Origin of the sequence: Vineibacter terrae (assembly GCF_008039615.1) — a bacterium.
In the GTDB taxonomy this organism is placed as follows: domain Bacteria; phylum Pseudomonadota; class Alphaproteobacteria; order Reyranellales; family Reyranellaceae; genus Vineibacter; species Vineibacter terrae.
In genome coordinates, this window is sequence record NZ_VDUZ01000011.1 from 110,157 (window position 1) to 166,058 (window position 55,902).

Genomic DNA, 55,902 nt, shown 5'->3' on the forward strand with positions numbered 1-55,902 from the left:
GATCATCGCCATCAGCCTGCCTGCCGGCGTCGTGAGCGCCGTGCGGCGCGACAGCTGGGTGGATTACGGTGTTTCCCTGGTGGTCTTCCTGCTGATGTCGATGCCGCAGTTCTGGCTCGGCCTGCTGCTGCTTCTGGTGCTGTCCTACTGGCTTGACTGGTTCCCGATCTTCGGCGCCGGCGAGGCCGGCGACCTGCTGTCGCAGCTGCATCACCTCGTGCTGCCGTCGCTGACCCTGGCGGCGGGCTTCCTCGGGCTGGTGACGCGGCTGACCCGCTCCAGCATGCTGGAAGTGCTGGGCCGCGACTATGTGCGCACGGCGCGCGCCAAGGGCCTGCGCGAGCCGGTGGTGATCGTGAAGCACGCGCTGCGCAACGCGCTGTTGTCGGTGGTGACGGTGATCGGCCTGACCATGGGCCAGCTGCTGGGCGGCGCCGTGATCGTCGAGGTGGTGTTCGCGCGGCCCGGCGTCGGCACCATGATCTGGGACGCCATCCTGCAGCGCGACTACCCGCAGGTGCAGGCCGGGGTGGCGGTGTTCGCGGCGCTGTTCATCGCCACGAACTTCCTCACCGACCTGCTCTACGGCCTGCTCAACCCCCGGATCCGGGTCTGACCATGCCGGCGCTCATCCTGAAGAAGCCCAAGGCGCTGGCCGGCCTGCTGCTGGTCGCCGTCATGGTGCTGCTGGCGCTGCTGGCGCCGTGGATCGCGCCCTACGATCCGCTGGCGCTCGATCCGGCGGTCAGCAACCAGGCGCCGTCGGCGCAGTTCTGGCTGGGCACCGACTTCTTCGGCCGCGATGTGCTGTCGCGCATGATCTGGGGCGCGCGCCCGTCGCTGCTGATCGGCTTCTCCAGCGTCGCCATCGGCTGCCTGATCGGCGCCGCCATCGGCCTCGCGGCGGGCTATTTCCGCGGCTGGGTCGACACGGTGCTGATGCGGCCGGTCGACGTGCTGCTGAGCTTCCCGATCGTGGTGCTGGCCCTGGCGCTGGTCGCGGCGCTGGGTCCCAGCCTGCTCAACCTGATCCTCACCATCAGCCTGCTGTTCGTGCCGCGCTTCGCGCGCGTGGTGCGGGCTGAGGCGATGGCGCTGCGCGAGCTGGACTACATCGACGCCGCGCGCGTGGCAGGCCAGACGCCCGTCGTGATCATCATGCGCCACGTGCTGCCCAATGCGCTGGCGCAGATCATCGTCACCTGCACGGTGTTCATGGCCAACGCGATCCTGGTCGAGGCCGGCCTGTCGTTCCTCGGCGTCGGGGTGACGCCGCCCGAACCGTCCTGGGGCAACATGCTGGCGGAAGGGCGCAACAACATCCTGGGGGCGCCGTGGCTCACGACCTTCCCCGGCGTGATGCTGACCCTGACCCTGATCGGCTTCAACCTGCTGGGCGACGCCCTGCGCGACATCCTCGACCCGCGCCTGCGCGGCCTGCAGGCCTGAGGAGGACGCGATGAAGCCGGCGCTCCACCTTGAAGGCAAACCACAGAGGCACAGAGACACAGAGGTTGCACAGAGAAAGCCTTCAGGCGCGCCGCAGGCGCGCAACCTGATCATGCTCTGTGCTTTTCTCTGTGCCTCTGTGTCTCTGTGGTTAGTCTTCATGGAGACAAACGTGCACCTGTTCGGAGCAAACCCGACAGGCGGCGAGGCCTGACATGGCGCTGCTCGCGGTCAGCAATCTTGCCACCGAGTTCAAGACCCAGGCCGGTCCGCGCCGCGCGGTCGACGGCGTCAGCTTCGCCGTCGAGCGCGGCGAGGTGCTGGGCATCGTCGGCGAGAGCGGCTCGGGCAAGAGCGTGACGGCGCTCTCGATCATGGGCCTGATCGACCCGCAGGTCGGGCGCATCGCGGGCGGCTCGATCAGCTTCGACGGCCAGGATCTCGTCGGCCTGAGGCTGGCCGAGCTGCAGGCGCTGCGCGGCAGGCGCATCTCCATGATCTTCCAGGAGCCGCTGTCGGCGCTCAACCCGTGCTACACGATCGGCGACCAGATCGGCGAGGTCTTCGTGGCCCATGGCGACGGCGCCGGCCCGGCGACCCGGGGGCGCGTGCTGGAGCTGCTGAAGCTGGTGCACATCCCCGATCCCGAGGGCATCCTGCGGCGCTATCCGCACGAGATCAGCGGCGGCATGCGCCAGCGCGCGATGATCGCCATGGCGCTGGCCTACACGCCGGACCTGCTGATCGCCGACGAGCCCACCACGGCGCTTGATGTCACCATCCAGGCCCAGGTGCTGAACCTGATCGACCGGCTGCGCCGCGAGCTGAAGCTGGCCGTGATGCTGATTACGCACGATATCGGCATCGTGGCGCAATACGCCGACCGCGTCGCGGTGATGTATGGCGGCCGCATCGTCGAGACCGGCCCGGCCGAGACCTTGCTGATTGCGCCGCAGCATCCCTACACGATCGGGCTGCTGGCGTCGGTGCCGCGTCTGGGCACCGGGCGGTCGCGCGAGCGTCTGCGCGAGATCCCCGGCACCGTGCCTTCGATCACCGAATTGGTGCCGGGCTGCCGCTTCGCGCCGCGCTGTGCGCATCGCATGGCGCGCTGCGGCGAGCAGGCGCCGCCGCTGGAGGCGCGCGCGGCCGGGCATGACGCGGCGTGCTGGTGGACGGGGGCGGCATGAGCGGGACGGAAGACCTGCTGCTCGAGGTCAGCGCGCTCTCGATGCGCTATCCGGTGCGCCGCCGCTCGCCGTTCGCCGAGCGGCGCTATGTGCATGCCGTGAACGGCATCGATATCCGCCTGCGCCGCGGCGAGACCCTGGGCATCGTGGGCGAGAGCGGCTGCGGCAAGACCACCCTGGCGCGCTGCATCCTGCGGCTGCTGGAGCCGACCGGCGGCCGCATCGTGCTCGACGGCCGCGACATCACCCATGCCCGGGGGCGCGCGCTGCGCGCGGCGCGGCGCGACATGCAGTTCGTGTTCCAGGACCCGTATGCCTCCCTCGACCCGCGGCTGCGCGCCGTCGAGCTGGTGCGCGAGCCGCTGGATGCGCTGTCTGGCCTGTCGCGCGCCGAGGCCACCGAACGCGCGATCGCCCTGCTGGAGAAGGTCGGCCTGACGCGGGCGCAGGCGCTGCGCTATCCGCACCAGTTCTCCGGCGGCCAGCGCCAGCGCATCGGCATCGCCCGCGCGCTGGCGCTGAACCCCAAGCTGGTGCTGGCCGACGAGCCGGTGAGCGCGCTCGACGTCTCGATCCGGGCCCAGATCCTGAACCTGATGGCCGACCTGCGCCAGGAGCTGGGGCTGAGCTACATCGTGATCTCGCATGACCTGGCGATCATCGACTATGTCTGCGACCGCGTGGCCATCATCTATCTCGGCCGCATCGTGGAGCAGGGCGGGGTGGCCGAGGTCTTCAGCCGGCCGCGCCATCCCTACACGCAGGCGCTGCTGGCGGCGATCCCGCATCACGATCCGCGCCAGCGCCGGCGCACCGCCGAGATCACCGGCGACCTGCCCAACCCGACCGCGCCGCCGCCCGGCTGCGCCTTCCATCCCCGCTGCCCCAAGGCCACCGACCTGTGCAAGCGCCAGGCGCCGCTTCCCGTCGCCACCGGCGGCCACGAAGTCGCCTGCCACCATGCCGACTAGCCACCGTGCGACCGGGAGATGAAGACTCACCACAGAGGCACAGAGGCACAGAGGCACAGAGACACAGAGGAAGCACAGAGAACTGCTTTCTCGCGCGCCGAAGGCGCGCAGTCTTTTCTCTCTGTGTTCCTCTGTGTCTCTGTGCCTCTGTGGTGAATCTTCCTCTTCCCGTCCCGACCCCGCCAACCGACGTGCTCGACGCACCGGCGACATTGGAGACACCCCATGCACCCCGTCGTTGACCTGATCCGCGAGAAGCTCGGCGACACGGCGGTGCTGACCGGCGATGACGTCACCGCCCGGCCGGTGTCGCGCATCATCAAGAGCGGCTGCGCCGCCATGGCCATCATCCGCCCCAGGAGCACCGAGGAGGTCGCGCTGGTGATGCGGCTGTGCCATGACGCCGGCGTCGCGGTGGTGCCGCGCGGCGGCATGACCGGGCTGGTCGGCGGCACGCTGGTGGGGCCGCACGAGATCGCGCTGTCGCTGGAGCGCATGACCGGCATCGAGGAGGTCGACACGCTGACCCAGACCATGACGGTGCAGGCCGGCGTGCCGCTGCAGGCGATCCAGGACGCCGCCGCGGCCCACGACCTGCTGTTCCCGCTCGATCTGGGGGCCCGCGGCTCGGCCACCATCGGCGGCAACATCGCCACCAACGCCGGCGGCAACAAGGTGCTGCGCTACGGCATGGTGCGCGACATGGTGCTGGGCCTGGAGGCGGTCCTGCCCGACGGCGAGATCGTGTCCTCGATGTTCAAGATCCTGAAGAACAACACCGGGGTCGACCTCAAGCAGCTCTTCATCGGCACCGAGGGCACGCTGGGCATCGTCACCCGCGCCGTGCTGCGCCTGCAGCCGGCGCCGCGCTCGCGCCAGACCATGCTGGGCGCCTTCCGCGACTTTGCCGCCGTCACCCGGATGCTGGCCCATATGCGCGCCGCCTCCGGCGGCAACCTCAGCTCCTACGAGGTGATGTGGCGCGACTACTACATGCTGCTCACCGCGCCCGGCCGCCACGCGCCGCCGCTCGACCAGAACCATCCCTTCTACGCCCTGGTCGAATGCGAGGGCGCCGACCCGGCCGGCGATGACGCCGCCTTCCAGGCGCATCTCGAGGCGGCGATGGAGCGGGGCTGGCTGGCCGACGCGGTGATCGCGCGCTCCGAGGCCGAGCGCCTGCAGCTGTGGCGCATCCGCGACGACGTGCACTACCTGACGACGCTGTCGCCGCTGTTCGTCTTCGACGTCAGCCTGCCGGTCTCGGCGATGGACGCCTACGTCAAGGATCTGCGCGCCGCGCTTCAGCGGCGCTGGGCGGACCCGACCCTGATCTCCTACGGCCATCTCGGCGACGGCAACCTGCACCTGGCGCTGTCCTGCGGCACCGCCGCCGACAAGGAAGCGGTCGAGCAGCTGGTCTACACGCCGCTGCAGGCGCTGCGCGGCTCGGTCTCGGCCGAGCACGGCATCGGCGTCGACAAGAAGAAGTATCTCGGCGTGACCCGCACCCCGGCCGAGATCAGGCTGATGCGGGCGTTGAAGGCCGCCATCGACCCCGCCGGCCGCCTGAACCCGGGCAAGATCGTGTGACCGGCCAAGCTATGATCGGCTATCCTGTCGCCCGGTGCGAAGCGAGGCATGCTGCGGTGGCGGATGGATCGCAAGAAGACAAACCACAGAGGCACAGAGGCACAGAGCTTCACCGAGAGGCAGTAGCGCGCCGAAGGCGCGCAGTCTTTTTTCTCTGTGCTCCTCTGTGTCTCTGTGCCTCTGTGGTGAAGTCTTCGCGTCTCCACACCATGAGCTTGGCGTATAGGCGAGAACGAGCATGACTGATCATCCGATCCTGATCTCCGGCGGCGGCATCGGCGGCCTGGCGGCGGCCCTGGGCCTGGCGAACAAGGGCTTTGCCGTGACCGTGCTGGAGCAGGCGGCGTCGCTGGGCGAGATCGGCGCCGGCATCCAGATCGGGCCCAACGCCTTCCACGCCTTCGATCGCCTGGGCGTCGGCCCGGCGGCGCGCGCCAAGGCGGTCTATGTCGATGCGCTGGTGCTGATGGACGCGCTGTCCGACGAGCAGGTCTGCGCCATCCCGCTCGACGAGCCGTTCCGCCGGCGCTTCGGCAATCCCTATGCCGTGGTCCATCGCGCCGACCTGCACGGCGTGCTGGTCGATGCCTGCCGCGCCCATGCCCGCGTGAGCTTGCGCACCGGCGCGCGCGTGTCGGGCTACGCCCAGGACGGCTCAGGCGTCACCGCGACCCTGGCCGATGGCGAGGCCCTCAAGGGCATGGCGCTGATCGGCGCCGACGGCCTGCACTCGGCGATCCGCGCCCAGCTGGTGGGTGACGGCGCGCCCGTCGTGTCCGGCCACACCACCTTCCGTTCCGTCATCGCCACCGGGCTCATGCCCGAGGCCCTGCGCTGGAACGGCGCCACGCTGTGGGCCGGGCCGAAATGCCATATCGTCCACTACCCGCTGCAGGGCTGGAAGGTGTTCAACCTGGTGGCGACGGTCCAGAACGATGCCACTGAGGCGGTGGCCGGCGAGCCGGTGCCCACCGAGCTGGTGCATCGCAGCTTCGCGCATCTGGCGTCGCGGGCGCAGAGCATCATCCACGCCGCCGGGAGCTGGAAGCGCTGGGTGCTGTGCGATCGCGAGCCGCAGGAGAAATGGGTCGACGGCCGCGTCACGCTGCTGGGCGACGCGGCGCATCCCATGCTGCAGTACATGGCGCAGGGCGCCTGCATGGCCCTGGAGGACGCGGTCTGCCTGGCCGAGTCGGTGGCGGCGAACACCAGCGATATCGCTGCCGGCCTGGAGGCCTACCGCCAGGAGCGCCTGCCGCGCACCACGCGCCTGCAGCTCTCCTCGCGCGCGATCGGCGAATACGTCTACCATCCCGACGGCGCCCGCCGCCTGGCGCGCAACGCCTGGCTGAAGGCCAAGAGCCCGACCGAGTTCTACGACAGCCTGCAATGGCTCTACGGCGCCCGCGGCTGACGGGTTGATGATCCTCTCCCGCTTTGCGGGAGAGGACGGGGCCGGTCGCGCCCGGCACGACGGAAGACCCGGTTCCACCACAAGACTGGAAATTTTCTAAACTGTTTGACTCCCGGTTCCGGCGGGCGCACACAGTCCTCATCGTCACTGGCTTTTCCGACCAGGCTGAGGAGGGGACATGCCTTCTCTCAGAGGAACCGTGACACAGCAGAATCTCGAGAATGCGTTTGCCTGGGAGAGCCGCGCGAACCCGCGCTATCTCCATTTCGCGCAGAAGGCCGACGCCGAGGGCTTCAACGGCGTGGCGGCCGTGTTCCGCTCGACGGCCGAGAGCAGGACCGGGCACGCGCATCGCCATATCGCATATCTCGAAGAAGCGCGCGACCCCGCAACCGGCAAGCCGATCGGCGCCACGCGCGACAACCTGAAGGCCGCGATCGCCGCCGAGACCCACGAATACGTCGACATCTATCCGGGCATGGCTCGCGCCGCCCGCGATGAAGGCTTCGACGAGATCGCCGACTGGTTCGAGACGCTCGCCAAGGCCGGGAGGTCGCATGCCCGCCGCTTCCAGAAGGCGCTCGACGCGCTTTGATCTGATGACTCCACACGAGCAGTTCGAAGAGAACCGGACCACGATGGGAGGGAACCATGGACGCAGCGACTGACAAGAAAGCGGGCAAGTGCCCGGTCGTGCACGGGACCACGAATGTCGGCATGAGGTCGAACAAGGAGTGGTGGCCCAATCAGCTGAACCTGAGGATCCTTCGCGCGAACTCGCCGCAGTCCGATCCCATGGGCAAGGCCTTCAACTATGCCGAGGCATTCAAGAAGCTCGATTACGCCGCCCTGAAGAAGGACCTCGCCGCGCTGATGACGGACAGCCAGGACTGGTGGCCGGCGGATTTCGGCCACTACGGCGGGCTCATGATTCGCATGGCGTGGCACGCCGCGGGCACGTACCGCATCGGCGATGGTCGCGGCGGCGCCGGCGCCGGCCAGCAGCGCTTCGCCCCGCTCGGCTCCTGGCCGGACAATGCCAACCTCGACAAGGCGCGCCGGCTCCTGTGGCCGATCAAGCAGAAATACGGCGCGAACATCTCCTGGGCCGACCTCATGGTCCTTGCCGGCAATGTCGCGCTCGAAACCATGGGCTTCAAGACATTCGGCTTCGGCGGCGGGCGCCCCGATGTGTGGGAGCCCGACGAGATCGTCTACTGGGGCAAGGAGAAAGCCTGGTTCCCTCATGCTGAGAGCGACGAGCGCTACACCGGCGTGCGCGATCTCGAGCATCCGCTGGCTGCCGTGAACATGGGCCTCATCTATGTCAATCCGAACGGGCCGAACTTCAAGCCGGATCCGGTTGCCGCCGCCATCGACATTCGCGAGACCTTCAGGCGCATGGCGATGAACGACGAGGAGACGGTTGCGCTCATCGCCGGCGGACACAGCTTCGGCAAGGCGCACGGCGCCGGCGATGCCGCGCTTGTAGGTCCCGAGCCGGAAGCCGCGCCCATCGAGGAGATGGGCCTCGGCTGGAAGAGCAGCCATGGCACAGGGAAGGGAAAGGACGCGATCACCGGCGGCCCGGAAGTCACCTGGAGCACGACGCCGACGAAGTGGGGCAACAGCTTTTTCGAGAACCTGTTCAAGTACGAATGGGAGCTGGAGACGAGCCCGGCCGGCGCCAATCAATTCAGGGCCAAGGGCGCTGCCGCCACGATTCCGGATGCCTTCGACCCGTCCAGGCGTCATCCGCCGACCATGCTGGTCACGGACCTCTCCTTGCGGATGGATCCGGCCTACGAGAAGATTTCCCGGCGCTTCCTGGAGCATCCGGACCAATTCGCGGATGCGTTTGCCCGCGCGTGGTTCAAGCTCACCCACCGCGACATGGGCCCGCGCGTGCGCTATCTCGGCCCGGAAGTCCCGGCCGAGGAGCTGATCTGGCAGGATCCCGTTCCCGCCGTCGATCACAAGCTGATCGACGCCAAGGACATCGCGGATCTGAAGGCCAGGATACTCGCCTCGCCACTTTCCGTCGCCGAGCTGATCGGGGCCGCGTGGGCCTCGGCTGCAACCTTCCGCGGCTCCGACAAGCGCGGCGGGGCGAACGGCGCGCGCATCCGTCTCGCGCCGCAGAAGGATTGGGAGGTCAACCAGCCTGCCCAATTGGCCAAGGTGCTCGAAACCCTTGCGGGCATCCAGAAGGCGTTCAACGACGCGGCCGGCGGCGGCAAGAAGGTGTCGCTCGCCGACCTGATCGTTCTGGGCGGCTCGGCCGCCGTCGAGCAGGCCGCGAAGCAGGCGGGGCACGACGTGACCGTTCCATTCGCGCCCGGCCGCACGGATGCGTCCCAGGCGCAGACCGACGTCGAGTCCTTTGGCTATCTCGAGCCGGTCGCGGACGGCTTCCGCAACTACCTCAAGGCCGCGTTCACCATACCGGCGGACGAGCTGCTGATCGACAAGGCACAACTGCTGACGCTGACCGCGCCGGAGATGGCGGTCCTCGTCGGTGGCTTGCGCGTCCTGGGCGCGAACCACGGCAAGTCGCAGCACGGCGTCTTCACGGCCCGTCCGGGGACGCTGACCAACGACTTCTTCGTGAACCTCCTGGACATGGGCATCGAGTGGAAAGCGACCGCCGATGATAATGTGTTCGAGGGACATGACCGCAAGAGCGGCAAGGTGAAGTGGACCGGCACCCGTGTCGATCTCATCTTCGGTTCGAGCTCCGAGCTGCGCGCCCTTGCCGAGGTTTACGGGGCCGACGACGCGCAAGCGAAGTTCGTGACCGATTTCGTGGCGGCGTGGACCAAGGTGATGAACGCTGATCGCTTCGACCTCGCCTGATCTACCGGCATCAATCCTCTCCCGCTTCGCGGGAGAGGAAGGGGCCCGTCGCGCGAAGCGCGACGGGAAGGTGAGGGCCCACAGACGAGGCATCGCGTTCCTGGGCCCTCACCGCTGAGAGCCCGATCTACGCGCCGAGCAATCACCGCGGCTGGTCCTCGAGGAGTACAGTCACTGCGAGGCGCCCGCGGGTTGCGGCGGCGCCGTGCTGCGCTGGCGCCGGGCGAGCGACACGCCAGTCTCGTTCCTGACCTTCTGCCGCGGCGGCACGCTGTCGCCGTTGATCGATGGCGTTCCCCTGGAGACGCTATGAAAGCGTGGCCGAGGCAGGGGCTCGGCGCCCAATATCGGCTGTCGCCTCTGCCTGAGCGCCGTGCCCGAGCCGCCGGCCAAGCGGCCCGCGACAGGGCTGGGTAAGCTGCTGTCGATGCTCGGAATCAAGGGCTGACCCGGCGCGATCAGGCCTGTTCGGCGACGCCTTCCCGCAACCGTCAGGAAAGCCAATTTCACTTCATCTTATGGCTGCTTTGTGAAATATCTCTTCTACTCGAATTTCCACGAAGGCTTCCGTTCTTTTCCGGGAAATTCCATACTTTTGGCTTGTAAGGGCGAGCGTCACATGTACCTGTGGTGGCAACTGGACCGTCGGTAGGTGCGCCATGGGTGTGAACTGCCAACCCTACTACTCTACTGACAATGCGAATTGGCACGCCAGCCGGCTGGGCTATGGCAACAAGGGCAAGCCCCATCTGCACGCCGAACGATATGCGATGAGCAACCTGACGCAGAGCCTGAATGCTGCAGGGGTCGCATGGAGAAACGCGACTGTGCTGCTGATCCAGAATGCCTTTCCCTGCATGGACACCAACGGCTGTCATGACTGGTTGTGCGGCCAGTCGAACCAGTTCGCTTACATATATGTCCGCGTCGATGGTGACCAGGGATCATACTCCACGGTTCACGTGACGAACGGCCTGTTGCAGGGCGGGTATCCACGCGTGCTCTATTACCGCAACGGCAGCGGCAAATATCTCAGGCCCGGGGCAACGCTGCACGGCGGCCATATGGAGCGTATCCTCGGTTTGCCGTCGGTCATCGACACGTAGCTGACGCGAAATTTCTCCTCGGACGCTCTGTGCCTCATCTATAGCCTTGCGGTTTCACTTTGCGGCCAATGGGCCTCGAAGCGTTTGTCCAAGCACTGCGACATCAGATGTGCCGATGGCGGCGGCTGCCGCTGCTGAGCCCTCAGGCGGCTCCTTCAGTGGCCTCGAGCGAGCGCCCTGCGAGCGGCATGACACGGACATAGACCAGCTCCGCAAGCAGCTCCACCAGCGTCTGCATGACGATGACGGCCGGCAGGACGGGAACGGCGCCCGGCACCGCAAGCGCCAGCGGCAGGACGACGAGCGAATTGCGCGTGGCGCCGGAGAACGCGATCGAGCGCGACGCCGCGGCGCCGAGCCGAAACGTGCGCGCCGTGAGCCATCCCAGCATCGGCGCGACGACCGCGAAGCCGGCATAGAGCGGCAGGATCGCCAGCGCGTGGCCGAGCGCGCCGCCCAGCAGCGGCATCGTCGCGGCGACGACGAGGAAGAGCACCAGCGCCGTCGCGGGCACGGGCAGCAGCCCGAGCCCGTCCGCGGCGCGGCGGCCGATACGGCTGCGGGAAGCCCAGAGCTGGACCAGCGCGGCCAGCGCAAGCGGGACCGCGATCAGCCAGGCGAACGCGTGCAGGAAGGGGCCGATGGTGACCAGGCCGGACGCGCCGGTCCCCAGGAAGGCCGCGAGGTAGAAGGGCAGCAGCACCATCTGGGCGGCCAGCAGCAAGGGCGTCGCGGCGAGCAGGGAGCGTGCGTCCGCGCGTCCGAGCTGCGAGAAGGTGATGACGTAGTCGATGCAGGGCGTCAGGAGCACCATCAGCATGCCCAGCCGCACTAGGGGATCGTCGGGGGCGAGCTGGAGCAGGAGGAGCACGAGAAAGGGCACGACGATGAAGTTCGCGGCCAGCAGTGCCGCCACGAAGCGGACATCGCGGAACGCCGCGCCGATGTCGCGAAGCGGAACCTGCAGGAACGTGGCGAAGAGCATCAGCGCCAGCGCCGGGTTGACGAGCCCGTCGAGCGCCTCGGTCCCGGTGATCGCCCATGCCGCGGCCGCGCCCGCCGCCACGCTGGCGAAGTAGATCAGGACCTGATGCCGTTCGAGACGCTGCCGCACCATGTGCTCCATTCGAATGCCGCTTCCCTGGCACCGGCGATCGGTGGAGGGTGAGTCATGACTGTCATCCCGAGCGCAGCGAGGGATCTCCCGCGAATGGCGCACCGTGCGTTCCTCGCAGGAGATCCCTCTCCTGAGCCTTTCGAAGGGGCGCTCGGGATGACAGGCGTATCCCAAGCGCAGCATGGCACGACAACGGGTCGCCTGTGATATGATAGGGATCGCGATCAACCGCCTGATCCGCACCAGGGCTCCAGCCAGGCTCAGGACTGAAAGTGCAGACCATGCCGCAAAGCCAGACGCCCGTGGACCCTGCGGGCAAGAGCCGGGCTGAACCCAAGCAGCATCATCTCGTTGTCGTCGGCGCCGGCTTCGCCGGCCTTGCGCTGGTCAAGGCGCTGAAGGCGCCGGGCCTCAGGATCACGATCGTCGACCAGCGCAACCATCACCTGTTCCAGCCGCTTCTGTACCAGGTCGCGACCACCATCCTGCCCACGTCCGATGTCGCCTGGCCGATCAGGAACCTGTTCAAGACGCGCCAGGACGTGACCACGCTTCTCGGCGAAGTGGTCGGCGTCGACACGTCCGCGCGTCGCGTCGCGCTGAAGGACGGCCCGCCCTTGTCCTACGACACCCTGGTCCTCGCCACGGGCGCGCGGCACTCCTATTTCGGCCATGATGAATGGGAGGGCGCAGCACCCGGCCTCAAATCGCTGGAAGACGCCACCACGATCCGCCGTCGCGTCCTGTCGGCATTCGAGCGGGCCGAGGTCTCGCAGGACGAGGCCGAGCGTTCGGCGCTTCTGACGTTCGTGGTGGTGGGCGCCGGTCCGACCGGCGTGGAGCTTGCCGGCATCATCGCCGACCTGGCGCAACGGATCCTGCCGAAGGAGTTCCGCAACATCGACACGCGCCAGGCGCGCGTCATCCTGGTGGAGGCCGGCCCGCGCGTGCTGCCGGCCTTCCCGGAAAAGCTGTCGGCCTACGTCGACAGGGCATTGGCTCGCCTTGGCGTCACCGTTCTCACCCGCCACGCGGTGTCGAGCATATCGGACAGCGCCGTCACGATCGGCGATGCCGGGACGCCGGCACGCACCGTCATCTGGGCGGCCGGCGTGACAGCGTCGCCGGCGGCGTCGTGGCTCGACGTCGAGGCCGACCGCGCCGGGCGGGTCAAGGTCGAGCGCGACCTCAGCGTGCCGGGACATCCCGGGATCTTCGTCATCGGCGACACCGCCTGCGTCATGCGCGATGACGGCAGGCAGGTGCCGGGCCTGGCGCCCGCCGCCAAGCAGCAGGGGCAGTTCGTGGCAGGCGTCCTCAAGGCGCGGTTGTCCGGCCGATCGACGCGCCGCGCGTTCTCCTATCGCGACATGGGCAACCTCGCGACGGTCGGCAAGGGCGCCGCGGTCGTGGACTTCGGCCGCATCCAGCTCAAGGGCGCCATCGCGTGGTGGCTCTGGGGCATCGCCCATATCTATTTCCTGATCGGCACGCGCAGCCGCATCGCCGTGGCCCTGAGCTGGCTCTGGTCCTACGCGACCGGCCGCAACAGCGCGCGGCTCATCACGCAGAGGGATGTCCACGCGGGCAAGCCGTAGCCGCGGTGACGCCACGATGACGCTCACGGTCCATACATTCGCGGTCGTGGAGGGCCAGGAATGGATATTCCCGGCGGACGAAAGCCATTTCGGGATGTTCGACGCGATGGACGGGAGGGCTTTCACCGATTGGGACCCACCGCTGATGGCGATCGATCGCGAGGGCAGGACCTATTCCGACTTCCCGTGGCTCGGCGAGCACGTGCCGATCTTGAGGAAGCCGGCGGTCGAGGCTCTGGGAGATGTCCTGCTGCAGCACGGGCAGCTTCTGCCCGTCCGGGGAGAGGACGTTTGGCTCTTCAACGCGACGGCGGTGCGCGACGCGCTTGATCATGCGCGCTCCCGGATCGTGTATTTCGGCGACGGCAGCATCCTGGCCATCGAGCGCCATGTGTTCGACGCCACGCGGATCGCAGCGGCGGAGGTCTTCAAGCTGCCGATGCGAGCGTCACCCGTCTATGTCACCGATCACTTCGTCGAACGGGTACGGCGCGCCGGGCTGCGCGGTGTCGCGTTCCGGGCGGTATGGAGCGCCGTGTGACTTGATCCTTCTCCCGGAGGGCAGGGCTATCTCATATGGCACTATCGGCCGAACCGGCAGAAGACGAACCACAGAGGCACAGCGCAGCCTTTGGCCGCAACCAAATGCGGGGAAAGCGCTTCATGGTGAGCACAGGTGAATGCTTCGCATTCACCGAGTCGAACCATGAAGCGGCGCACCACTGCCCGTGCGACGCCTTCATGGTTCGACAGGCTCACCATGAAGGCTACAAAAATCATCGCGGCGTGCGAAGATTTTTGAGGTCAGTAGTACAGAGACACAGAGTTCATGCAGAGGAAGACGCGACCGCGCGCCGAAGGCGCGCAACCCTTCGTTCTCTGTGTTGTCTCTGTGCCTCTGTGTCTCTGTGGTTAGCTTTCATGGCGCTATAAGCGATCGCCCTGCGCGTCCCGGGCTCGCGGCTGAGGCGGCTCACAGGCCCGCGCGCGTGAACGTCACATGCGTGATGCCGCTGGGCGAGGCGGTTGCCTCGACCTTGTAGTCCTTCTCCAGGCTCTCCAGGCCGTCCCACAGGCGCACGCCGCGCCCGAGCAGGACCGGGACCACCACGATATGCATGTGGTCGACGAGCCCGGCGGCAATGAAGTCACGGACCACGGTGGGACCGCCGCCGATGCGTACATCCAGGCCGTTCGCGGCGTCGCGGGCGGCCGCGAGCGCCTCGGCAGGCGAGGCATCGATGAAGTGGAAAGTCGTGCCGCCCTTCATCGCGATCGGCGGGCGCGGGTGATGGGTCAGCACGAAGACCGGTGTGTGGAAGGGCGGGTTGGGCCCCCACCAGCCTTTCCATGCCGGGTCCTCGTGCCATCCGGGAGGACCGAACTTCCCGGCACCCATGATCTCGGCGCCGATCCCCGGGGCGAACAGGCGCACGAAGGCGTCATCGACGCCGCCGGTGCCGCCTTGCTGGCCGAACATCTGGCGGCCCCCGCGGGTCCCGAGCATCCATTCGTGCAACCTGTGGCCGGCGTGGCCGAACGGTGCCTCGAGGCTTAGCCCTTCGCCGGTGCCGAAGCCGTCGAGCGAGACGCAGAAATGTTGGATGCGTGTGAGCGGCATGGTCGGTGTTTCTCCTTCTGTTGGTCAGGATACGTGGGATCGGCTCGGTCATGGCACAACGATGGCGGCCCAGCAGGGCATTCGCATATGCCCCTACCGTCATCCCGAGCGTAGCGAGGGATCTCCCGCGAATACCGCACCGTGCGCCGTGCCGCAGGAGGTCCCTCGCTGGCGCTCGGGATGACAGCGATATGCGAATCGTGGTCTCGGCTCTGGGCGTGAGCCGCCGCGGGTGTCGTCTGTCTCCCTTTACGGCAGTTCTGGACAGGTGGGAGCAGTGGGGGGATATCATGAGGTATGCAGGGGAGCGAGTGACTGTACTTCCGTCGTAGCAATGTTTCCACGACAGGCAGGAGTTCAGCCATGGCTGGGGGACCAGTTCGTTTCGAAGACGGCGCCACGTATGAAGAAGTGATGGGAGTCTGGAGCCGTCTTGCGGGGGATGAGTTTCTCGATTGGTTGTCCCCGCCATCCGGTTTGAAATGGATCGACATCGGTTGCGGCAATGGTGCGTTTACGGAGCTGCTCATCGAGCGATGCGGTCCCGTTGAGGTGCACGGCGTTGATCCTTCGGACGGTCAGCTTGCGTATGCACGCACGCGACCTGCGGCTCGCGTGGCGACGTTTCAGAACGGTGACGCCATGGCGCTGCCGTTCGCTGAGGCCGCGTTCGATGCGGCCGTCATGGCGCTGGTCATCGTGTTCGTGTCGGATCCCGCGAAGGGCATGGCCGAGATGGTCCGCGTGGTCCGCCCGGGCGGCCTGATCGCGACGTATGTCTGGGACATGATCGATGGTGGATTTCCCCTGGATCCCATTCTCGAAGAGATGCGCGCGATGGGCATCGCCCATCCGCGTCCGCCTCAAGCAGGCAAGTCGCGAATGGAGGCGCTCGAGGATTTGTGGCGGCAGGCGGGATTGGAGGCCATCGAGACCCGGGAGATTTCGGTGCAGCGGACGTTCCCGGCATTTGACGACTTCTGGAATATCAACAGCAAGGCATCCACGGTCGGTGCCGCAATTTCCGCGATGGCCGCGCAGGACGCGCTTGCTCTCAAGGAACGGGTGCGCCGGCGCCTGTCGGCAGCGAACGGTGGTGGCGTCACATACGGCGCGCGCGCGAATGCGATAAAGGGCCGCAAGCCGAAGTAGGGGCGACAAGACTGGATCGGAGGTCTCCGCCCACTCACCGTTTCTCGCCGCGGATCGCCGCCAACACCGCGTTGGCCTTGAACTTTCCCGGGCCGTCCCTCTGCCCGACGTTTGCGCCGGCACCTCATCCGGGATAGAGGCTGTCATCGACTGACCCGCCGCCGGCATGACGGTACGGGACAAGGCTTGACGGGACACGACGCGGGACAGATATGAACGGCCAGAACGACGACTACGTCTATGACGAGGCAACCGGCGAATGGCGGCCTGCTTCCGAGATTGCTGCGGAGAAAGCCAAGGCCGCTGAGGTTTGCGACGCGTCCGGCAACGTTCTCGCCAACGGCGACTCCGTGATCCTGATCAAGGATCTCAAGGTCAAGGGCGCCGGCGAAACGCTCAAGAGGGGGACGGTCATCAGGTCGATCCGGCTCACGGACAACCCGGAAGAGATCGACTGCCGGCATGAGACGATCAAAGGCCTGGTCCTGCGCACCGAGTTCGTGCGCAAGCGCTGATCAGGCATCAGGCGGTCGACGCGGCGGTGAAGACCGCCAATTGAGCATCGAACGCACGTTTGAAGGCTGGCCGCGCTTCGCCGCGAGCGACATAGGCGGCGAGGTTCGGATATTCGTCCAGCATGCCCGATCCTTTCAGCCTTTGCAGCACCGTCACCATCAGGAGGTCGCCGGCGCTGAAGGCGCCGTCGAGCCAGTCGGCATCGCCAAGGCGATCGGAAAGTTGGCCCAGATGGTCGCGGACACGCGCCTCGACCATGCGCTGGCGCTCGTCGAACCAGGTCTTGTCGCGCTCCAGTAGCGTGGCCATCGTGCGTTCGACGATCGGCGGCTCCACCGTGTTGAGCGCGGCAAACATCCATGCGATCGCCCGCGTCCGGGAATTCGCATCCGCAGGCAGCAGGCCCGCATGGCGCTGCGCGATATGGAGCACGATCGCGCCGGACTCGAACAGGGCGAGATCGCCTTCTTCATAGGTCGGAATCTGCCCGAAAGGATGAAGCGCCCGATGCGCCGGCTCCTTCATCTCACCAAACGAAAGAAGACGAACGTCGTAAGGCTGGCCCACTTCCTCAAGCGCCCAGCGGACGCGCATGTCACGCGCCAGCCCCTTGCCGCGATCCGGCGACCGTTCAAAGGCGGTGATGGTGGGGGTCATTTGAAGGCTCCGTGTGATCGCATGATGCTGTCGAGGGTGATGTGCGTGTTTGCGGTGATCTTTCTCATGGCGAGGCATCCGTTCTTACGGTTTGCCTCCGGAGGACGAACGACCGGCGCGGATCCCGACAACTGACCTCGTTTTCTTTGGCCATGGGATTTCGCGATCTAACCCACCGCCAGCCCAGCTCGACGTTTCCGGGCCGGCATCGGTGTTCAATGGCGCCAATCGTGCACTGAAGCAGCAGGGAAGGCCTGCCCTCCATAGAATCGTGCTTGCGCCCGGCCATTGGCGCTACCGTCGAAAGTAGCAGCGGCGTGGCGCTCGAGATCTGGCCAATCGCCGCGCGTTAGGTCCAAACGGTGCTGGTCTCGGGGTCGCGTGTGAGCCTCTCCTGCGGGCGCATGGGCACCCGGTCCTGCTGGCGGAACTCGGCGACTGACCCGACACGGTCGCCTTGTACTGGCCTGCACATATGTAACTTATATGTTACAGTGTGCCGATGGTCGAGCTTCGCCAGATCGACGAATTCACCGCGTGGGAATGCGCTCATCATTCTTCTGTGCGGAGGGGGGACGAGCGGACGCAGGACAGGGGCTTCAAGCGGACGCGGCAGCTGGCAGGGCAATATTGAGAGGATTGGCTATGGCAAAGCGCAAGACGCGGTCGCTGGATCCGGCCGAGCTGCTGACGAGCCCCGAGGCTGTTGCGGTATTCCTGACGGATGCGCTTGAAACCGGTGATCCTGCATTTGTCGCAGCTGCGCTCGGCGTCGTGGCGCGTGCGAAGGGCATGACAGAAATGGCGCGTGAAACCGGCGTTAGCCGGGAGAGCTTGTACCGGGCGCTGAGCGAGGGAGGCAATCCCGAGTTTGCGACCGTCCTGAAGGTCGTCAAGGCCCTTGGAATGCAGCTGCGGGCCACGCCGGCGTCGTGACAGCTCGAGGGCGTGCCAGCCGTGGCGATTGTCCGGTCATGCTCTCTCCTGATAGCGGCCGCATTGGCCGCTCAGCCAAAAAATCCACTTCTCCCTGTCCAAACTTCCCAGGCCGCCCCTCTGCCCGATGCTCGCGTCGGCTCCTCATCCGACGGACAGGCTGTCATCGACTGACCCGCCGCTGCTGGTGTGACAGGGCCGTTCGCTACCTTGCTCTCCGGCGGCTCACTGGATATATTACCGGTTAATAGGCTGGAGGTGCTCATGGGAAGCTCGCAAAGACGCGCCATCCGGAACTACCGGTCTCGCTTGAGCCAAAAAGGCTTGGCGCGCTTTGAAGTGCTCGGGCGCGATACGGATCGAGATCTCATCCGCTCATTGGCTCGCCGTCTTGCGGAGGACAGCACCGATGCATCCAGGTTGCGCGCAATTGTCGGCCAGGCTGTCGCTGGTGAGCCGCCCAGGAAGGGAGGTATCCTCGCTGCGCTTCGCAGGTCGCCGCTCGTCGGTGCAGACCTCGATTTTGCCCGCCCGCGTGAAGAGGGGCGCAACGTCGAGCTGTGACGCGCTATCTTCTCGATACCAACATCATCAGCAATGTCGTCAAGCCTAACCCGTCCGAGTTGCTCCTAACTTGGCTGGCGGCTCAGCGCGACGAGGATCTTTTCATCGCATCCCTAACGGTCGCGGAAATTCGGCGTGGTATCCTTGAGAAATCCCGCGGCAAGAAGCGCGATGCTCTCGATGCTTGGTTTGCCGGGCCGGAGGGACCGCAGGCGCTCTTCGCGGGTCGCATCTTCCCCTTCGACGACAAGGCCGGACTGATCTGGGCGCTGCTGATGGCGGAAGGGAAGTCTATTGGCCGACCCCGTAGTGGGCTCGACATGATTATTGCTGCTGTCGCCGGTGCCAATGATTGCGTGTTCGGTCCGCACGCGGCGAAATTCTGACCCTTGAGATCAAGGGTCAGCTCACGGATGCCGCGGAATTCCTTAATGTGTATCTTGTCAATCCAGATCATGAAGCATCCGGAAAGAGTGCGACGCGAACGGCTGGTTCGGCGAAGATGCCATCTTCGAGCACCACCTTGCGGAGCCTTTGCGCCACTTCGCCGAGACCTTCCTCCTTTTCCAAGGCAGCGAAGAACTCGTCAAGAATATTGGCGGCGACGGACTTTACGTTTGCTGGTGGCTTTATCGCCTCATCCTTGTCTGCTGTTGTACTCAAGTGCTGTCCCCTCAATACATCCAATTGTAGCATAATGTGGGGTTGGCGTCAGGAGCGGATTTCGCGCGTTCACAAGCGAAAGCAGATCATCAAGTATGTCCGATAGATTGTGGGAAACCAAGGCAGCGGTATTGACGCTGTTCTGGCGCCCCTTTTTCGAGGGGGTCGTTGGTCGCAAACAATGCACAAAGTCGTAGATCGCCCGAGGAGCAAACGGTACCGGCAAGAGCGGCATCGTCGATGCAATAGAATTCGCCCTGACGGGCAACATCTCCCGCCTCGCAGGTGCGGGCACTGGCGGACTTTCGGTGAAGGCACATGGTCCGCATGTCGACAGCCGCAACAAGCCGGAAGCCGCTTCGGTCACCCTGGACGTCACTATCCCGGCCCTTGGCAACAAGAAAGCCCAGATCTGCCGCACCGTGAAATCCGTGAGCGCGCCCGAGATCAAGCCTACCGACAAGGACGTCCTTGCCGCCTTTGAGAGCGTTAATCTTCATCCTGAATTCGTGCTCTCGCGTCGCGAATTGATCCGCTACGTCCTTTCTGAACCAGGCCAGCGATCAAAGGAGGTTCAGTCCCTTCTCCGTCTGGACGACATCGAGAAGCTGCGCGGCGTCCTACAGAAGATCGTGAACGCTTGCACCAAGGAGCTTCCCGGGCTGAAGCAAGCTGAGAATGACGCGGTCAAGAATCTCCTGGCCGTTCTCGATACGGCGCAGCTCAACAAGACATCCGTCCTCGACGCGGTCAATCCGCGACGGGAACTGCTTGGCCTCGCACCGCTCACTGATCTGGACGCTAATACCTCGGTCAAGGACGGCCTGACAACCACCACCAGCGCACCTACCCGCGTCCCGAAAATTCAAGCAACGGCCGACTTGGCCACGCTCCGGGAAGCGCTCCAAGCGCTTCAGGCCGACAAGTTCAAAGAGGCATGCTCGACCGCTGATGCCAATGCCGCTGAACTTGGCAAGGATGCTGACAGCCTCAACGGCCTGTCGCGCGAGGCGCTTCTAAAATCGGCCTTGGAGCTTTACGATGGCACGGCTTGCCCGATCTGTGACACGCCTTTCGCGCCCGACGACTTTCAGGGACATCTGGCCGGAAAGCTCGCTCACCTCGACGATGTGAGCAAGCGGCGTGCCGCACTTGAGGCCGAGTGCAAGCCGATTCTCGACAGTCTGCATGCCGCTGGCACCGCATTGAACACGTTGATCGATCACGCCGGTCTATTCACGCCGAAGATCGACGCCTCCGCCCTGATCGATTTCCGAGCTGTCCTTCGCGGGCGATTTCAGCAACTTAAGAAGCTGCTGCCCCTCGACGATACCCGCACGGTCCTCACAGCGGCTTACGCCATCTCGGACTTGGGGCCATCGCTTACTGCGCTGGCCGCGGCGATCGCCGCGATTCCGGAACCGACCAAGCAGGACGCCGCCCGCGATTTTCTTATTTTAGCACAAGAGCGGCTCGAGCACTATCGCACAACACGTCTGAAGCTTGCGGCAGGCAAGCTTCGCGCCGATCGGGGCACCAAGGTCTTGAACACCTACGGCACCGTGACGACCGCGGCGCTGGAAAAGATCTACAAGGACGTCGAGACCGCATTTGCGAGCTACTATCGGAAGATCAACGAGGAGGACGAAAATACGTTCACCGCGAAGCTCATGCCCTCGATCGGCAAGCTCGGCTTCGATGTGGACTTCTATGGGCGCGGACATTTTCCACCGGGCGCGTACCATAGCGAGGGTCATCAGGACGGCATGGGTCTGTGCCTCTACCTCGCGCTCATGAACCACCTGCTCGGGGTGAATTTCACCTTTGCGGTCCTGGATGACGTGCTGATGTCCGTGGACTCTGGCCACAGACGCCAAGTCTGCACTCTCCTTAAGGAGATGTTTCCAAACACGCAGTTCATCTTCACAACGCATGACGAAATCTGGCTGCGGCACATGAAGTCTGAAGGCCTCATCAAAGGCCGGAATTTCGCACATTTTCGCACCTGGACCGTCGACTTTGGCCCGACCGAATGGGACGATCGCGATGTGTGGGCCGAGCTAGACGGCTATCTGGAGAAGAACGACGTGCGCGCCGCCGCGGCGCTGCTCCGCCACTATCTTGAGCATTTTGCGAAAGAAGCGTGCGATCGTTTGCGTGCCAACGTGGAGTTCCGTGGTGATGCACAGTTCGTGCTCGGCGACCTCCTTCCGAGCGCCACCAGCATGCTCGGAGACCTGTTCAAGAAGTCGAAGGTCGCAGCCAACTCTTGGAATCAGAAGGAGGTCGTTGAGCGCATCACGGCGATCGAGACCGCCTTCTCCGAGGCCAAAGTCAAAACCGGCTTCGAAAACTGGCAGATTAATACGGCAGTCCATTTCAATGAATGGGCGAATTTCAAGAAGGAGGACTTCACGCCTGTGGTGACCGCCTTCCGTGGGTTCACGGGCGCTTTCGCATGCAAGACCTGTAGCGAGATGTATTTCGTTGCGCCGGACCGAGGGAAAAAAGAAGCACTACGGTGTGGATGTGGGACGCTTAACCTCAACCTTCTCCAGAAAGGCGGATAGCCTACCTCTAGCAGAATGGGAGCGGTGACGACCTATTCTGTTTTGTCGGGCAATTTGTCGATAGCCATTGCGCGCATTCGAGGTGGTTCTGCCAAAAACGATAGGTGCGTAGCTCTTCGGCGATCGGATCCCGGTGCAACACGATTCGCGTCACCTCACGCACTCGGCCTTGGCATCGAGAAGGCACAGATAGCTCACGAAAAGCCGCTCGTCATAAGCGGTATGTCGTTGCCGGTCAGCGCTAAGCCGCCGCCGGGCTTGACGGGCGCCGGTCGATGCCGCCGAGGCCGTTGCTTCGGTTGCGAACGCCGGATCGCGGTTGCTGTCGTCAAGCAACGCCTGTCTCAACCATCAACCCGGACGTCATGGAGAGCATCGTCATGGCGATTGGCATGCCGCGTGTCTCGTGTCCCGCATCGCCACCGGCATTCCTGGCGCTTGCTGGCAAACGCCACAAACCATGCAGGTCATTGATATCGGAAGGGAAAAGCGTTTTTGGTATTTCTGGCAGCCGCCCCGCGGCGCATTGTCGACAATTCGACTCCGAGGAGGATCAGCGACCCGCCATCCTGCGCCACGCGGGCGCGGCGAGCAGGGGGCCTGTCATCCGCCCTTGCGGTCCGGCGGGTCGATGCTTGCGTCGTCGTCCCGTCCGCTGCGGCTGCTGTAGAACACCAGCGCCATCAGGCCGACCGCGAGGGCGACCGTGAAGACGATCCCGAGGATCAGGGGGGTGGTCGCCGCCGGATCAAGGTCGAGCGAGCCGACCGCGACCCAGCTGAGCACGGCGATCGCCACGATCCCGGCGACGCAGGCGATCGAGAAACGAATGATCCAGCGCAATCCGGCCTCCGCATCCACGTCGGCGGCCGGCAGCCTACCATCTTTCCTTGATCGCGGGGGGATTGCTGATAGGTTCATGGTTGACCAACAAGTAAGTGACCATGAACCCAACTTCGCAGCCGGCGGTGCGGCGCACCCAGGGGGATCGCCGCGCCGAGTCCGATCGGCGGATCCTCGGCGCCGCCATGCGGCTGATCGCGCGCAACGGTGCCGCCGGCACGACGCTGGCCGACATCGGTGTCGCCGCCGGCTACAGCCGCGGCCTGCCCAGCGAGCGCTTCGGGACCAAGGGCGCCCTGCTGGACAGCCTCATCAGCCGCACGGAGGAGGCGTTCCAGGAGCAGCTCGCGATCGATGTCGGCGGCAAGACCGGCCTGGCGGCCGTGGCAGCCCGCATCGAAGCCCACCTCAACGGCGCGGCGCGCAGCCCCGATGCCGTGCGCGCGCTCTATCTGCTCTACATGGAATCGCTGACCGTCGCGCCCGAGCTGCATGGGCACATAGCCGAGCTCGGCCGCGCCTACCGTGCCGGCTTCGTGCGCCATCTGCGCGAGGCGCGGCAGGCCGGCGAGATCGATGCCCGCATCGACGTGCAGGACCACGCGACGGTCATCCTCGGCGCGCTGCGCGGCATGATCACGCTATGGCTGATCGATCCCGCGGCGATCGACCTGCCCGCCGCCAAGGCTGTGCTGGTCGCCATGGTGCATCGCGGCCTGGCGCCGCCGCACGCGAGCGGGCAGCGCAAGCAGCCGGCCCGCGCCTTGCGGGATGCGCCCAAGCGCCGGCGCGCAAGAAGCGCGCGCGCCTGAGGCCGCTTGGGCGCGCCCCATCGTCTTTCAGGAGGGAATTGTGATGAAACGTCGAGGTCTTCTCGCGGCAACCGCCGCGCTTCCGGTGTTGTGGGCGGCGCCCCTGCGCGCCACGCCGCTGCCGGACACCAACCTGCGGGTGATCTTCGGGTATCCGCCCGGCGGCGCCGGCGATTTCATTGCCCGGCTGGTGTCGGAGCATGCCGCCAAGACGCTGGGGCGCAACGTGATCGTCGTCAACCAGCCCGGCGCGACCGGCCTGGTGGCGATCGACGCCCTGCGCCGGGCGGCGCCCGACGGCACCACCATCGCCATGGTGCCGATGACCGGCGCGGTGCTGCTGCCGATGGTCAACAGCCGCGCCAGGTTCGACTTCATGACCGACGTCGATCCGGTCGCGCATTGTGTCAGCTACTCATTGGGCTTTGCGGTGGCGCCCAACACCGGCGTCAAGACATGGCCCGATTTCCTGGCCTGGGCGCGCGCCAACCCGACCAAGCTGCTGTATGGCGGCTCGGGCCTGGGCAGCATCTCGCACCTGTTCGGCGCCATGATGAAGCAGGTCCTCGGTGTCGACCTGCAATACGTGCCTTTCAAGGGCGGCGCCGAGCTCAACAGCGCGGTCATGGGCGGCCACGTGCCGCTGGCGATCGGCGTGACGTCGGATTTCGCCGAGCCGCACAAGGCCGGGCGCATGCAGGTCCTGGCCGTGTCCTCCGGCCAGCGCGACGTGTCGCTGCCCGATGTCCAGACCTTCGTCGAGCTGGGCCACAAGGATCTGGTGAGCGAGCCGTGGTTCGGGTTCTTCGCGCCGCCCGGCACGCCCGAGCCGCTGCGCGCCGCATGGAACGGAGCCATCAACGCAGCCCTGACGGATCCGGCCGTGCGCGACCGCATGATCCGCACCGGCTTCATGGTCGGCGGCGGCAGCGGCGAGGCGCTGCGCGAGCGGATGGCCGGCGACAAGGCGCGCTGGCAGCCGGTGGTGACGGCTTCAGGCGTGAAGATGGATGGGTGAGGAGAGGTCCGTGAGCTTCGACTCCAAACTGGCCGAGTTCCGGCATCGGCGCGACAAGGCCCTGGCCATGGGCTCGGCCCGCCATCTGGCGGCGCGCAAGGCGCAGGGCATCCTCAATGCCCGGGAACGCGTCGCGCATCTCGTGGCGCCGGGCAGCTTCGAGGAGTTCGGCCTGTTCGCGACAGGCTTGAACCCCGCCATGCGCGAGCGCACCCCGACCGATGCCGCCGTCTGCGGCTTCGGCAGCGTCGATGGCCGGCTGATGGGCATCAACTCGGCCGACTTCTCGACGATGGCGGCGTCGTCGGGACGGGTCCAGATCAAGAAGTACAATCACATCCGCGATCTGTGCATCGCCAACGGCCATCCCCTGATCAACCTGATGGAATGCGGCGGCGGCCGCATCCCCGACGTGATGGGCGCCTCGGGCATCGGCGCCGGCGGCGAGTCCGGCCGCTACTTCCGGCCGCGCATCGTGCCCACGGCGGCGGGCGTGCTCGGCGCGACCTACGGCCGCGGCGCCTTCGTGTGCGTGCTGTCCGACTTCACCGTGATGCGCCGCGGCGCGGTGATGGCGGTGTCGAGCCCCAATGTCACGTCGAGCTCCATCGCCGAGGCCGAGACACCCGAGGATCTCGGCGGCTGGCCGGTGCACAGCGAGGTCACCGGCCTGGCCGACCTGGTGGTCGACAGCGACGAGGAGGCGCTGGATGCGATCCGGCGCTTCCTGTCGTACCTGCCCGACCATCATCGCGCCGCGCCGCCGCGCGCCCCGGTGCCGGCCGGCGCCGACGATGCCGCAAGGCGCCTGCCGGACCTCGTGCCGGATGAGCGGCGCAAGACCTACGACGTGCGCCGCGCCATCGAGGCGATCGTCGACCCCGGCAGCTTCTTCGCGCTGAAGGAGCGCTTCGCGCGCGCCGCCGTCACCGGGCTGGCGCGGCTGGGTGGGCAGACGGTCGGCGTGATCGCGACCAACCCCCGCGTCAAGGGCGGCGCGCTCGATGCCGAGGCGTGCTCCAAGATCACCAGCTTCATCGTGCTGTGCGACAGCTTCAACGTGCCGCTGATCATGATGGCCGACACGCCGGGCTTCCTGATCGGCGGCGAAGCCGAGCGCCGCGGCATGGCGGGGCGGATCATGAACTTCCTCGCGGCGCTGGAGGAGGCGACGGTGCCCAAGCTGGCGCTGGTCCTGCGCAAGAGCTTCGGCCAGGCCTACATCAACATGGGCGGCGGCAAGGGCGACGAGACGGCGGCGTGGTTCTCGTCCGAGATCAGCTTCATGGACCCGCAGGTGGCGGTCAGCGTCGTCTTCGCCGGGCGCCAGGACGGCGACGGCAAGTCCCAGGAGCAGCTCATGGCGGAGGTGGCGGCGGACACGACGCCCTACAACCTCGCGGCGCCCTACCTGGCGCATGCCGTGATCGATCCGCGCGACACGCGCGCCTACCTGATATCGCGGCTGGCGATCCACGGCCGCGCGCTCACCGGCGGCATCGGTGAGCACCGCCTCGCCAACTGGCCGCCGATGTCGTTCTGAGCCTGGTCAGGCCGGCACGGGCTGCCGGCTCTGACGCGCCAGCAGCCACCAGCCGATGGCGGCGTTGGCGATGTTCCAGGCGATGCCGTTGAGGAAGGCGGCGCGGTACGAGCCGGTCATGTCGAAGATCACGCCGCCCATCCAGCCGCCCAGCGCCATGCCGATGATGGTCGACGACATGGCGATGCCGACCCGCACGCCGGCTTCCTTGGCCGGGAAATATTCGCGCACGATCATGGCGTAGCTCGGCACCAGCCCGCCCTGGAACAGGCCGAACAGGGCGGATGCGACGTAGAGCGAGGTCAGCGTGTCGGAGACCGTGTAGAAGATCAGCGCGATGGTCTGCAGCACCGAGCCGAGCAGCAGGGTCACGACACCGCCGGCACGGTCGGAGATCCAGCCCGAGACGAGGCGGCTGATGATGCCGAAGCCCAGCATCAGCGACAGCATCTCCGCGCCGCGCGCCACGCCGTAGCCAAGGTCGGCGCAATAGGCCACGATGTGGACCTGCGGCATCGACATCGCGACGCAGCAGGCGAGGCCGGCGACGGCGATCAGGGCCTGCAGGGCGCCCGGCGACAGCGCGATGGCGCGCCGGGGCGTCGCCGCCGTGGCGCCGGCCGACGCATCGGCATGGAACGGCGGCGGCCGGCGCAAGGTCAGCGCCAGCGGCAGCATGCTGAGGAGGCAGATCGCGCCGGCGCCGAAATAGGTGAGGCGCCAGCCGTGATCGCGCATGGCCAGACCGATCAGCGGCGGCCAGATGGCGCCCGCCAGGTAGTTGCCCGAGGCGCAGATCGCGACCGCGACGCCGCGGCGCTTCTCGAACCAGTGCGAGGCGTCGGCCACGAGCGGCGCGAAGGTGACGGCGGAGCCGAAGCCGATCAGCAGTCCCTGCGCCGCGGCGAACCAGCCGGCCGTTGGCGCCAGCCCGGCGCCGGCGAAGCCCAGCGCCAGCAGGATCGCGCTCAGGATCACGGCCGGCGTGATGCCCTTGGTGTCGACCAGCCAGCCCATGCAGACGCCGCCGGCGCAGAAGCCGAGCATGGTCGTGGTGTAGGCGAAGGAGATGTCGGCGCGCGACACGCCGAAATCGGCCTGCACCACCGGCAGCGCCACGACGATGCTCCACATGCCGATGCCGCCGAAGGTGCTGAGCGCCAGGCTGGCGACGAGACGCAGCCAAGCATATCCGGAATCAACGCCACGCACGTGTTGCATGTGTCCGCAACCGATCAGGGAAGAGGGAAAAGAAGTGCGTCAGGCCAGGGCGGCTTCGCTCGCCGGGTCGCCGGCGATGCGGCTGTGCCACATCACGCGCGGCTGGGTCATGTCCCATGGCGTTGCCTGGTGCAGCAGGCAGCGATTGTCCCACACCACGGTATCGCCCGCCGTCCAGTGATGGTGGTAGATGCGCGGCGGCCGGCAGGCGAAGTCCACCAGCGACTGCAGCAGGCGGGTCGACTCGTCGGCATCCATGCCCGGGATGTTGTGGGCGTGGCGGCCGATCAGCAGCGACTTGCGGCCGGTTTCGGGATGCACCTTCACCAGCGGCCGCAGCGGCACGGGCCCGTCATGGAAGCCGTAGCCGCTATAGGCGCTGCTTTTGCTCGGCCGATGGTCGAGCTTGGCCTGGCTGTAGTAAAGCGAGTGATAGGCGGAAAGGTTCTCGATCCTGGCGCGCAGGTCGCCGTCCAGGGCATCGTAGGCGGCCCGCATGTCGGCCCAGCCGGTCTGGCCGCCGGCGCCCGGCACCACCTCGGCGCTGAACACCGCGCCCTTGGCCTGCACCGGCATGTAGGTGCTGTCGCAGTGCCAGCCCATGTTGCCCTTGAGCACCTTGATGACGTCGTCGTTCTCGGCCTCGGCGCGGACGCTGCCGTCAGCCCGGACGTTGCTGATCGGCGCCATCTCGAACTCCAGCGGCCCGAAGCGCTTGGCGAACGCGATCTGCGCCTCGCGGCTCAGATGCTGGCCGGGAAAGATCAGCAGCGCGTATTGCAGCCAGGCGTCGTGCAGCGCCCGCCAGGTGACGTCGTCCAGCGCGGCGACCTTCACGCCGCGCACCACGGCGCCGAACGTGGCGTCCAGCGGCTCGATGTCGAACGGACGCGCCATGTCGTTTCCTCCGGTCTCTTTCGAGACACGATGGATCATCGGCGTTCGTGTCGCCACCCGCAATTGCGGGCTTCGGACTCATTGCATGCCCGCTATGCCGTGCGCAGTGAGCTGAACGCCTTCCCGCGGGGCTCGCCGGCAGCCGTCTACCCCTGTGTTTCCGCGTGGTCCCGCTCGAATGCCCAGACCTCTTCGAAGCCCATGAGTCGTGAGAAATCGGTGAACGGGTACAGGGGCTGGCCAAGTCCGGCGCTGGATCCGTCACGGCGCAGGGCTTCGTAGGCGGCGCGCAAGGCCTCGCCGGCGGCGAGAAAGCCGAGAGCCGGGAAAATGGCCAGGCGGTAGCCGAGCTCGATGAGCCGAGCCTTGGAAAGGATCGGCGTGCGGCCGCCTTCGACCATGTTGGCGAGCAGCGGCACGTCGAAGCTGGCGCCGATGCGGGCCATCTCCACCTCGCTTTCGGGGCTTTCGATGAACAGGATGTCGGCTCCCGCCTTCTGGTACAGCGCGGCCCGGCGCAGCGCCTCGTCGAGGCCGAGCGAGGTGCGCGCGTCGGTGCGGGCGATGATGAGGAAATCGTCCGAGCGCCGGCTTTCGGCGGCCACGCCGATCTTGCGGACCATGGCTTCGGCCGCAATCACACGGCGGCCCGGCGTGTGCCCGCATTTCTTGGGGAACTCCTGGTCCTCGAGCTGGATCGCCGCGGCACCGGCAGCCTCGTAGCCGCGCACGGTATGACGGACATTGAGCAGACCCCCGTATCCGGTGTCGCCGTCGGCGATCAGCGGCGTTCGCGTCATCGCGGCGATCCGCTCGACGCGGCCAACCATGTCGCTGTACGTGGCGAGCCCGGCATCCGGCAGGCCCAGGTGCGAGGCGACGGTGCCGTAGCCCGTCATGTACAGGGCCGAAAATCCCATGCCGTCGGCGATCTTGGCCGAGATGAGATCGAAGACCCCCGGGGCGGAGACGAATGTGCCGCGCTGCAGCGTTTGGCGCAGCTGGGCTGGCTTTGGCAGGCTCATCTGGTTGACAGTGCTTCGAGGTAGGACAGGGCTTCGCTCTCGCCGACGACGTCGGCGTACTTGCTCTCGAGGTCGAACAGGTTGGCTTCGTGCGGCCGCGCGTCGCGATCCCCGACGGCATCCCGGATCACGACCGGAATGAATCCATTCTGCATGGCGTCGACGGCCGTCGCCCGGACGCAGCCGCTGGTGGTCACGCCGGTGATGATCACGGTGTCGATGGATGCGGCGGTCAACGACGCGGCGAGCGAGGTGCCGAAGAAGGCGCTCGCGTACTGCTTTGTGATGATGAGCTCACCGGGGGCGGGCTCGATCCCGGCCGCGAAGGCGCCCAGGGCGGAGCCTTCCTCGAACACGGACAGCGCCTTGACCTTGCGGAAGAAGACGCCGCCATCGGCGCCGCCGGCCCGATAGACGACGCGTGTGAACGCGATCAGGACGCCGGCCTGCCGCGCGGCGGCGAGCAGCCGCACCGACGACTGCCGTGCGGGCTCGACCGCGGGGGCATGCAGCGGCGAGCCGGGCTCGAAATAGGCCTGGACGAGGTCGACCAGGACCAGCGCCGGGCGGCGTCCGAATCCGAGCCGGCCGCGAAAGCCGGCCTTGGCATAGTCCTGCGCGAGATCGCTGTCGCTCACCACGCTTCTCCTCCGGTTGCAGCGCTCAATGGTCGAGCAGCAGGGAGCCCCATCCGGCCACCTTGTCGTCGATGCCCGACTCGCGCAGCGCATGCCAGTAGATCGCGGTGTTGATGGCCATCACGGGCTTGCCCAGCCAGACTTCGGCGAATCCTGCCAGCCGCGCCATCGCGAGGTTGGTCCCGACCTGGACGATGGCATCGACGCCGGGCCCGTCGACCTGCCGGATCGCTTCCGCGAGCCGGGCCTCGCTCACATGCGCGATCGATACCGGGCTGTCGCACTTGAGGCCGATGATCTTCGCCACCGAGAAGCCGCATTCCTCGAAGAAGCGCACGACGTTGCGATCGCCAACCGGCTGGTAAGGCGTGACGACTCCCAGGCGCTTGGCGCCGTAGAGGCGCAGCGCCACCTGGCACGCATCGGCGCCCATCGAGACCGCGAGCCGGCTATGCTCCTCGAGCTCGCGCTTGAGCCTGCGGCTGGCTTCCAGCCCGTCCCAGAACGTCTCGGCCGAGATTCCGAGCACCAGGCGATCCGGCTCGCACGACATGATGCTGTCCACCGCCTCGGTCTGCGCCGCGCCGATCAGGCGGATGAGCTCGCTGAAATCGGCGTCGTTGCGCAACGGAATGTTCGGGATGCGGATCCGGCTGATGTGGTTCGTGACGCCGTGCGGGCGCATCGAATCGAATTCCGGCTGCACGCTCGTGTTCGTCGAGGGCACGAGGATGCCGAGCTTCTTCCGCCAGCCCAGCGAATCGGTCATGGCCTGTCTCCTTCGCCGGGCGCGGGCGGACTCCCGTCGCGCCCGGCCGGCATGGTGGTCAGTTGGGCGAGGCCTGCAGGTTCACGACCTTGCCGACGGTCGCATTCCAGCGGGCCGTGCAGTCGGTCCCGCAACGCTTGGCCCATCGCGGCAGGACCGTCTTCAGCAGGGCTTCCTTGCGGAGCGCCAGGTCGCTTTCCGACACGGTGCTGAGCGTCATCTTCGCTGCCGGCCCCTCCGAGCAAGGCGCGGTGCCGGTGTTGCAGGCGATGCCGAGGTCGTTCTCGCGCCGGTTCTGCTCCCAGACGTCGGCTTCGAGGGTCTTGATCTGCGCCAGGAGGAAGGACTGCACGCCGGCCGGCAGCTTGTTCCAGAAGGCGAGGTTGGCAGCCTGGGCGCTGCTGCCCCAGTTGATAGGCAGCGGATGGAGGAACTTCGCCGACTCGAACCATTTGGCCTTGTAGCCGCCGAGCGTGCCCGTGATGGCGCAGTCGATCACACCGTTGGCCAGCGCCTGCTGGACCTCGCCGAAGGCCATGCTGACGCCGGAGCCGCCGAAATGCTCGATGAAGTCCGACTGCGACGCGCCGGAGGTACGGACGCGCTTGCCCTTGAGGTCGGCCAGGCCCCGGATCTGCTCGCGGCAATAGAGGACCTGCGCCTGGAACGACCACAACCCCAGGAGCTTCACCTTGAACTCCTTTTCGTAGTAGCGCTCCAGCTCCGGCCGGAACGCCTGTGTCACCTGGCTGAACACCTCGATGGTCGGCGAGACGCCGGCGAGGTCGGTGGCATCATTGATCGGCGCGTCGCCCGCCATATGGCCCATTTGGGCCGTCGCGATGTCGAAGAGGCCTTGCCGCAGCAGGCGGAAGACCTCGGGGCCCTTCAGCCCCATCTCGTTCCACGGCTTGATCTTCGCGGTCACGGCACCGTCCGAGGCGTCCGGGATCTTGTGGGTCCAGAACGGGGCCTCGAGATCCTTGTACTGGGTTGTGATACCGAGGTTGCCGACCACGTTGACGGTGGTCTTCGGCAGCGGATCGGCCGCCTGCGCGGCGAATGCAAGGCCCACCGACGCCACGGCGACAACGGCGATCCGTCCTCTCAACGAGCTGTTCATGAGTGTCTCCCTTTATTTTCCGCTCAAGGCACGCGGCAGCCAGAGCGCAAGGTCCGGCGCCGCAATGAGAAGCCCGATCAGCGCCAGCATCATCAGGAGGAAGGGAGCCGACCCGCGCACGACGTCGCGAAATGGCCCCTGTCCGCGCACCGACTGCACGACGAAGAGATTCATGCCGATCGGCGGGGTGATCAGCGCCGCCTCGATCAGGATGACGAAGACCACGCCGAACCAGACCGGGCTGTAGCCGAGCTTGGTGATGATCGGCACGACGATGGGCGTCGTCGCGATCATCAAGGTCAATGTCTCGACGAAACAGCCGAGCACGAGGTAGGCCGCGATGATCACCAGGAGGACCGCGAGCGGCGACCAGTCCAGGCGTGTCATCGCCATCACCACCGCATCGGTGATGCCCAGGGTCGACATGACGAAATTGACGAAGAGCGCCGCGATGACGATCAGCATCACCATGGACGTGGTCCGCACCGTGCCCTCGAAGGCGCGCAGCAGCGCGGCCACGCTGAGCCGCCGGTTCGCCAGCGCCAGCAGAAGCGACGCGACGACCCCCAGCGAAGCGGCCTCGGTCGGGGTCGCCAGGCCGGCGTAGATCGAGCCGACGACAAGAAGGAACAGGAGCAGCGGCGGGCCGAGGCTGACGAGGCTGCGGATCCGCTCAAGCGTGCCGACGGGGAGCGACCGCTTTCCGCCGAGGGCCGGCCGCACCAGGCAGATCACCCAGACCGCCAGGGAAAACAGCCCCGCCAGGAGGAAGCCGGGAATGAACGCCGCCAGGTACAGCTCGGGAACGGAGGTCTCCGACAGCATGCCGTAGATCACCATGTTGATGCTGGGCGGGATCAGGATCCCGAGCGTGCCGCCGGCGGCGATCGTGCCGAGGAAGAGCGCCGGGTTGTACCCGTGCCGCCGCATGTTCGGCATCGAGACGGTGCCGATCGTGGCGGCCGTGGCGACGCTCGATCCCGACGTGGCGGCGAAGATGGCGCTGGCGGCGATGTTCGTGTGCATCAGGCCGCCCGGCAGCTGGCCGACCCACCTGTCCAGGCCATCGTACATGCGCTCGGTGACGCCCGATCGCAGCAGGATCTCGCCGGTCAGGATGAACATCGGCACCGCGAGCAGGATGAAATCGCTGCTGGCAGCCCACATCAGCTCGCCCAGGGCCTTGAGCAGCGGGAAGGGGGAGTAGATCGACGACAGCGCCGCGCCCAGGAAGCCCAGCGCCGAGGCCACATGCAGGGCGCTACCGACCAGCACAAGCAGGAGGAGGACGGCAACCAGCAACATCACCGCGCCTCCGGCCGCTGCGCGTCGCGGCCGCGCTGGTGTGCCTCGGTGCTCGCCTCGATCTCCTCCTCGAGGCTGACAATGCCGACCTCGCGCTCCACGGCATCGAAGCGGCCGCGCGCGAGAAGGACGATGGTACGCCCCGCAAGCCATGTGGTCGTGATCAGGAACCAGATGAGCCCGGCGAGCCAGATGCCCTGCGGGATCACCAGCGGCACAGCCAGCGCCGAGTTTGAGCGCGCGCCCAGCGTCAGGCTCTCGGCGACCGTCTGGATGCCGAACCATGTCAGCGCGAACGCGACCGCAGCCAGCGACAGGATGGCGAGCAGGTCGAGCCCGCGGCGGACGCCGGCGGGTGCCAGGATGTAGAGCACTTCGATCCGGACATGAGCCTTGGTCGTCAGGGCGAAAGCGAAGCCGAGGGAGACGGTCGCGGCCAAGGCGTAGGTACTGAGCTCGAAGCTTTCGAAGATCGTCGATGCGAAGAGATTGCGTGCCACCACGTCGCACGTGATCAGCACAGCCGATGCCAGCATCAGCCCGCCCCCGATCCAGGCGAGCCACTGTGAACCGCGCGCCGTGAACGCCGGACGCTCGCTCATTGACCTTCTCCCTGTCCGGACAAATTAGTGCTGCTTCCTGCCAGCATGATCTTCTCCCTGCGTGCCCGGTTCTTCGCGCCCGCAGGGGCGCTCCTGCAAGCAGCGCGCCAGCGCGTCGGCCAAGGCGCGGCGCCGTCCGCTGATTTGTCCGCACAAAAAACTGGAAGCAGATGAGCGGTCGTCGGCATCGGTGCAGATTGTGTACAATGGAGAGGCATCAGGATATGGACATCCACGGCCTTGCGGCTGAAGCTGCCCGAATATCCGTCAGGACGCCACACAAAACAAGCCATTCTTCGATGGGGTTGGCCTGGTGGCCATCCTTGTTAGAAGTGCGATTGCAATCCTCGTTGCGCCTATTGTATACACTCGTGGAAACTGAAGGACACCACAATGCCACAGACGCGCAGGCTCGAGCCGACGGACCGCACGTTCGCCAGCTCCTCGGATATCGCTCCCGAGACGATCACCGCCGTTGAAGGGGTCCGCGAGCAGGGCCACCTCGTTGTCAAGAAGCTGCTCGTGGGCGAGGAGATCCTCATGCTCGAGGTCTTCCGTGGAAAGGGCCTGATCGACCCGGTCCACAAGCATATGGATCACGAGTCGATGGGCTATCTCATCAGCGGCAAGCTGCGGCTGGTGATCGGCGGCAAGGAGCTTGTCGCCGGTCCCGGCACGGCCTGGGTGCACCCCGTCGGCGTCGACCATTTCAGCGAGGCGCTCGAGGAGTGCCATCAGCTCGAGATCAAGTCCCCGCCGATGAAGACCTGGACGTGACGCCCACGTCCACCCCGGCAGGCGGTCGTCGCGAGAAGGTGCCATGATGCGAATCCCGAAATGGTCCCGGACAGGAGAGCCCGATCTCAGCCGCGAGACTCTTGCCGCGCTGCTTGCCGACGAGATTCCCGCGATCCGGATCCGCAACTTCGCGACCCGCGGGGAATGCGCTTCATTTGCCGAGGCGGTCCGGCGCGCCGGCCTGAAGTACTACAGCGTCGCGCGGCGTATCGGCTATATCGGCCTGGCGCAGTATGAGTACCGCTGGGACCGGCCCAAGGAGGACTATTTTAGAGACGTGCCGGCTGCGGACGCGCGCAAGGACGCGGTGCAGCGCGAGTCGTTCGATGCCGTCCAGCGGCTGATCGACCGTCTGGCCGAGCACTATCCTGACGGACGGGTCGGCATCGCCCAGGAGCCGCTGGGCCGCTATTACGCCGGCATCATTCGCCATGCCTCGGACGGGGTGGACCTGCACGCCGATTTCGCGCCGTTCAACGCGCCGCACTACCTGGTCGGGACGATCGATGCGCAGCTCGGCTGGAACCTCTACGCCGAGGAGCTCGTCGCCGGCGGCGAGACAACCGTGCACCACGCACCCTGGAGCCCGCCGCTGCGGGACGACGAGATCCCACAAAGCTACAACCTGCCGCGGGAGACCGTCGCCGGCGCCGAGACCTTCACCTTTGCGCCGAACGTCGGCGATGTCGTGATCTTCAACACGCGCAATCCGCACGAAATTGCCGGTGGCACGGCTGCTCCCGGGCGTGACCGCATCTCGATCGGCTCCTTCATCGGACGCCTGCCCAATCGAGATCTCGTCATGTGGTCCTAGGCAAGGGGGCGCGTGGCGGTGGCGTTTCCAGGCGGACATGACGCCCGTCGGCGCGTCGGACGCGGATCCTCAGGAAATGCGGACGCGCACAAAGGGCCGGTCGTTGCCAGGGTGTACGCGATGATCCGTGCCGACATCATCGCCGGACGGCACCCGGCAGGGGGGCATTTGCGCGAGGAGCAGTTGGCCGAGGCGATCGGCGTCAGCCGGACGCCGGTGCGCGAGGCGCTGCGTCGGCTGGCGGCCGAAGGGCTGATCAAATTCGTGCCCAACCACGGCGCGTTCGTCAATTCCTGGTCCGCCGACGACCTGCGCAAGATTTTCGACCTGCGGGCGCTGCTGGAAAGCACGGCGGCCGGCCAGGCGGCGCCGCGCATGACGCCCCAGGCGATCGATCGGCTGCGCGAGCTGGCGGCGGGGATGGTCGAGCTTGCCGACCACCGCGCCGAGGGATATCTCGAGCGGATCTCCGATCTCAACCGCGCCTTCCACGATATCATCATGAAGACGGCGGACAACGAGCGCCTCTCGGGCAGCGTGGTACGCACCATCGAGTTTCCGATCGTGCACCGCACGTTTCAACGCTACCGCCCGGCCGATCTGCGTCGAAGCCTCAATCACCATTGGGAGCTGATCGACGCGTTCGAGGCGCGGGACGCCGAGTGGGCCTCGGCCGTGATGCGCGCGCATGTGCTGGCCGCCAAGCATGTCATGTTGTCCAGATCGCCGTCTGCCGGGGAGGGGGATGCCGCGGCGGCGCCGCGCCCGCCCGCTCGACGCGTCAAGCGGCCGACGGGCCGGCTATGATCGGCAGCATCGGTGCATCAGCGTGCGCCCGATGCACCCGTCACCTCGCCTTGATGTGAGTAGCCATGGCCGCCACCGAACGTCTGCTGCATCACATCACGACGCTGCGATACGAGGACATTCCTGCCGCCGCCATCGAAGCGGCCAAGGCGCTGACCCTCGACACGCTGGCCGTCTGCGTCGCCGGAAGCACGTCGCCGCATGCCGGGGCCATTGCCGCATGCGCGGCGGGCTGGGGCGCCGGCGAGGAGGCGCACGTGCTGGGGACCGGCAAGGCGCTGCCGGCGCCTGCCGCCGCCCTGGTCAACGCCTTCCAGGCGCACAGCCAGGAGTGGGACTGCGTCCACGAGCCGGCCGTCGTGCATTCGCTCGCCACGATCCAATCGGCGGTTCTTGCCGCTGCCGAGCGGCGCGGCGGGCTCTGCGGTCGCGAGTTCCTGCTCGCGCTCGCCGCTGGCGTCGATGCCTCCGCGACGATCGGCATGAGCTCGCGCTCCCGCCTGAAATTCTTCCGCCCGGCGACGGCGGGCACGCTGGGCGTCGCCGCGGCGCTCGGCAAGCTCGAACGCTTCGATGTCGCCACGCTGCGCGATGCCTTGGGCCTTGCCTTCAGCCAGGCGGCCGGGACGATGCAGGCGCATGTCGAGGGCAAGCCGACATTGGCGCTGCAGGTCGGGATGGCGACCCGAGCCGGCATGAATGCCGCCGATCTGGCGGCGGCCGGAGTTCCCGGGCCGCACGACATGCTTGAAGGGCCGTTTGGCTTCTTCGAGGTGATGGAAGGCGAGTGGGATGTTGCGCCGTTCGATGCGCTGGGACGGATCTCGCGCATTGCCGAGGTGAGCATCAAGCCCTTCCCGACGGGGCGCGCGACACATGCCGGCATCGACGGCATCCAGAGGCTGGTCGCGGCGGAGCGGATCGAGGCTGCCGAGGTGGAGCGCTTGACGCTCGAGGCACCGCCGCTCATCCACCAACTGGTCGGGCGTCCCTGGCGCGAGGCGATGACCGCCAGCTATGCCCGGCTGTGCTTCCCGTTCGTCGGCGCGGTGGCGCTGACCTGCGGCACGGTCGACGCTTCCGACTTCCAGCCTGGACGGCTTGCCGACCCGGCGCTGCGCGCCCTGGCCGAACGGATCGAGGTGGCCATCGACGCAAATCCCGATCCGAATGCGCTGGTGCCCCAGACCGTGCGTGCGCACCTGCGATCGGGGGTGGTGCGCGAGGCGCGGGTCGACCATATGCTCGGCAGCCCTGTCAATCCCCTCACCGCGGCACAGCGCGAAGACAAGGTCCGCCGCGCCTGGCGGCAGTCGGCACGTCCTCTCGATGCCGAAGCCGTCGAACGCGTCATTGCGCTCGCTGGCCGGCTGGAGGAGCTGGACGATATACGGCTGCTCGGTCGGCTGGCCGTGCCATGACCGCGCCTCGCATCCTGTCAGCCTGATCTGTTGATCGTCATGGCGTAGCTGAAGCGCTCGCCGGGGTGGATGCTGTCCGAGACCTCCAGCAGGCGGTCGTCCGAATCGTAGTAGAGCCGCAGCGTGCGCAGCGCCGGACCGCTGGCCTTTGCCTTCAGGTGGAGCGCCTCGTCCCGCCCCAGGGGCACGGCGAAGATGCGCTGCTCGACGCGAGCGACACTGACGCCGTGGTGCTCTTCGATGAGCTTGTAGATAGCGTCCGCGCGGTTGCTCAGGCGTCGCGCGACGTCGTCGAAATCCGGGTTGACGTAGACCCGTGTGAGGCAGACCGGCACCTCGTCATCTCGCCGGTAGCGGATGCCGATGCCAAACAGCCACCGCTGGCCGAGGCCCATGGGTATCTCGCGCGCAAGAGCTCGATCCACCTCGATGGTTCCCGTGTACACGAGACGGAGCTCGGTGTCGGTGGCGTACTGCAGCAGCGCATCGAGCGATCCCAGCGTCTGGGTATAAGGCACGCGCCGCTGGGTCGCGACCACGGTCGTTCCGGCACGCGGACGGCGCGTGACCAGACCGGCATCGCGCAGCTGCCGCAACGCTTCGCGAGCGGTGAACCTGCTGATGCCGTAGCGCTCGCACAGCTCATGCTCGGTCGGTAGCGTCGATCCCACGGGATGCCGGCCGGCGGCGATCGCAGCCATGAGCGCGTTCGCGACGGTGACATAGCGAGGTTCCGCCGGCAGCCGGGGGGGCGCGCCTTTGCGCGGCTTGGTCTTCGCGGGCGAGTGCCGCGCTGTCTTTCTGGCCATGCGCGCTTATACGTCATGCGCGGCGTGCGCGGAATTGCGCGTGTGTCCTCACAAACCTTGACACGCAATCTGGCTGTCAATATTGTCCGGACAAATGAATACGTGCACCGCCAACCTGCCCCGGGTGATCGCGGCCCGCAGCCTGCTGTTCGCGCCTGCGTCCAGGCCGGGCCTTCTCGACAAAGCGCTTGCGGCCGGCGCCGACATCGTGTGCGCCGATCTTGAGGACGCGGTCGCCCCGGACGCGAAGGACGCGGCGCGGTCTGCCGGCGTGGCGTTCATCTCCGCGCCGCATGTGTCATCGGCGCCGCGGCGCGCGGTGAGGATAAACTCGCTGCGCTGCCGGACCGGATTGCACGACATGCTTGCGCTGCAGGATACCGCACCGGCGGCCGCAACCATCTGCCTCCCCAAGGTGGAAAGCGGCGAGGAAGTTCGCTGGGCGGCAGACCTGTTGCGTGCCGCGCCGGGCACGCGCCTTGCGGCATTCATCGAGACGGCGCAGGGCCTGGAGCGAGCGTTCGAGATCGCGCGGTCCTCGCCGCGGCTCGACTTTCTCGTGTTCGGCGCGGTCGATTTCTGTGCCGACATGAATATGCCGCTGGAGGACGAGGCGCTGGCTTATGCACGCGGGCGCCTGGCCCACGCGGCGCGCGCCGGCGGAATTGACCTGCTGGACGTCCCCTGCGTGGATTTCTCGAACCGCGCCGAGGTCGAGCGCCAGGCGCGGCTCGCCCGGCGGCTCGGCTTCAGCGGCAAGACGGCAATTCATCCCGGCAATGTCGGCATCATCAATGCGGTGTTCTCGGCAACGCAGGCGGAAATCGAGGAGGCGAAAGCCATTGTCGCGGCCTTCGAGGGCTCGCGGGGCGGCGTCACCACCTGGCGGGGGAAGCTCGTCGAGGAGCCGGTCGTCAAGCGCATGGTGAAGCTGCTCCAGGCCCATGCCGGCGCCGGTCGCGGGTAGCGGCTCTGTATTGTGAGAGGAGGGAAGAGATGGTCGTGACTGCGAAGAAGGTCGGCGACAACCGGTATCGCGAGAGCTTCGGCCGGTACTACGAGGATTTCGTCGTCGGCGACATCTACGAGCACCGACCGGCGCGCACGATCTCCGAGACCGACAACACGTGGTTCACGCTGCTGACGATGAACACGCACCCGATGCACTTCGACGCGGAATATGCCAGGCACAGCGAGTTTGGCCGCTGCATCGTCTGCTCGCCGCTGACCGTGGCGCTGATGGTCGGCATGAGCGTCACGGACGTGAGCCAGAAGGCGATCGCCAACCTCGGGTGGCGCGAGATCAAGCTCACGCATCCGCTGTTCGCGGGCGACACCCTGCGGTCGGAATCCGAGGTGCTGGAGAAGCGCGAAAGCGGCTCGCGGCCGCAAGCCGGGCTCGTGACGGTGCAGACACGCGGCTTCAATCAGGAAGGCACGCTCGTCTGCGTCTTCGACCGCACCATCCTCGTGGGCAAGCGCGGCTTCGACGCCGAAGCCAACGCCAACTACTGATGCAAGGAGGCAGGCATGGGATCCGGGCCTGAGGGCGCATCCGACGAAGCGCTCCTTGACACGATCGAGAAATGGCTCGAGCGCGACGTGCGCCCGCATGTGCTCAAGCTCGATCATGCGGATGAGTATCCGTTCGAGATGGTCGAGCAGATGAAGGAGCTCGGCCTCTTCGGCGCGACGATCGCGCCGGAGCACGGCGGGCTCGGCCTCTCGGCCACGACCTACGCCAAGATCGTTGAGAAGATCTCCGAGACATGGATGTCGCTGAGCGGCATCTTCAACAGCCACCTCATCATGGCGGCGTGCGTCGAGCGCAACGGCACCGCGGAGCAGAAGGCCTACTACCTTCCGAAGTTCGCCTCAGGCGAGATTCGCGGCGGGCTCGCCCTCACCGAGCCCAATGCCGGGACCGACCTTCAGGCGATTCGCACCCGTGCGGTACGCAGCGGCAACGGCTACGTCATCAACGGAACGAAGACGTGGATCTCCAACGGCATCCATGGCACCTGCTTCGCGCTGCTGGTGAAGACGGACCCCGACGCGAGCCCGCGGCACAAGGGCATGTCCTGCTTCGTCGCCGAGAAGGGCCCGGGCTTCTCGGTGTCGAAGAAGTTCGAGAAGCTGGGCTACAAGGGCATCGACAGCGCCGAGCTGGTCTTCGAGGACTATCAGATCTCCGGTGAGCAGCTGCTGGGCGGCCACGAAGGGCGCGGCATGCAGGCCGTGCTGGGGGGGCTGGAGCTGGGGCGAATCAATGTCGCGGCGCGGGGCTGTGGGATCGCCAGCGCCGCCCTGAAGGACGCGGTCCACTATTCCCAGATCCGCCAAACGTTCAGCAAGCCGATCTGCGAGCATCAGGCGATCCAGCTCAAGCTCGGCGAGATGGCGACCCGGCTGCAGGCCGCGCGCCTGCTCACCTACGATGCGGCCCGCGCCTACGACCGCAAGGAGCGCTGCGACATGGAAGCGGGGATGGCCAAGTACTTCGCCTCGGAAGCAGCGGTCGAGAATGCGATGGAGTCGATGCGGATCCACGGCGGCTACGGCTACTCCAAGGAGTATCACGTGGAGCGCTATCTGCGCGACGCGCCGCTGATGTGCATCGGCGAGGGGACCAACGAGATCCAGCGCATCATCATTGCGAAGCAGCTGATCGAGCGCAATCCTGCGTGACGGACGGCCGGGAGGGACGGGGCGATGAAGCCACTGCAGGGCATCCGCGTGCTGGCCGTGGAGCAATATGGTGCCGGCCCCTATGGCACCATGCACATGGCGGATCTCGGCGCGGACGTGATCAAGATCGAGCCGCCGCCGCGTCCGGGCACCCCGGCCGGGGACAACGCCCGCCATTCCGGTCCGCACTTTCTGGGAGCCGACGACAGCCAGTTCTTCCAGACATTCAATCGCAGCAAGCGCAGCGTGATGCTCGATATCCGCCATCCGGACGGGCGGGCGGTGCTGCGCCGGCTGGCGGCGAAGGCAGACGCGGTCGTCAACAACCTGCGCGGCGATCAGCCCGGAAAGCTGGGCATCACGTATGACGCGTTGAGCGACGTCAATGCGCGACTGGTCTGCGGCCACCTGTCGGGCTACGGCCGCAGCGGCCCGCGCGCCGATTGGCCGGCCTATGACTATCTGCTGCAGGCCGAGGCCGGCTACCTCGATCTCACCGGCGATCCGGGCGGTGGGCCGACGCGCATGGGCCTGTCGATCATCGACTTCATGACCGGGGTGACGACCGCGTTTGCCGTGACAGCGGCGCTGCTGGGGGCGTTCCGCAGCGGCAAGGGGTGCGACGTCGATGTGACGCTCTATGATGTCGCAATGCACCAGCTTACCTATCCGGCGGCGTGGTACGTCAACGAAGGCCACGTGACGGGAAGGAGGCCACGATCAGGACATCCGTCGGTCGTCCCCTGCGAGCTGTTCCCGACCGCCGACGGCTGGATCTTCGTCATGTGCATCACGCCGAGGTTCTGGGCGTCGCTGTGCGAGGCGATCGGGCGGCCGGAGCTGACGCGGGATGCGCGCTTTGTCGGCTTCCCCGAGCGCTTCGCCAACCGCGATGCGCTGGCCGGCATCCTTGATGGCGAGTTCCGGCGCGCCGGCAGTGAAGAGTGGCTGAGCCGCCTTGCCGGCAAGGTGCCGGTGGCGCGGGTGCTGACGATGAGCGAAGCGCTCGACAATCCGTACTTCCGCGAGGCCGGCGGGCTCCTGACGATGCCGCATCCGGCGCGCGGCGCGGTGCAGGTCGTCGCCAGCCCGATCCGGATCGACGGGGCGAGGCCGGGCGGGGAGGCATGCCGGGCCCTGGGTGCCGACACGGACGCGGTCCTGGAGGAAGCGGGCCTCGGGGCGATGGAGATCGCCGGCCTGCGCGCCCAAGGAGTGATCTGAATGAAGCTCGAGGGCATCCGCGTCATCGATCTGTCGCTGTTCCTGCCGGGGCCGCATCTGACGATGATGATGGCCGACCATGGCGCCGAGGTGATCAAGGTCGAGCCGCCGGGCGAGGGCGAGCCGGTGCGGCACCTCGGCTATCGCGCGGGCGGTGAAAGCGTGTGGTTCCGCAACACGCATCGCGGCAAGAAGAGCGTCGTCGTCGACCTGAAGACCGCTGAAGGCCGCGAGGCGCTGCTGGCGCTGGCGCAGACCGCGGACGTCGTGGTCGAGGCGTTCCGGCCGGGTGTCGTCAAGCGGCTTGGCGTCGACTATGAGGCTGTTGAGGCCAGGAACCCGCGCATCGTCTACGCCTCGATCGCCGCCTTCGGCCAGAGCGGCCCTGAGCGCGATCGACCGACACACGATCTCGGCATGGAAGCGCTGGCAGGAGTGCTGAGCTTGAACCTCGGCCAGGACGGCAAGCCCACCCATCCGCATATCCCGATCGCTGACGCGACGGGCTCGCTGATGGCGCTTGCCGGCATCCTGATGGCGCTCTACCGCCGCGAGAAGACGGGCCGCGGCGACTACATCGACATCTCGATGCATGATACGACGATGTGCTGGCTGCCCAACAACACCGGCGCGGTGTTCGCCGAGGGCCGCCCGCCCGTCGTCAAGGATGAGCGCTCCTGGGGTGGCCATTCGTTCTACAACGTGTACCAGACCAGCGACGCCCATCACGTCGTGCTGTCCGGCGTCGAGGACAAGTTCGTGCACAACCTCCTGACGGCGCTGGATCGAGAGGATCTCATCCCGGTCGCGACACAGCCACCGGGCCCGGTCCACGCCCCGGTCAAGGCATTCCTCGCCGAACGGTTCGCGACGCGCACGCGCGCCCAATGGGAGAGCTGGTTTGCCGGCCGCGACGTCTGCTTCGCGCCGGTCCTCGACCTCAACGAAGCCTTTCAGCAGCCCCAGGTCGGCGCGCGCGGGATGCTGATCCGGGACGACGACGGCAACCTGCACATCGGCAACCCCATCAAGTTCAGGCACGAGCCGCCCCGCATCGATACGCGCCTGCCGAAGCTCGGCGAGCACACGCAGGCGCTGCTGGCGACGCGGCCGCCGCCGGTCGACCGGGATGGCCCGCCGGCGAGAGGTCCGCAATGAATGACGATCGGCCCACCGGACTGACCCGTAGCCTCGCCGGCTTGCTGCGGCGCCCGATTGTGGCGGCGGACCGCCGCCGTGCCGCGCTGCATGTCCTGGACTGGCTCGGCTGCGCGGCGGCCGGGGCGAAGACGCCGCCCGGGCTCGCCATGATCGCCTACGGTCGCACCCTGGCGGCCGGAAGCTGCCGCGCCGTCGGCGGCCTCTCGCTCGCGAGCCGGGATGCGGCGATCGTCAACGGCGCCGTCGGCAACGTGCTCGAGATGGATGATTTCTACCGGACGGCGCTCGTCCACCCCGGCCCGGTCGTGGTGCCGGCGGCGCTGGCGGTGGCGCAGGAGACCGGCGCCACGGGCGAGGCGCTGCTCGATGCGCTGGTGCGCGGCTTCGAGGTCATGATCCGCGTCGGCCGCAGTGTCGGGCCGACGCACTACAAGCATTTCCACAACACCGCGACATGCGGCGTCTTCGGCAGCGCCGCGGCGGCAGGCTCGCTGCTCGGCCTCGACGAGGCGCAGATGGTCGACGCGCTGGGCAATGCCGGGACCCAGGCATCCGGGCTCTGGCAATGCCGGCTTGAGGATACGATGAGCAAGCAGCTGCACAACGGGCGGGCGGCGCAGGCCGGCCTGATCGCCGCGCAGCTCGCGACGCATGGCTTCACCGGAGCGGAGCATATTCTCGAAGGGCCGCTCGGCTTCTACAGCGGCATGTGCCCCGATGCGGAACCGGCGTTGCTTCTGGCGGAGCCCGACGCGCCGTGGCTGCTGCACGGCGCCAGCTTCAAGCCATGGCCAGCCTGCCGGCATGCCCACCCGACCATCGACGCCGTGCTCGCTGCCCGCGAGGCCGTCGACATCGGCAGGGTGCGCCGGATAATCGTCGAGACCTATCGCGACGCGATCGGCGTGTGCGACCGGCCGACCCCGCGGACGGCGGTCGAAGCGAAGTTCAGCTTGCAGCATGCAAGCGCTGTCGTGCTGCTGCGGGGCAGGCCGGATCTGGCGGATTTCGATGCGCCTGCCGCCGCCGACCCTGACATCGCGACGCTGCGCGCCAAGGTCGAGCTGCACGAAAGCGAAGCCTACACGCGCGCCTATCCGGCGCATTTCGGCGCGTCGTTGCGAATCGAGCTTGAGGACGGCGAGGTCGTGACGCGCGATATTGCCGACGCGCTGGGCGATCCCGAGAACCCTCTGCCTGAGGCGGCGCTGCGTGCCAAGGCGCAGATGCTGCTGGCCAGCGCCGGCTACCCCCGGCACACGGTGGACGACATGCTCGACGCCGCCGTCGCGCTGGAGCGTGGCGGTGGCGTCGATGCCCTGATGCGTTGCCTCGCCTGACCGGAAAGGTTCCCCGTCCATGGAGCGACTCAACTATTTCGACGCAGCGGACCTGCCCGCCATTCGCCGCGACTACCCCCTGGGACCGGAGTTTCTGCGCCGCTTTCGAGGCATGAGCCGGGACGAGCTGCGCAGCATCCAGAACCGCCGCTTCCTCGAGGTGATGGCCTTCGCCTGGAAGGTGCCGTTCTATCAGCGCCTGTGGGGCAAGGCCGGCATCGTGCCCGGCGACGTGCGGGGCATCGACGACATCGCGAGGCTGCCGGCCTATTCGAAGTCGGACCTGATGGACTCCGTCGACCGCTACCCGCCGATCGGGGATTTCCACGGCCTGGATGCGCACCCCGCCGATCGCCGGCCGCCGCTGGTCTTCCAGACGACCAGCGGCACGACGGGAAAGCCGCAGCCCCTGCTGTTCGGACCCAGGAGCCGCGAGATCCAGAACATCCTTCTCGCCCGCAACTACCTGCTGCAAGGCATGCGGCCGACCGACGTCGTCCACTCGGTCTACGGCTTCGGCATGGTCAATGGCGGCCACTACATCCGCGAGACGATCGTGCACTGGGTCGGTGCCCAGCTTCTGAGCGCCGGCACCGGGGTGGAGACACGCTCGGCGCAGCAGGTCGCCCTCATGCGCGATTTCGGCGCCACCGTGCTGACCGGGTTCGGCGATTTCGTGAAGCGCCTCGCCGACATCGCGCGCGAGAACGGCATCGAGCCCGGCCGGGACATCCGCCTGCGGATGATCACCGGGCACCTCGGTCCTGAAGGCCGCGACCCGATGAGCCAGGCCTGGGGCGGCTGCGATGTCTACGACTGGTACGGCGTCGGCGATACCGGCATCATCGCCGGCGAGGGGCCTGACCAGAGCGGCATGTACGTGATGGAGGACGCGCAATATCTCGAGCTCGTCCATCCCGATACCGGCGCGCTGGTGGGACCGGAGGAGCCGGGCGACATGGTCTGCACCTGCCTGTTCAAGGACGACGTCTTCCCGATCATCCGCTTCAACACCCATGATGTCACCGAGGAGGTCACCGGCGACTCGCCGCTGGGCCTGCCGTTCCGCCGCATCCTGGGCTTCCGCGGCCGCAGCGACAACATGGTCAAGCTGCGCGGGATCAACGTCTATCCCACGGGAATCGGCAGCCTGCTGGCCACCGAGCGCCCGGAGTTCACGGGTGAGTATGTCTGCGAGGTCGGGCGCAGCGGCAGCCGCGAGGAGATGACCGTGCGGGCGGAGGTGCGCGGTGACATCGACGATGCGCTGCGCCAAGCCTACGAAGCGCTGCTGCGCGCGCGGCTTGGCGTCGAGATCAAGGTCGTGCTCGAGCTGCCCGGTGGACTTGCGGAGCTTACCGGGATCGAGACGCGACAGAAGCCGATCCGCCTGATCGACAGGCGAAAGCCTTGACGGCGCCGATGGCGGACCCGTCCGAGCTGGGGATCGCAGCGCTGACGGCGGCCTTCACCAAGGGCAGCCTCGATCCCGTCGCCGCGACCGAATCGTGCCTGGCGCGCATTGCTGCGCAGGACGCCCACCTGCGCAGCTTCATCACCGTCGCCGCCGAAGGCGCACGGCGCGAGGCGGAACGGAGCCGCCGGCGCTGGGCCGCCGGAACCCCGCTGGGTCCCCTGGACGGCGTGCCTCTCGCGGTGAAGGACAACATCGATGCCGCGGGCCTTCCGTGCACCGCCGGGACCGCTGCCTTCGCCACCCATATGCCGGCCGCGGACGCGCCGGTGGTCGCCTGCCTGCGGCGGGCCGGGGCGGTGCTGCTCGGCAAGCTCAATATGCACGAGGGCGCCCTCGGCGCGACCACGGACAACGCGGTCTACGGCCGCTGCATGAACCCGCTGAAGCCCGGCTACACGCCGGGCGGCTCCAGCGGCGGGTCCGCCGCGGCGGTGGCGGCGCGGCTCTGTGCTGCCGCGTTGGGCACCGACACGATGGGCTCGGTGCGCGTGCCGGCTGCCTATTGCGGCGTGTACGGGTTCAAGCCCACGAACGGGGCCATCGCCACCGACGGCGTGGTGCCGCTCAGCACCACGCTGGATTGTGTCGGCCCTCTGGCCCGCTCAGCGGCGGATCTGGCGGTCGTGGCGCGTGCCCTGCTCGTGGACATGCCGCGGACGTTCATCGCCATGCCCGCGCACGACACGCTGGCGGGAGTGCGGGTCGGCGTGCCGCGGCAGCTCGAGGAGATCGACCTGTGCGTCGCGGTCGGCGCCGGCTTCGCCGGCGTCCTCGACCGGCTGCGTGCGGCCGGTGCCATCGTTGTCCCGGTCGATCTTCCGGCATGGCAGCCGGGACCGGCGCGCCGTGCGGGGCTCCTGGTGTGCGAGGCCGAGGCGGCCGACTACTACGGTGCGCGGCTGGGGCCCGGCCTGGCGGGCGTGTCGGACACGTTCGCGTCGATGCTGCGCTATGCCGAACGGGCGGGGCTGTCGCGTGTCGTCGCGGCTTACCGCACGATCGAGCAGGTGCGCGCCGCCTGCTTCCGGGCATTCGCCGCGGTGGACGCGCTGGTCCTGCCGACCACGCCCCAGCCGAGCTTCCCGCATGGCGCGGCAGCGCCGGCCAGCCAGGCCGACTGCACGGCGCTGGCCAATTTCGCGCGTGCGCCGGCGGTATCCCTGCCCATCGCGGCCGACCCGCTGCCTGTCGGCGTGCAGCTGATGGCGGCACCGGGGGATGACCTGCGTCTGCTGGCCCTGGCGTCGCTGGTCGACCGGGCAGTCGAGCCGCTGCGAGCTGCCGCGGCTACTCGAAGCGAGGCCGACGCTTCTCCATGAAGGCGGCGTAGCCTTCCTTGAAATCGCGGCTCTGGAAGCTGCCTTCAAAGAGGTCGTCAAGCTCGGCTTCCGGCCGCGGGCAAAGCCCGGCGATGGCATTGATGGTCGCCTTGGCGATGACGAGCGATTGGTGTGCGTTCGCCAGCAGCAGGGCTGCGTACGCGGCCGCCTCGGCCTCGAGCGCCGACGGCGGGAACACGCGGTCGACGAGGGCCCACTGCGCCGCCTCGGCGGCCGACAGCAGCCGGCCGCTGAAGAGAATGTCCTTGGCCCGGCTGGGGCCGACGAGGGCGACAAGCCGGCGGGTATCAGGCACGCTGTAGGCGGCGCCCAGCTTGCTGGGGGTGATGCCGAAGCGCGCATCGGCGGCGGCGAAGCGCAGGTCGCAGGCCAGCGCCAGCCCGCAGCCGCCCCCCACGCATGCCCCGTGCACGACCGCCAGGGTCGGCTTGGCCAGCATTTCGACGGCCAGTTGCGCTTCGCGAACCGCGGCGTTGTAGCGGCGTGTCGCCTCGGCGTCGCCGAACACGGTCGGGAACTCCTCGATGTCGGCGCCGCCGGAGAAGGCCGCGGTGCCGGCGCCGCGCAGCACGACGAGCCTGATCGCGGGGTCTTCGCCGAGCTGGCGCAACGTCGCCGGCAGCGCCTCCCAGATCTGCGCCGTGAGCGCATTGCGCTTCGCCGGGCGGTTGATCACGACGTGGGCGATCGCGCCGTCGCGTATGCAGGCGAGGGGCTGTGGCGGCAGGGCCGCGGTGCCCTCGCTGCGCCATAGGCGCAGCGTGTCGGCGGTGGTGGTCATGGCGGGGCGGCTCACTCGAGGTGGCGGGTCAGGAACAGCGCGATCTCGGGGAACAGGCAGAGCACCACGACCGTGAGGAACATGGCGCCCAGGAAGGGCAGGGCACCCACGGCGATGGTGCGCATCGCGACACCCTTGCCGATGCCCTGCAGCACGAACAGGTTCATGCCCATGGGCGGATGGATCAGCCCCACCTCCGCCATGATCACCAGCACGACGCCGAACCAGATCGGGTCGAATCCCAGCGCCTGGATCACGGGGAAGACCACCGGCAGGGTCAGCACCAGCATCGAGATCGAGTCGAGAAAGGCGCCGAGCACGATGTAGACCAGCACGATGATCAGGAACACCAGCCAGCGATGCACCTCGGCGTCGACCGCTGCGGCCATCAGCTTCTGCGAGATCTTCAGGTAGTCGAAGCCGAACGTGATGATGTTGGCGCCGACGACGATGAGGAAGATGAAGGAGGTGACGACGACAGTCTCCAGCAGCGCCGCACTGATGACGCTGCGGTCGAGGCGGTGGCGGCCCCAGCAGATCGCGAAGGCGAGGAACGCGCCCAGCGCGCCGGTTTCGCTGGCGGTGGCAAGGCCGGCGTAGAGCGACACGATGATGAGCAGGATGAGCAGCACGACCAGGCCGGAATCGATGGCGCTGTCGCGGGTCAGGTCGATCTTCGTGCCCCTCGGCAGCGCCGGCGCCGCCGCCGGGTACGTCAGCGCCCAGGCCAGGATGACCATCATGAAGAAGAGCGTCATCAGCAGGCCGGGCAGGATGCCGGCAATGAACAGCTTGGCGACCGGCACGCCCACCGAGGTGGCATAGATGATCATCGGCACGCTGGGCGGGATCAGGATGCCCAGGGTGCCGCCGGCGGCCACGGTGCCGTAGCTCAGCTTCTCGCTGTAGCCGCGCCGGATCATCTCCGGGCACGCGACCGTGCCCACCGTCGCGGCGGTGGCGACGCTCGATCCGGAGACCGCGGCGAAGACGGCGCATCCGGCCGTGGCGGCATGCGCGAGCCCGCCCGGCAGGCGGGCCAGCAGCTTCGCCATCACCGAGAACAGCTCGTTGCTCAGGCCGCTGCGCACCAGGAAGGCGCCCATCAGCACATAAAGCGGCACCGCCGTGAGGGAGAAGCTGTTGACGCCGCTCCAGGCGCGGTCGGGCAGCGTGATGGGAAAGGGCGCCGGGGTCAGGAAGTACACCGCCAGCATCCCGACCAGGGCCAGGGCGAAGGCGATCCGCACGCCGATCGCCAGGAAGAAGACGATCCCGACGAAGAGCATCGCCGTCAGGAAGCCTGCGCCGAGGCTCTTGCCGAAGACGAAGAGCGCGATCGATGCCGCCGCGATGGCCAGGACGCTTGCCCCTACCCGCGGGCCGCCGGCGAGGAACGCGCCGGCGGTCACGGCCAGGAGGATGGCGATGCTGCCGAGGTCGAAGCGGGTGCCGGGCAGGACCGGGGGGTGCGTGCCGAAGGCGACGAGGAGCGCTGCGACGGCGGCGAAGATGGCATAGGGTGCCAGCCGCTGCCATCGCGGCCGGTGCGGCGAGAGGCGGTCGATCTCCGCGACCAGCGCGGCTGCCAGCAGGCACAGGCCGATCGCGATCGGCGCTTTCGGCATCCACGACGGCGTGAGCAGCAGGCTGAAGATGCGGGCGCCGTTCTGGTAGTCGGAGATCACCATCAGGACCGACTGCCATCCCGCGATCCCGACATAGAGCAGGCCCAGCCAGGCGGTGATGATGCCCAGGTCGCGCGCCGCCTCGGGCCGCAGCCGGGCGAGGATCACGCTGACCCGCACGTTGCCGTCGGCCAGGTGCGTGTACGCCGCGCCGAAGAAGATGGTCGCGATCAGCACGTAGGTGCTGACCTCGGTGGCCCAGGTGGTCGGGGAGTTGAGGAAGTAGCGGACGCAGACGTCGTAGACGGTCGCGACCGTCATGAAGACCACGCCAAGCGCCGCCAGCCACGCGAACAGGCTCGCCACCATGACGACGGCCCGCCCCGGCTCGAGGTAGCCGGCGGCGCGCAGGGGCATCGACTGCCCGGCGGCTTGCGCTTCGCTCATCGTTCGGCCTGGCTCCCGCTGAAAACGCACTTGACAGAAGGTATGCCTTTATGAAGATTTGTCCGGACAAAAGCAAGGAGTGATCATGCGCTTGCTCTCGCTGGTCCTGGGCCTCGCCATCGCCACCGGCACGTCCTTTGCGGCCGCCGCGCAGCAGGTCACGTGGACCGCCGGCTTCGTCAATGCCGTCGGCAGCAGCTATGTCGAGACCGTCAAGACGGTGCCGGCGCGGATCGAGGCCGCGACCAAGGGCCGCCTCAAGATCGAGCTCTATGACACGCTGGTGGCCGGCCCGGAGCAGCCGGCGGCCGTGCGCGACGGCCGGCTCGACCTGTCGTTCGCGGTCAGTCCTTGGCTCAGCGCCGAGGCGCCGTACATGAATTTCGGCCATCTGCCTGGCCTGCTGACCGACGTCGCGATGTACCAGAAGATGCTCGACCCGCTGCTGCGCGAGGAGATGGCCAGGATCTGGAAGGCCAAGTACAAGGCCATCCAGCTCATGACCGGCGTGTTCGAGGAGCAATGCATCATCACCCGGTCGGCTCCGATCCGCACGGTGTCGGATTTCGCCGGCAAGAAGGTGCGGGTCCACAATACCGAGGCCGCCGCGCTGATGAGCAAGCTCGGGGCGGCGCCGACCCCGGTTCCGTTCCCGGAGATCGTGCCGGCCCTGCAGCGGGGCATCGTCGACATCGTCATGACCTCGGTCGGCACCGCCCACGGCTTCGGCTTCCAGACGGTGGCCAAGCATCTGAGCCTGTGGAAGATCGGCACGGTCGTGCCGTGGTCGCTGGTCGTCAACGAAGCGGCCTGGGCCAAGCTGCCGGATGACCTCAAGCCGATCGTGCAGGCCGAGCTGCGCAAGATTGAGGATGAGCATTTCGCCAGGCACGCGGCCTTCAACCGCGAGGCCATCGCCAAGCTCGTTGCCGGCGGCATGATCGTCTACGAGGCGCCGCCGGAAGAGCTGGCCAAGGTCTTCGCGAAGGAGAACGTGGCCGCGGTCTTCGACAGCTGGTACGCGCTGAACGACCGGGCCGGCACCGATGGCCGCGGCCTCGTGAAGAAGATCGAGGCGCTCAAGTCGAAGATGTGACGGCACACGGGCGATCGGCATCCGGCGGCGATACGAGGAGACGATGGATATTCAGGATTTGCGGCCGGCGTTGGCGATGATCGATCGGGCGGGGGAGGCGGCGCTGGAAGCCGCCGGCCCCGAGGTGGCGATCCGGGCCCTGGCCGGCGCCTGCTTCGAGCTGCTGGGCGACCGCGAGGCCCATGCGCGACCGGGCGCGCTGAAGGACGGCGAGCGGCAGTTCATGGTGGCCGGCGCCTTCTTCGTGACGCCGGATGCGCGCTACCACATGCTGGTGGGCAACGTGAACTTTCCGCCCGAGCAGCAGCGGCTGATGGTGCCGATCGATGGCGGACATCCGGGCTGGGTCTACGCCAACCGCAGCAAGCTGATCCTCAGGAACACGGACGAGCACGGCGCCTTCCGGCAGTATCTCAAGACGTCGCGCATGGGGTCGGCGATCTTCGCGCCGATCGTCTGGCAAGGCGCGTTCCTGGGCCAGCTCATCATGGCCGCGCAGGCGCGCTTCACGATGCGCGACGAGGACCTTGCCGTCCTGGTGGCCTGCTCCCGGGTGGCCGCCGGCGTGTGGATTGCCCATGGCGGGCCGGCATGGCTTGACGCCAGCTATCCGCCAAGGAACGGGTTCTATGTCGACAGGGAAGGCATGTAGCGACCGGCCGGGTGGACGTTGTGCACGTCCGCCCGGATCGGGTGGCCTCACAGCGGATTGAGCGCGGCGAAATGCTGGGCGATGGCAAGCCGCGACGTGACCCAGACGTCCTTGCGCGAGGCGACGTGCTGCATGAACTTCGCCAGCGCGCCGATCCGGCCGGGGCGGCCGATGATCCGCAGATGCACGCCCAGGGACATGATCCTGGGCTGCGCAGCGCCTTCCTCGTAGAGCTGGTCGAAGCTGTCGACGGCGTACTCGAGCCACTGGGCCGGCGAGTAGGCGGGCGCCACCCACATCTTCATGTCGTTGGTGTCGATCGCGTACGGGACGATGACGATCCCCCGCTGGGCGCCACCGACGTCGACGAGATCCCACCGCGGCACATCGTCCCCGAAATCGTCCATGTGGTAGAAGTAGCCCTCCTCGATCAGCAGCCGGCGCGTGTTCTCGGTGAAGAGGTAGCGGGACAGCCATCCCAGGGGACGCGCGCCCGTGGTGGCGCGCAGGCTTTCGGTCGCCTGGCGGATGAAGGCGCGCTCGCGTTCCTCCTTGAACGAGAACTGGTGCACCCAGCGATGGCCATGGCTGCAGACCTCATGGCCGCCCGCGGCGATGGCCCGCGCCAGATCGGGCGCCTTCTCGAGCGCCACCGCCGCCGCGGTGAACGTGCACGTGAAGCCGTATTGGTCGAGCAGGCGCATCACCCGCGGCGCGCCGGCGGTGATGCCGTACAGGTAGTTGCTCTCGTTGGCGTAGTTGCGAACCGGGATCTTCAGCGAGACTCCGAGCTCGTCGACCGGCTCAGGTCCCTTGTCGCCGGCTGAAATGTTCTGCTCTGCGCCTTCCTCGACGTTGACGACGAACGACATCGCGATGCGACGGTCCTGCGGCAGCGAGAAGCGAACCCCCATGATCGAGAACTCCTAAATGTCCGGACAAATAAAATAGCGGCCGCGGGAGCCACCGTCAACGCAGCGCAGCCGCGCCTTTCGTCGTCGTCAAACCATCGCGACGCGATACCGCAGCCAGACGATCCCGCCGGACAGGGTTTCGCTCGCGACAAGGTCGAGCTTGCAGCGGGCGCCCAGGGTGTCGGCCTCGGCGCCGTCGATGTCGAACACGGCCTGCGTTCCCCTGAGGCCGTCGACGGCCGGAACGACCAGCAGGCTGAGCTCGTCGATCACGCCGGCCCGCAGCATGGAGCCGTTGATGCCGCCGCCGCCTTCCACCAGCAGGCGCTCGATGCCGAACAGCGCCCGCAGCTTGCCGAGCAATAGCGGAAAGTCGACAGTATCGGCGCCGGCGAAGACGTATGACTGGCCGCCCGCCTGCAAGGCCAGCAGGTGGCTGTCCGGCACCACTTCGGTCAGCGCCACGATGACGTGATCGCCTTCGATCTCGTTGCGCGCGCCCCAGTCGAGCCGGCCGCTGGCGTCGAGCGCGATCGCGAAGCTGGCGGCATCCTTGCGCGCCACGTGGTCGGTGCGCGCCACCGGCGCGCCGGCTTCGGGCGTGCGCGCGAGCGGCGCCGCACTGTCGGCGTAGCCCTGCATCGTGACGCGGCCGCACATCCAGGCGTCGCCGGCCAGCCGGTTGTGAACGGCCTCGTAGTGCCGGTCGGGCGGCGCCGTCTTCCAGCGCCGGGACCTGATCCGGCCGTCCACCGAGCTGGTCATGTGGCAGATCACGTAGGGCCGATCCGATGGCATGACGGACTCCTTTCCTGGGTGGGCCGGCACGACGGCAGGCGGACGCGGCGCATCGTCCGCCGGGCGGCGGTCGAAAAGGCATGAAAGGCGGTCAATCGGCGGCGCGTCGGCAGCGGTGCGAGGCTTGTCCGGTGGCTGGGGGACTAGGATTCGAACCTAGACTAACGGGGTCAGAACCCGTCGTTCTACCGTTAAACTATCCCCCACCGGGATGGCCGGGCTGCCGGCAGGCGATGATGTAGCGGCGTCGGCCGGCCTTGGCAAGGGTTGCGCTGCGGGTTCCACCCTCCTGATTCTGCTCGCCGATTGCCCCCCGCTTGGGTACGATCCCGAAGGGAGAGGCCAATATGACGGAGGCGGGGACCGGTGTCGGCGGCTGGCGGTGTGGGCGTTTCGCGCACACATTCGCTGCGATCGACCTCGGCACGAACAACTGCCGTTTGCTGGTGGCGCGCGCGTCAGCCACCGGATTTGACGTGCTCGACTCCTATTCCCGTCCCGTCCGCCTCGGCGAGGGCATCGCGGCCCACGAGACGCTGTGCAGCGGCGCGATCGACCGCACCCTGGATGCGCTGGAGGCCTGCGCCGGCAAGATACGCAAGGCCGGCGTCACGCGCTCGCGCCATATCGCCACGGAGGCCTGCCGCCGGGCCCTGAACGGCGCCGATTTCCTGGCCCGGGTGCAGGCCCGCACCGGGCTCACGTTCCGGATCATCACCCCGCAGGAGGAGGCGCGCCTGGCGCTCGCCAGCTGCGAGTCGCTGATCGACCGGCGTGCCACCCATGTCTTGCTGGTCGATATCGGCGGCGGCTCGACCGACGTCGTCTGGGTCGCCGCCCGGCCGCGCGAGGACGGGCCCTGCGGCGTCGCGCTCACGATCCTCGACACCGTCTCGGTGCCCTGGGGCGTCGTCACCCTGACCGAGTCGCGGCTGGCCGGGCAGTCGCGGCGCGAGCCGCTGGCCGCGGGCGTCTACGAGCAGATGGTGGCGCAGATCATGGAGGCCTTGGCGCCGTTCTGCCGTCGCAACGCCGTGCGTGCGCGGGCCGCGGCGGGCGGCGTGCAGATGATCGGCGCCTCGGGCACGGTCACCACCATGGCGGCCTACGGCATGGGCCTGAAGCGCTACCACCGGGCAACGGTCGACGGCACCAGCATCGAGCGTGACACCATCCTGCGGCTGGGCGCGCAGCTGGCGCGCATGTCGGTGGCCGAGCTGGCGGAGCTGCCCTGCATCGGCTGGGAGCGCGCCGAGCTCGCCCTGGCCGGCGGCGCCATCCTGGAAGCGGTATGCCGGCAATGGCCGGTCAACAGGGTCGTGGTCGCCGATCGCGGCCTGCGCGAAGGCGTGCTGGTCGACCTCATGCGCGAGGCCGACCGCGAATGCGATCCTTTGACGCGGCGCCTGGAAGAGACGGCGGCGACCACTTCGTGATTCGTTAGCAGCATCATGGCCAGGGACAAAGGCGGGAGCCGCTCCACGCGGGGTGGCGGTGTCACGGGGCGCCGCGAGGCGGCGGTGCGGGTCAAGACGGCGCGCGGGCGCACCGTCTCGTCGGCGCGTTGGCTGGAGCGCCAGCTGAACGACCCCTACGTGCATGAGGCCAAGCGGCTGGGCTATCGCTCGCGCGCCGCCTTCAAGCTCAGCGAGATCGACGACCAGTTCCGCTTCCTGCGGCCGGGCGCCGCGGTCGTCGACCTGGGCTGCGCGCCCGGCGGCTGGTGCCAGGTGGCGGTGCAGCGCATCCGTCCCCTGGAGACCGGCGGGCGCATCGTCGGCATCGACCTGACGCCAGTCGAGCCGATCGCAGGCGTCACCCTGCTGCACCAGGATTTCATGAGCGACGAGGCGCCGGCGCGCCTGAAGGAGGCCCTGGGCGGGCCGGCGGATGCCGTGCTGAGCGACATGGCGGCGCCGGCCACCGGCCATCCCCAGA

Annotated in this window: 54 protein-coding genes and 1 tRNA gene (2 of these 55 running past the window's edge); 36 read left to right on the plus strand and 19 right to left on the minus strand. The window is 67.4% G+C overall.

Translation table 11 applies throughout. The features are described from left to right. The 9 genes from FHP25_RS12105 to FHP25_RS12145 all read left to right on the plus strand — a co-directional run. Positions 1-616 carry the 3' portion of an ABC transporter permease gene (locus FHP25_RS12105; RefSeq protein ID WP_147847186.1) on the plus strand. It extends 320 nt beyond the left edge of the window, so the window shows 616 of its 936 coding nt (coding positions 321-936); the start codon falls outside the window, past its left edge; the stop codon is at positions 614-616. Positions 617-618: 2 nt separating this feature from the next. Continuing rightward, positions 619-1,449, plus strand: a complete 831-nt coding sequence (locus tag FHP25_RS12110) for an ABC transporter permease (RefSeq protein ID WP_147847187.1) — start codon at positions 619-621, stop codon at positions 1,447-1,449. A 215-nt stretch (positions 1,450-1,664) separates the two neighbouring features. After that, positions 1,665-2,639, plus strand: a complete 975-nt coding sequence (locus FHP25_RS12115) for an ABC transporter ATP-binding protein (RefSeq protein WP_147847188.1) — start codon at positions 1,665-1,667, stop codon at positions 2,637-2,639. After that, complete coding sequence (locus FHP25_RS12120) at positions 2,636-3,610, plus strand: ABC transporter ATP-binding protein (protein WP_147847189.1); 975 nt, start codon at positions 2,636-2,638, stop codon at positions 3,608-3,610. Before FHP25_RS12115 ends, FHP25_RS12120 begins: the two co-directional genes overlap by 4 nt. A gap of 225 nt (positions 3,611-3,835) precedes the next feature. Further along, entirely contained in the window at positions 3,836-5,203 is a 1,368-nt protein-coding gene (locus FHP25_RS12125; protein WP_147847190.1) for an FAD-binding oxidoreductase, read from the plus strand. A gap of 238 nt (positions 5,204-5,441) precedes the next feature. Then, entirely contained in the window at positions 5,442-6,617 is a 1,176-nt protein-coding gene (locus FHP25_RS12130) for a 3-hydroxybenzoate 6-monooxygenase (RefSeq protein WP_147847191.1), read from the plus strand. A 178-nt stretch (positions 6,618-6,795) separates the two neighbouring features. Further along, positions 6,796-7,212 (plus strand): rubrerythrin family protein, encoded by a 417-nt coding sequence (locus FHP25_RS12135; protein ID WP_147847192.1) that lies wholly within the window; start codon positions 6,796-6,798, stop codon positions 7,210-7,212. Positions 7,213-7,268: 56 nt separating this feature from the next. After that, positions 7,269-9,473 carry a catalase/peroxidase HPI gene (gene katG, locus FHP25_RS12140; RefSeq protein WP_147847193.1) on the plus strand — a complete coding sequence of 735 codons (2,205 nt, stop codon included), beginning with the start codon at positions 7,269-7,271 and terminating at the stop codon, positions 9,471-9,473. Between the two features lie 659 nt (positions 9,474-10,132). Next, positions 10,133-10,579 (plus strand): hypothetical protein, encoded by a 447-nt coding sequence (locus tag FHP25_RS12145; protein WP_147847194.1) that lies wholly within the window; start codon positions 10,133-10,135, stop codon positions 10,577-10,579. A gap of 142 nt (positions 10,580-10,721) precedes the next feature. Here the strand turns inward: FHP25_RS12145 and FHP25_RS12150 are convergent, their stop codons facing one another. Next, complete coding sequence (locus tag FHP25_RS12150) at positions 10,722-11,696, minus strand: arsenic resistance protein (protein WP_231712306.1); 975 nt, start codon at positions 11,694-11,696, stop codon at positions 10,722-10,724. 281 nt (positions 11,697-11,977) lie between these two features. Here FHP25_RS12150 and FHP25_RS12155 point away from each other — a divergent pair, with 281 nt between their 5' ends. Then, complete coding sequence (locus tag FHP25_RS12155) at positions 11,978-13,294, plus strand: NAD(P)/FAD-dependent oxidoreductase (protein WP_147847196.1); 1,317 nt, start codon at positions 11,978-11,980, stop codon at positions 13,292-13,294. Positions 13,295-13,310: 16 nt separating this feature from the next. Next, positions 13,311-13,835, plus strand: a complete 525-nt coding sequence (locus FHP25_RS12160) for an imm11 family protein (protein ID WP_147847197.1) — start codon at positions 13,311-13,313, stop codon at positions 13,833-13,835. 432 nt (positions 13,836-14,267) lie between these two features. Here the strand turns inward: FHP25_RS12160 and FHP25_RS12165 are convergent, their stop codons facing one another. Beyond that, positions 14,268-14,915: a dihydrofolate reductase family protein gene (locus FHP25_RS12165; RefSeq protein ID WP_147847198.1), complete on the minus strand. Its 648-nt coding sequence runs from the start codon at positions 14,913-14,915 to the stop codon at positions 14,268-14,270. Positions 14,916-15,278: 363 nt separating this feature from the next. On the opposite strand from FHP25_RS12165, the gene FHP25_RS12170 reads away from it, so the two are divergent. Beyond that, positions 15,279-16,067 (plus strand): class I SAM-dependent methyltransferase, encoded by a 789-nt coding sequence (locus tag FHP25_RS12170; RefSeq protein WP_147847199.1) that lies wholly within the window; start codon positions 15,279-15,281, stop codon positions 16,065-16,067. Positions 16,068-16,279: 212 nt separating this feature from the next. Then, positions 16,280-16,582, plus strand: a complete 303-nt coding sequence (locus FHP25_RS12175; protein WP_147847200.1) for an alkylphosphonate utilization protein — start codon at positions 16,280-16,282, stop codon at positions 16,580-16,582. A 7-nt stretch (positions 16,583-16,589) separates the two neighbouring features. On the opposite strand, the gene FHP25_RS12180 is transcribed toward FHP25_RS12175, so the two are convergent. Then, a complete protein-coding gene (locus FHP25_RS12180) occupies positions 16,590-17,240 on the minus strand; it encodes a glutathione S-transferase family protein (protein ID WP_147847201.1) in 651 nt (216 codons plus the stop codon). Between the two features lie 645 nt (positions 17,241-17,885). Between FHP25_RS12180 and FHP25_RS12185 the strand changes: the two genes are divergently transcribed. From FHP25_RS12185 to FHP25_RS12195, 3 genes are all read left to right on the plus strand, one after another. Then, the gene (locus FHP25_RS12185; protein WP_147847202.1) at positions 17,886-18,176 is read left to right on the plus strand and encodes an addiction module antidote protein; all 291 of its coding nucleotides are present in this window, start codon (positions 17,886-17,888) and stop codon (positions 18,174-18,176) included. Positions 18,177-18,440: 264 nt separating this feature from the next. Then, positions 18,441-18,740 (plus strand): hypothetical protein, encoded by a 300-nt coding sequence (locus FHP25_RS12190; protein WP_147847203.1) that lies wholly within the window; start codon positions 18,441-18,443, stop codon positions 18,738-18,740. Continuing rightward, the gene (locus FHP25_RS12195; protein WP_147847204.1) at positions 18,737-19,126 is read left to right on the plus strand and encodes a PIN domain-containing protein; all 390 of its coding nucleotides are present in this window, start codon (positions 18,737-18,739) and stop codon (positions 19,124-19,126) included. The genes FHP25_RS12190 and FHP25_RS12195 overlap by 4 nt, the downstream gene beginning before the upstream one ends. 67 nt (positions 19,127-19,193) lie before the next feature. Here the strand turns inward: FHP25_RS12195 and FHP25_RS12200 are convergent, their stop codons facing one another. Continuing rightward, on the minus strand, positions 19,194-19,403 hold the full coding sequence (locus FHP25_RS12200; protein ID WP_147847205.1) for a hypothetical protein: 210 nt from the start codon (positions 19,401-19,403) through the stop codon (positions 19,194-19,196). Between the two features lie 197 nt (positions 19,404-19,600). Between FHP25_RS12200 and FHP25_RS12205 the strand changes: the two genes are divergently transcribed. Then, positions 19,601-21,973: an ATP-binding protein gene (locus FHP25_RS12205; RefSeq protein ID WP_147847206.1), complete on the plus strand. Its 2,373-nt coding sequence runs from the start codon at positions 19,601-19,603 to the stop codon at positions 21,971-21,973. Positions 21,974-22,576: 603 nt separating this feature from the next. Here FHP25_RS12205 and FHP25_RS12215 read toward each other — a convergent pair. After that, the gene (locus FHP25_RS12215; protein ID WP_178133465.1) at positions 22,577-22,816 is read right to left on the minus strand and encodes a hypothetical protein; all 240 of its coding nucleotides are present in this window, start codon (positions 22,814-22,816) and stop codon (positions 22,577-22,579) included. Positions 22,817-22,917: 101 nt separating this feature from the next. Here FHP25_RS12215 and FHP25_RS12220 point away from each other — a divergent pair, with 101 nt between their 5' ends. The 3 genes from FHP25_RS12220 to FHP25_RS12230 are packed head-to-tail and all read left to right on the plus strand — an operon-like array spanning position 22,918 to position 26,189. Then, positions 22,918-23,628 (plus strand): TetR/AcrR family transcriptional regulator, encoded by a 711-nt coding sequence (locus FHP25_RS12220; protein WP_147847208.1) that lies wholly within the window; start codon positions 22,918-22,920, stop codon positions 23,626-23,628. 43 nt (positions 23,629-23,671) lie between these two features. Then, positions 23,672-24,646 carry a Bug family tripartite tricarboxylate transporter substrate binding protein gene (locus FHP25_RS12225; protein ID WP_178133476.1) on the plus strand — a complete coding sequence of 325 codons (975 nt, stop codon included), beginning with the start codon at positions 23,672-23,674 and terminating at the stop codon, positions 24,644-24,646. Positions 24,647-24,656: 10 nt separating this feature from the next. After that, positions 24,657-26,189 (plus strand): acyl-CoA carboxylase subunit beta, encoded by a 1,533-nt coding sequence (locus FHP25_RS12230; RefSeq protein ID WP_178133477.1) that lies wholly within the window; start codon positions 24,657-24,659, stop codon positions 26,187-26,189. Positions 26,190-26,195: 6 nt separating this feature from the next. Here FHP25_RS12230 and FHP25_RS12235 read toward each other — a convergent pair whose 3' ends face one another. The 8 genes from FHP25_RS12235 to FHP25_RS12270 all read right to left on the minus strand — a co-directional run bounded on the left by FHP25_RS12235 (position 26,196) and on the right by FHP25_RS12270 (position 33,769). Next, on the minus strand, positions 26,196-27,410 hold the full coding sequence (locus tag FHP25_RS12235) for an MFS transporter (RefSeq protein ID WP_147847211.1): 1,215 nt from the start codon (positions 27,408-27,410) through the stop codon (positions 26,196-26,198). Between the two features lie 39 nt (positions 27,411-27,449). Beyond that, a complete protein-coding gene (locus FHP25_RS12240) occupies positions 27,450-28,307 on the minus strand; it encodes a TauD/TfdA dioxygenase family protein (protein WP_147847212.1) in 858 nt (285 codons plus the stop codon). A 146-nt stretch (positions 28,308-28,453) separates the two neighbouring features. Then, on the minus strand, positions 28,454-29,332 hold the full coding sequence (locus FHP25_RS12245; RefSeq protein WP_147847213.1) for an isocitrate lyase/PEP mutase family protein: 879 nt from the start codon (positions 29,330-29,332) through the stop codon (positions 28,454-28,456). Beyond that, positions 29,329-29,970, minus strand: coding sequence for an isochorismatase family protein (locus FHP25_RS12250; protein WP_231712307.1), 642 nt, complete (start codon positions 29,968-29,970; stop codon positions 29,329-29,331). The genes FHP25_RS12245 and FHP25_RS12250 overlap by 4 nt, the downstream gene beginning before the upstream one ends. Positions 29,971-29,995: 25 nt before the next feature. Next, on the minus strand, positions 29,996-30,739 hold the full coding sequence (locus FHP25_RS12255) for a maleate cis-trans isomerase family protein (RefSeq protein WP_147847215.1): 744 nt from the start codon (positions 30,737-30,739) through the stop codon (positions 29,996-29,998). 58 nt (positions 30,740-30,797) lie between these two features. Continuing rightward, a complete protein-coding gene (locus FHP25_RS12260) occupies positions 30,798-31,862 on the minus strand; it encodes a TRAP transporter substrate-binding protein (protein WP_147847216.1) in 1,065 nt (354 codons plus the stop codon). A 12-nt stretch (positions 31,863-31,874) separates the two neighbouring features. After that, positions 31,875-33,167, minus strand: coding sequence for a TRAP transporter large permease (locus tag FHP25_RS12265; RefSeq protein ID WP_147847217.1), 1,293 nt, complete (start codon positions 33,165-33,167; stop codon positions 31,875-31,877). Beyond that, on the minus strand, positions 33,167-33,769 hold the full coding sequence (locus FHP25_RS12270) for a TRAP transporter small permease subunit (RefSeq protein WP_147847218.1): 603 nt from the start codon (positions 33,767-33,769) through the stop codon (positions 33,167-33,169). Before FHP25_RS12270 ends, FHP25_RS12265 begins: the two co-directional genes overlap by 1 nt. A 393-nt stretch (positions 33,770-34,162) precedes the next feature. On the opposite strand from FHP25_RS12270, the gene FHP25_RS12275 reads away from it, so the two are divergent. From FHP25_RS12275 to FHP25_RS12290, 4 genes are all read left to right on the plus strand, one after another. Continuing rightward, on the plus strand, positions 34,163-34,546 hold the full coding sequence (locus FHP25_RS12275) for a cupin domain-containing protein (RefSeq protein ID WP_147847219.1): 384 nt from the start codon (positions 34,163-34,165) through the stop codon (positions 34,544-34,546). A gap of 43 nt (positions 34,547-34,589) precedes the next feature. Next, positions 34,590-35,381, plus strand: coding sequence for a 2OG-Fe(II)-dependent halogenase WelO5 family protein (locus FHP25_RS12280; RefSeq protein WP_178133478.1), 792 nt, complete (start codon positions 34,590-34,592; stop codon positions 35,379-35,381). 111 nt (positions 35,382-35,492) lie between these two features. Next, a complete protein-coding gene (locus tag FHP25_RS12285; RefSeq protein WP_269434393.1) occupies positions 35,493-36,188 on the plus strand; it encodes a GntR family transcriptional regulator in 696 nt (231 codons plus the stop codon). A 65-nt stretch (positions 36,189-36,253) separates the two neighbouring features. Next, on the plus strand, positions 36,254-37,609 hold the full coding sequence (locus FHP25_RS12290) for an MmgE/PrpD family protein (protein WP_147847221.1): 1,356 nt from the start codon (positions 36,254-36,256) through the stop codon (positions 37,607-37,609). A gap of 17 nt (positions 37,610-37,626) precedes the next feature. On the opposite strand, the gene FHP25_RS12295 is transcribed toward FHP25_RS12290, so the two are convergent. Continuing rightward, the gene (locus FHP25_RS12295; protein WP_147847222.1) at positions 37,627-38,418 is read right to left on the minus strand and encodes a GntR family transcriptional regulator; all 792 of its coding nucleotides are present in this window, start codon (positions 38,416-38,418) and stop codon (positions 37,627-37,629) included. A gap of 94 nt (positions 38,419-38,512) precedes the next feature. Here FHP25_RS12295 and FHP25_RS12300 point away from each other — a divergent pair, with 94 nt between their 5' ends. From FHP25_RS12300 to FHP25_RS12335, 8 genes are read left to right on the plus strand one after another with little or no spacing between them, the layout of a single operon-like run. Next, positions 38,513-39,385: an HpcH/HpaI aldolase/citrate lyase family protein gene (locus tag FHP25_RS12300; RefSeq protein WP_147847263.1), complete on the plus strand. Its 873-nt coding sequence runs from the start codon at positions 38,513-38,515 to the stop codon at positions 39,383-39,385. Between the two features lie 29 nt (positions 39,386-39,414). Continuing rightward, complete coding sequence (locus FHP25_RS12305) at positions 39,415-39,933, plus strand: MaoC family dehydratase (protein WP_147847223.1); 519 nt, start codon at positions 39,415-39,417, stop codon at positions 39,931-39,933. Between the two features lie 15 nt (positions 39,934-39,948). Beyond that, positions 39,949-41,106, plus strand: a complete 1,158-nt coding sequence (locus FHP25_RS12310) for an acyl-CoA dehydrogenase family protein (protein WP_147847224.1) — start codon at positions 39,949-39,951, stop codon at positions 41,104-41,106. 24 nt (positions 41,107-41,130) lie between these two features. After that, complete coding sequence (locus tag FHP25_RS12315; protein WP_147847225.1) at positions 41,131-42,330, plus strand: CaiB/BaiF CoA transferase family protein; 1,200 nt, start codon at positions 41,131-41,133, stop codon at positions 42,328-42,330. After that, positions 42,331-43,488, plus strand: a complete 1,158-nt coding sequence (locus tag FHP25_RS12320) for a CaiB/BaiF CoA transferase family protein (RefSeq protein ID WP_147847226.1) — start codon at positions 42,331-42,333, stop codon at positions 43,486-43,488. Continuing rightward, positions 43,485-44,831, plus strand: coding sequence for an MmgE/PrpD family protein (locus tag FHP25_RS12325; RefSeq protein ID WP_147847227.1), 1,347 nt, complete (start codon positions 43,485-43,487; stop codon positions 44,829-44,831). The genes FHP25_RS12320 and FHP25_RS12325 overlap by 4 nt, the downstream gene beginning before the upstream one ends. A gap of 19 nt (positions 44,832-44,850) precedes the next feature. Then, positions 44,851-46,245: a phenylacetate--CoA ligase family protein gene (locus FHP25_RS12330; protein WP_147847228.1), complete on the plus strand. Its 1,395-nt coding sequence runs from the start codon at positions 44,851-44,853 to the stop codon at positions 46,243-46,245. Between the two features lie 8 nt (positions 46,246-46,253). Beyond that, a complete protein-coding gene (locus tag FHP25_RS12335; protein WP_147847229.1) occupies positions 46,254-47,627 on the plus strand; it encodes an amidase in 1,374 nt (457 codons plus the stop codon). Here FHP25_RS12335 and FHP25_RS12340 read toward each other — a convergent pair. Both FHP25_RS12340 and FHP25_RS12345 read right to left on the minus strand, forming a co-directional pair. Continuing rightward, a complete protein-coding gene (locus FHP25_RS12340) occupies positions 47,596-48,429 on the minus strand; it encodes an enoyl-CoA hydratase-related protein (RefSeq protein WP_147847230.1) in 834 nt (277 codons plus the stop codon). The genes FHP25_RS12335 and FHP25_RS12340 overlap by 32 nt on opposite strands. An 11-nt stretch (positions 48,430-48,440) precedes the next feature. Further along, positions 48,441-50,504, minus strand: a complete 2,064-nt coding sequence (locus tag FHP25_RS12345; RefSeq protein WP_147847231.1) for a TRAP transporter large permease subunit — start codon at positions 50,502-50,504, stop codon at positions 48,441-48,443. 85 nt (positions 50,505-50,589) lie between these two features. Here FHP25_RS12345 and FHP25_RS12350 point away from each other — a divergent pair, with 85 nt between their 5' ends. Together FHP25_RS12350 and FHP25_RS12355 are read left to right on the plus strand one after the other, a co-directional pair. Continuing rightward, complete coding sequence (locus FHP25_RS12350; RefSeq protein WP_147847232.1) at positions 50,590-51,600, plus strand: TRAP transporter substrate-binding protein; 1,011 nt, start codon at positions 50,590-50,592, stop codon at positions 51,598-51,600. A gap of 43 nt (positions 51,601-51,643) precedes the next feature. Next, a complete protein-coding gene (locus FHP25_RS12355) occupies positions 51,644-52,252 on the plus strand; it encodes a GAF domain-containing protein (protein WP_147847233.1) in 609 nt (202 codons plus the stop codon). A 47-nt stretch (positions 52,253-52,299) separates the two neighbouring features. Here FHP25_RS12355 and FHP25_RS12360 read toward each other — a convergent pair whose 3' ends face one another. The 3 genes from FHP25_RS12360 to FHP25_RS12370 all read right to left on the minus strand — a co-directional run bounded on the left by FHP25_RS12360 (position 52,300) and on the right by FHP25_RS12370 (position 54,170). Then, positions 52,300-53,166, minus strand: coding sequence for a polysaccharide deacetylase family protein (locus tag FHP25_RS12360; protein WP_147847234.1), 867 nt, complete (start codon positions 53,164-53,166; stop codon positions 52,300-52,302). Between the two features lie 87 nt (positions 53,167-53,253). Further along, positions 53,254-53,964, minus strand: coding sequence for a RibD family protein (locus tag FHP25_RS12365; protein ID WP_147847235.1), 711 nt, complete (start codon positions 53,962-53,964; stop codon positions 53,254-53,256). 132 nt (positions 53,965-54,096) lie between these two features. After that, positions 54,097-54,170: transfer RNA gene (locus tag FHP25_RS12370), tRNA-Gln, on the minus strand. Positions 54,171-54,311: 141 nt separating this feature from the next. Between FHP25_RS12370 and FHP25_RS12375 the strand changes: the two genes are divergently transcribed. Together FHP25_RS12375 and FHP25_RS12380 are read left to right on the plus strand one after the other, a co-directional pair. After that, positions 54,312-55,400, plus strand: coding sequence for a Ppx/GppA phosphatase family protein (locus tag FHP25_RS12375; RefSeq protein ID WP_147847236.1), 1,089 nt, complete (start codon positions 54,312-54,314; stop codon positions 55,398-55,400). A gap of 15 nt (positions 55,401-55,415) precedes the next feature. Next, positions 55,416-55,902, plus strand: partial view of an RlmE family RNA methyltransferase gene (locus FHP25_RS12380; protein ID WP_147847237.1) — the 5' portion only. Its footprint extends 233 nt past the window's final position; the window shows 487 of its 720 coding nt (coding positions 1-487); the start codon lies at positions 55,416-55,418; the stop codon falls past the right edge of the window.

Excerpts from the sequence above, each read along its gene's own strand:
- FHP25_RS12240 (WP_147847212.1), bottom strand. The coding sequence starts at position 28,307 with ATGGCGCGTCCGTTCGACATCGAGCCGCTGGACGCCACGTTCGGCGCC.
- FHP25_RS12345 (WP_147847231.1), bottom strand. The coding sequence starts at position 50,504 with ATGAGCGAAGCGCAAGCCGCCGGGCAGTCGATGCCCCTGCGCGCCGCC.
- FHP25_RS12305 (WP_147847223.1), top strand. The coding sequence starts at position 39,415 with ATGGTCGTGACTGCGAAGAAGGTCGGCGACAACCGGTATCGCGAGAGC.
- FHP25_RS12275 (WP_147847219.1), top strand. The coding sequence starts at position 34,163 with ATGCCACAGACGCGCAGGCTCGAGCCGACGGACCGCACGTTCGCCAGC.
- FHP25_RS12320 (WP_147847226.1), top strand. The coding sequence starts at position 42,331 with ATGAAGCTCGAGGGCATCCGCGTCATCGATCTGTCGCTGTTCCTGCCG.
- FHP25_RS12300 (WP_147847263.1), top strand. The coding sequence starts at position 38,513 with ATGAATACGTGCACCGCCAACCTGCCCCGGGTGATCGCGGCCCGCAGC.
- FHP25_RS12265 (WP_147847217.1), bottom strand. The coding sequence starts at position 33,167 with ATGTTGCTGGTTGCCGTCCTCCTCCTGCTTGTGCTGGTCGGTAGCGCC.
- FHP25_RS12375 (WP_147847236.1), top strand. The coding sequence starts at position 54,312 with ATGACGGAGGCGGGGACCGGTGTCGGCGGCTGGCGGTGTGGGCGTTTC.
- FHP25_RS12260 (WP_147847216.1), bottom strand. The coding sequence starts at position 31,862 with ATGAACAGCTCGTTGAGAGGACGGATCGCCGTTGTCGCCGTGGCGTCG.
- FHP25_RS12135 (WP_147847192.1), top strand. The coding sequence starts at position 6,796 with ATGCCTTCTCTCAGAGGAACCGTGACACAGCAGAATCTCGAGAATGCG.
- FHP25_RS12295 (WP_147847222.1), bottom strand. The coding sequence starts at position 38,418 with ATGGCCAGAAAGACAGCGCGGCACTCGCCCGCGAAGACCAAGCCGCGC.
- FHP25_RS12155 (WP_147847196.1), top strand. The coding sequence starts at position 11,978 with ATGCCGCAAAGCCAGACGCCCGTGGACCCTGCGGGCAAGAGCCGGGCT.
- FHP25_RS12150 (WP_231712306.1), bottom strand. The coding sequence starts at position 11,696 with ATGGTGCGGCAGCGTCTCGAACGGCATCAGGTCCTGATCTACTTCGCC.
- FHP25_RS12160 (WP_147847197.1), top strand. The coding sequence starts at position 13,311 with ATGACGCTCACGGTCCATACATTCGCGGTCGTGGAGGGCCAGGAATGG.
- FHP25_RS12350 (WP_147847232.1), top strand. The coding sequence starts at position 50,590 with ATGCGCTTGCTCTCGCTGGTCCTGGGCCTCGCCATCGCCACCGGCACG.
- FHP25_RS12170 (WP_147847199.1), top strand. The coding sequence starts at position 15,279 with ATGGCTGGGGGACCAGTTCGTTTCGAAGACGGCGCCACGTATGAAGAA.
- FHP25_RS12310 (WP_147847224.1), top strand. The coding sequence starts at position 39,949 with ATGGGATCCGGGCCTGAGGGCGCATCCGACGAAGCGCTCCTTGACACG.
- FHP25_RS12335 (WP_147847229.1), top strand. The coding sequence starts at position 46,254 with ATGGCGGACCCGTCCGAGCTGGGGATCGCAGCGCTGACGGCGGCCTTC.
- FHP25_RS12220 (WP_147847208.1), top strand. The coding sequence starts at position 22,918 with ATGAACCCAACTTCGCAGCCGGCGGTGCGGCGCACCCAGGGGGATCGC.
- FHP25_RS12185 (WP_147847202.1), top strand. The coding sequence starts at position 17,886 with ATGGCAAAGCGCAAGACGCGGTCGCTGGATCCGGCCGAGCTGCTGACG.
- FHP25_RS12280 (WP_178133478.1), top strand. The coding sequence starts at position 34,590 with ATGATGCGAATCCCGAAATGGTCCCGGACAGGAGAGCCCGATCTCAGC.
- FHP25_RS12270 (WP_147847218.1), bottom strand. The coding sequence starts at position 33,769 with ATGAGCGAGCGTCCGGCGTTCACGGCGCGCGGTTCACAGTGGCTCGCC.
- FHP25_RS12340 (WP_147847230.1), bottom strand. The coding sequence starts at position 48,429 with ATGACCACCACCGCCGACACGCTGCGCCTATGGCGCAGCGAGGGCACC.
- FHP25_RS12115 (WP_147847188.1), top strand. The coding sequence starts at position 1,665 with ATGGCGCTGCTCGCGGTCAGCAATCTTGCCACCGAGTTCAAGACCCAG.
- FHP25_RS12360 (WP_147847234.1), bottom strand. The coding sequence starts at position 53,166 with ATGGGGGTTCGCTTCTCGCTGCCGCAGGACCGTCGCATCGCGATGTCG.
- katG (WP_147847193.1), top strand. The coding sequence starts at position 7,269 with ATGGACGCAGCGACTGACAAGAAAGCGGGCAAGTGCCCGGTCGTGCAC.
- FHP25_RS12145 (WP_147847194.1), top strand. The coding sequence starts at position 10,133 with ATGGGTGTGAACTGCCAACCCTACTACTCTACTGACAATGCGAATTGG.
- FHP25_RS12120 (WP_147847189.1), top strand. The coding sequence starts at position 2,636 with ATGAGCGGGACGGAAGACCTGCTGCTCGAGGTCAGCGCGCTCTCGATG.
- FHP25_RS12330 (WP_147847228.1), top strand. The coding sequence starts at position 44,851 with ATGGAGCGACTCAACTATTTCGACGCAGCGGACCTGCCCGCCATTCGC.
- FHP25_RS12315 (WP_147847225.1), top strand. The coding sequence starts at position 41,131 with ATGAAGCCACTGCAGGGCATCCGCGTGCTGGCCGTGGAGCAATATGGT.
- FHP25_RS12180 (WP_147847201.1), bottom strand. The coding sequence starts at position 17,240 with ATGACCCCCACCATCACCGCCTTTGAACGGTCGCCGGATCGCGGCAAG.
- FHP25_RS12165 (WP_147847198.1), bottom strand. The coding sequence starts at position 14,915 with ATGCCGCTCACACGCATCCAACATTTCTGCGTCTCGCTCGACGGCTTC.
- FHP25_RS12255 (WP_147847215.1), bottom strand. The coding sequence starts at position 30,739 with ATGACCGATTCGCTGGGCTGGCGGAAGAAGCTCGGCATCCTCGTGCCC.
- FHP25_RS12235 (WP_147847211.1), bottom strand. The coding sequence starts at position 27,410 with ATGCAACACGTGCGTGGCGTTGATTCCGGATATGCTTGGCTGCGTCTC.
- FHP25_RS12355 (WP_147847233.1), top strand. The coding sequence starts at position 51,644 with ATGGATATTCAGGATTTGCGGCCGGCGTTGGCGATGATCGATCGGGCG.
- FHP25_RS12290 (WP_147847221.1), top strand. The coding sequence starts at position 36,254 with ATGGCCGCCACCGAACGTCTGCTGCATCACATCACGACGCTGCGATAC.
- FHP25_RS12110 (WP_147847187.1), top strand. The coding sequence starts at position 619 with ATGCCGGCGCTCATCCTGAAGAAGCCCAAGGCGCTGGCCGGCCTGCTG.
- FHP25_RS12245 (WP_147847213.1), bottom strand. The coding sequence starts at position 29,332 with ATGAGCCTGCCAAAGCCAGCCCAGCTGCGCCAAACGCTGCAGCGCGGC.
- FHP25_RS12325 (WP_147847227.1), top strand. The coding sequence starts at position 43,485 with ATGAATGACGATCGGCCCACCGGACTGACCCGTAGCCTCGCCGGCTTG.
- FHP25_RS12130 (WP_147847191.1), top strand. The coding sequence starts at position 5,442 with ATGACTGATCATCCGATCCTGATCTCCGGCGGCGGCATCGGCGGCCTG.
- FHP25_RS12365 (WP_147847235.1), bottom strand. The coding sequence starts at position 53,964 with ATGCCATCGGATCGGCCCTACGTGATCTGCCACATGACCAGCTCGGTG.
- FHP25_RS12225 (WP_178133476.1), top strand. The coding sequence starts at position 23,672 with ATGAAACGTCGAGGTCTTCTCGCGGCAACCGCCGCGCTTCCGGTGTTG.
- FHP25_RS12175 (WP_147847200.1), top strand. The coding sequence starts at position 16,280 with ATGAACGGCCAGAACGACGACTACGTCTATGACGAGGCAACCGGCGAA.
- FHP25_RS12125 (WP_147847190.1), top strand. The coding sequence starts at position 3,836 with ATGCACCCCGTCGTTGACCTGATCCGCGAGAAGCTCGGCGACACGGCG.
- FHP25_RS12190 (WP_147847203.1), top strand. The coding sequence starts at position 18,441 with ATGGGAAGCTCGCAAAGACGCGCCATCCGGAACTACCGGTCTCGCTTG.